The organism is Novosphingobium sp. TH158, assembly GCF_002855555.1.
Taxonomy (GTDB): domain Bacteria; phylum Pseudomonadota; class Alphaproteobacteria; order Sphingomonadales; family Sphingomonadaceae; genus Novosphingobium.
The window spans coordinates 1-57671 of sequence record NZ_PKRT01000002.1 but is presented as its reverse complement, the minus strand read 5'-3'; the positions used below and the strand labels follow the sequence as shown (position 1 = coordinate 57671).

The window sequence follows — 57671 nt, the reverse complement described above, 5'->3', positions numbered from 1 at the left end:
TCCGGGACAGGGCAGCCAGAAGGTCGGCATGGGTGTCGAACTTGCCGAAGCCAGCGCCGCTGCGCGCGAAGTGTTCGAGGAAGTGGACGACGCGCTCGGCCAGAAGCTTTCGACGATCATGCGCGAAGGTCCGGAAGACCAGCTGACGCTTACCGAGAATGCCCAGCCGGCAATCATGGCCAATGCCATCGCCGTGCTGCGCGTGCTGGAAAAGGAAGGCGGCATCAGCCTGGCCGACAAGGCGGACTTCGTTGCCGGGCACAGCCTGGGCGAATATACCGCGCTTTGCGCCGCCGGGGCGTTCAGCCTGGCCGATACGGCGCGCTTGCTGAAGCTGCGCGGTCAGGCGATGCAGGCCGCGGTTCCGGTCGGCGTCGGCGCCATGGCGGCACTTCTCGGCGCGGACATGGACAAGGCCTCGCGCCTTGCCGAAGCCGCGGCCGAGGGGCAGGTCTGCACTGTCGCCAACGACAATGACCCGACGCAGGTCGTGATCTCGGGCCATCGCGAGGCGATCGAGCGCGCGGTTGCCATGGTCAAGGATTTCGAGATCAAGCGCGGCATGCTGCTGCCGGTCTCCGCTCCGTTCCACTGCCCGCTGATGCAGCCTGCGGCCGATGCCATGGCCGAGGCGCTCGGCAAGACGCCGCCGGGTGCGCTCAGCGTTGCGCTTTTTGCCAATGTCACTGCATCGGTGGTGACCGACCCGGCAGAGGTCCAGCGCCTGCTGGTCGAACAGGTAACCGGCCGGGTGCGCTGGCGCGAAAGCGCAATTGCGATGAAGGACGCCGGGGTGGGCCAGTTCGTCGAACTGGGCGGCAAGGTGCTCGGCCCGATGATCGGCCGTTCGGTCGCCGATGTCTCGATCACCAGCGTGGTCGGAATGGCCGATATCGAGGCGCTCGCGAAGGATCTCTGATCCCTTCCGGGGTCGGCCGCTTTCGGCTTTGCATGAGGCGGATGCTTCGTTCATCCTCGGCTCATCCTGTGCGGCGTTTCCTGTCGCATGGAGAGGCAGTCGTAAGGGGGAACGTGCGATGGTGATCGGGCACAGGCAGGGCAGGCGGACGCTGGCAGGCGTGACCTTGGCGGCATGGCTGCTGGCGGGCACGGCTCCGGCCTTCGGTGCAGAAGGCATGCGGACCCTGCGCGGAGAGGCCGAGCTGAAAGCGCTGCTCAAGCGGGCCGATGCTTACCAGACCACGATCAACCAGGGCGTTCCGCCCCAGCCGCCGGTTCCACCGCCAGCGCCGCCGCCGCCGGTCGCGGTTTCCGCGGATGCCGCTGCACCAGCGCCAGCCGCTGCGGAATCGATCACCAATGTCCAGACGGCCGGCGTCGACGAGGGCGGCATCGTCAAGGTCCATGGCAAGCACCTGGTCGTGCTGCGGCGCGGCCGGCTTTTCACCGTGGCGGTCGGCGATGAGAGCCTGACCCCGATCGACATGATCAACGCCTTTCCGCCCGAGCATGACGGTGGCAGGGCCTGGTATGACGAAATGCTGATTACCGGCGATACCGTGCTGGTGATGGGCTACACCTATGCCCGCCAGGGGACCGAGCTTAACCGCTTCCGCATCGACGCCGCCGGCAAGCTCACCTATGTCGATACGCATTACCTGCGCTCGGGCGACTATTACTCGTCGGACAACTATGCCTCGCGGCTGATCGGCAGCAAGCTGGTGTTCTACGCGCCCAACTACATCAACCGCGACAAGCCGCTGCAGAACCTGCCGGCCCTGCGCCGATGGAGCGAGGGTCGCGAGAAATCGAGGTTCGAGCCTGCCGCCTCGGTCAACCGGATCTACCTGCCGGACCTGCTGGTAAACAACCCTGCGTTCAACGTCAGCGCCTTCCATTCGGTGACGATGTGCGATCTCGCGGCCGTGCGGCTGAGCTGCGATTCGACCGTGGTCATGGGGTCTTATGGTCGCACCTTCTATGTCGGGCAGGACGGCGTTTACGTCTGGACCGGCAACCTGTTCCAGCGCCCATGGAACGATCGCAGAAAGCCTGACCAGCGCGGCATCGTCTATCGCATCCCCTTCGATGGCAAACGCCCCTCCGCCGCGGTTGTCTGGGGCGGGCCGAGCGACCAGTTCGGCCTGCGCTCGGAACCTGACGGCACACTGCACGCGCTTGTGCGCCCGGAATACGGCGGCGATGCCATGTGGCTCAACAAGATCGTGGGCGGTGGGCAGTTGGCCCTGCTCAAGCTGCCCTCCAGCCGCTTCGGCTCGGGAGGAGGCGCGCCGCGCAAGGCCGATTACCGCCCGCTTCCCGGCGGGGACATGTCCGGCATAAAGAACCGCTACGTCGGCAATCACCTGCTTTATGGCGCAACCTATTACAGCGGCAGCTATGCCAATGGGCGCTACACCCCCTACACGGGGCCGCGCCCGGTCTATGCCGTGCCGCTTGATGGCGGGATGATCGCCCGGCTCGATACGGACATGAGCCTTTCGCGCATTGACCAGATGGGCAAGGACGCCATCCTTGTCGGCAACCCGGTCAGCGCCGATGGCAATGGCGGCAGCCTGCGCTTCCAGGCAGTCGCGCTCGACGGGCGCGGGTCTGCCGTGGTCGACAGCTATGACCTGCCCGGTGCGCGCGAGGGTGAATCGCGCAGCCAGGCCTATTTCTTCCGCGCGGATAACACTGATGGAACCGACGGAACGCTGGGCCTGCCGGTCGGCCTGCCGATGCGGCCCGGATCCTACGGCTATGGTTCCGGCATCTTCTTCATGGCCCGCAAGGACCGCAAGTTTGCGCCGCTCGGCACGCTAGATTCCGGCCTTCTCAAGTCCATTGACGATGGCTGCGTTGCCTCCTGCGTCGACTGGTACGGGAATGCCCGGCCGATCTTCCTGCGCGGCCGGATATTTGCGCTGCTTGGCTACGAACTGGTGGAAGGCCGGATCAGCGAGGGGCGCATTGCCGAAGTGCGCCGGACCAGCTTCATGCCGGATAAGGCTGCGCCGGGGCGTTGACGCGGGCGCGCCGAGGCGCAAGGAGCGGGATCAAACGCAGAGGAGTTGTTGCGCCATGGACCACCGCCTTTTCGACCTTACCGGCATGACCGCGCTTGTCACCGGCGCTGCGGGCGGCATCGGCTCGGCCATCAGCCACGCTCTCGCCCGCCAGGGCGCCCGGCTGGCGCTTTCGGGCACCAACCCGGGCAAGCTGCGCGCCTTCCGCGAAGAGCTGAACGATACCTACGGCCACGACCACGTGGAAATCACCTGCGACCTTTCGAACACCGAACAGGTCGAACACCTTGTTCCCGCCACGGTCGATACGCTGGGCAAGATCGACATCCTGGTGAACAACGCCGGCATCACGCGCGACAACCTTGCCATGCGGATGAAGGACGAGGAGTGGGAGCAGGTGATCAAGATCAACCTTGAAGCCGCCTTCCGCCTGATGCGCGCCGCCACCAAGCCGATGATGAAGGCGCGCTTCGGCCGCATCATCACGATCACCAGCGTCGTCGGGGCCACCGGCAATCCGGGGCAGGTGAACTATGCCGCGGCCAAGGCCGGACTTGTCGGCATGTCGAAGAGCCTTGGGCAGGAACTCGCCAGCCGCGGCGTGACCGTGAACTGCGTTGCCCCCGGCTTCATCCGCACCGCGATGACCGACGGCCTGCCCGATGGCCAGAAGGAAGCGCTGAACAGCCGCATCCCGATGGGCCGCATGGGCGAGGGCGAGGATATCGGCGCCGCTGTCGCCTATCTCGCCAGCAAGGAAGCGGGCTATGTTACCGGGCAGACGCTGCACGTGAACGGCGGCATGGCGATGCTCTGATCGCATGGGATGCGGCGGGGGCGCAAATCCCCCGCTTTATCCCCAGCTTCGCCGTGCATCCGGCAGGTTGTGCTTGCCGCGCGCCGCCCCCGCGTTAAGGAAGAAAGTCCGAAAAATTTCCGGCGCGCAGCCGATTCTTGCGTGCCCGAGGGGGAAGCGGACGAGATGAAAGCCACAATCGAACGCGCGACGCTGCTGAAGTGCCTGTCGCACGTCCAGTCGGTCGTCGAACGACGCAATACCATTCCGATCCTGTCGAACGTGCTGATCGAGGCATCGGGCGCCGGTGCCGTCAAGGTGATGGCGACGGACCTCGACATCCAGGTCGTCGAGACGATGGGCGCCGTTTCCGTCGACGTGCCGGGTGCGATCACCGTTTCCGCCCACCTGCTGTTCGACATTGCCCGCAAGCTGCCCGACGGTTCGCAGGTCAGCCTCGAAGTCTCGGACAACCGCATGACGGTGAAGGCCGGGCGCAGCCGCTTCAGCCTGCCGACCCTGCCGCGCGACGATTTTCCCGTTATCGTTGAAGGCGACCTGCCGACCAGCTTCGAACTGCCCGCCGCTACGCTGGCCGAACTGATCGACCGCACCCGCTTTGCCATCAGCACGGAGGAAACGCGCTATTACCTGAACGGCATTTTCCTGCACGTCACCGATGACGAGCTGAAGGCTGCCGCCACCGATGGCCACCGCCTTGCCCGCTATACGCTGAAGCGGCCCGACGGTGCAGAGGGCATGCCGGACGTGATCGTGCCGCGCAAATGCGTTGCCGAACTGCGCAAGCTGCTGGAAGAATCGCTCGATACAAATGTGTTGATCGATCTTTCCGCGTCCAAGGTGCGCTTCACCCTGGGCGGTGAGAACGGCGTCGTGCTGACCTCCAAGCTGATCGACGGAACCTTCCCCGATTACAGCCGCGTTATTCCCACCGGGAATGACAAACTGCTGCGGCTCGATCCGCGCAGCTTCTATGAAGGCGTCGATCGCGTGGCGACCATCGCCACCGAGAAGACCCGCGCCGTCAAGATCGCGCTGGACAACGATCGCGTCACGCTTTCGGTTACCTCGCCGGACAACGGCACGGCGGCGGAAGAGCTGCCGGCGGACTACAAGGCCGAAGGCATCGAGATCGGCTTCAACGCCAACTACCTCAAGGACATCCTTGCCCAGATCGATGGCGATACGGTGGAACTTCACCTGGCCGATGCCGGTGCACCGACGCTGATCCGCAAGGATGAAAAGGCGCCTTCGCTCTACGTCCTCATGCCGATGCGGGTCTGATCCTTGCAGGCCGGCTGATCCAGCCGGTCAGCAGGGCCCGCAAGGGCCTGTCGAACCAGCGGTCCAGCGCCCAGGCAAGGGCGATCAGGCCCAGCGTTCCCGCCGCAATCGCGCCGCTGTTCTCGGGCAGCAGCACCAGCAGCGGAACATGGATGCAATAGAGCGGATAGGATAGGTCGCCCAGGGCGCTTGCGGTGCGTCGCTGCGGCATCTCGTGGCAGGCCCCCAGCCAGACCAGCGCGGGCAGTATCACAAAGACGCACAGGGCGTCCCACAGTCCGCGCCTTGCCGGATCGAAAGCGAGCGCCGCGACAAGCGCAGCCGCCGCCAGCCACGCAATCCAAGGTGAAACCCGCACCGTGCCGTGCCGCGCGTGGAGGCGGTACAGGGCGATCCCCAGGCTGAACGAGAACAGCGTACGGACCAGTCCCGCCCCGGCAGTCGACCAGAAAGCGCCGATTTCGGACAGGCCGGTGCTTGGAATTAGGGACCAAAGGGCAAGGCCGCTGGCAGCAACCAGCGCGCCGAGCGCCCGGTTTGACAGGTGGAGGGCGATTGCCCCCCATGCCACGTTGACCAGCAGTTCGAAGAGCAGCGACCACATCGGCGGGTTGGCCGGGAAGAGACCCTCGGCCGAACGGAAATCGGGCACCAGCAGTGCCATGGCCGGATGGGCGCCGTGAACCAGCACGGCGAACAGGGCTGCAAGCCCCGCCATCGGCCAGACACGGGCAAGGCGCAGGCGGACAAAGCGATCCAGTTGCAGTCCGGCGGCAAAGCGGGGTTCATAGGCACGCGCCAGGACGAAGCCAGACAGGACGAAGAACAGGTCCACGGCCAGGTAGCCGCCCGGCATGGGCAGCAAGGCCAGTCCGGGGAACCAGTTGTCCATGTGATCCAGCATGACGAGGATCGCCGCAGTCCCGCGCAATGCATCGAGCGTTGCCATCCGCGCCGGAAAGGGGGCGGACGGGCGTGGGGCAGGCGTCGTGGCGGCACTCATCCGGCGGCTCCTTCGGCCGCCCGATCTAGGCCATCATGGTAAACGGCAGGTTATGCCGGTTCAGTGCTTGCCGGCCGCCTCGATCATGTGATCGACGTGCACGAACTTTTCGCGGGGGGCATCCTCGCGCGCGCGGGCCACTTCGGCCTCGTCGATCTTTTGCCAGTCGCGATAGCGAACAATCTTGAGCTGCCGCTGCTCGGCCAGCGCATCGAAAGCGCTGCGCCCGGGCTTTCCGCCCTGCCCCGCGCCCGATTCAAAATCCTCGACGATCCGCTCGACAACCGAAAAGCCGTCCGGACGGTTGGTGCCGATCGTGCCGGAAGGGCCGCGACGCGCCCAGCCGACGCAGTACAGCCCCGGCAGGATGCGGCCATCGACATTGGCAAAGCGGCCTGCTCCCTCCTCGAAGGGAACGCCAGGAATTGGCGAGGTCTGGTAACCGATGCAGGCAATGACAAGGCTGGCGGGAATGACATAGGTTTCCCCCGTGCCGACGGCGCGGCCGCCATCAAGCCGCGTACGCTCAACCTCCACCCCGGTAACTTTGCTGCCATCCCCGATGATGCGTTTGGGCGCAGCGAAGAAATCGAATTCGATCTCGATCGGCTTGTCGGCGCGGTGGCTTTCGGGAATTGCGGCGAAACTGCGCAGGTGCGTCACCGCCTTGCGCTGGCCGGGTTCGAGAAGGGCATCCTCGCCTTCATCGGGCAGGTCTGCCGGATCGACGCGCGGGCAGGCGCGGGAAAGGTGGGCCAGTTCGCCCAGTTCCTTGGTGGTCATGGCAATCTGGTGCGGTCCGCGCCGGCCAAGGATCGTGATCTGTTCGATCCGTGACCCCTCCAGCACGTCAAGCGCATGGGCCACAATGTCGCTCCCGGCAAATTCGGCACGGGTCTTGGCAAGGATGCGGGCTACGTCGAGCGCGACGTTGCCATTGCCGATAACCACGGCCTGCGTGCCGGTGACGTCGGGATCGAGCGTGGCGAACTGCGGGTGGCCGTTGTACCAGCCGACAAATGCCGCGCTGCCATGCACGCCGGCCAGGTCTTCGCCTTCCAGTCCCAGCTTCTTGTCATGCGGTGCGCCTGTGGCGAGGACAACGGCGTCGTACATGGCCTCAAGCTCGGCGATCGACACGTCCTGGCCGACGGTGACATTGCCCAGGAAGCGGACGTTTTCCGAAAGCGCAACGGCTTCATATCGCTTGGAAACGCCCTTGATCGACTGGTGATCGGGGGCAACGCCCGTGCGGATCAGCCCGAAGGGCACGGGGAGGCGGTCGAAGATGTCGACGAGGACATCGTCCCCCCACTGCTTCTGCGCCGCTTCTGCTGTGTAATAACCGGCCGGGCCCGAACCGATGATCGCAATATGCCGCATGCCTCACCCCAGTCATTCGTATCTTTGCTCCTTTGCAATCCGAATCGGGCCGATGCGCAAGCCAAATCTGCGATTTTTTCGCACGCGCCCGCGATCCATCCGTAACGGTGCGCCGAGCAGGCGAGAAACCGGGCGCAATTAACCGTTTTTCAAATGCAATTTGGCAACTGGGAAGGATGAGTAACGAAACGGGTCTGCGGCAAGAGCATCCGCGCGGTGACGCGCGTGCACAACCGCCTGCGCCAGCCGCTGCTCAGAAGCCGATTGCGGTGGGCTCCTCGCGCAAGTCTGGAAGCACCGTCGCGGCGCGCTCCCAACGGATCGTTGCTCAGCACCAGCTCGCTCGCGACTGGTGGATCATGGGGCCGCTGCTGCTCTCGGCAATGGTTGCCAACAGCCTGTTTTCCTTCTCCTTTCCCCCGCAGGCAACGCTAACCTGCGTGATCATGGCAGCCTTGCTCGCTTCGGCCGGCAAGTGGCTCGCCCGCTTCGAGCGCAACAAGCCGCTCGAGCCGCGAACCAAGGCCGCAGCGCTTACCATTGCGGTGGGCCTGCCGATGCTGCTGTTCGGCGTCGCCATGGCCGTATGGAACGCCGACGTGCAGGGAGAGGGCGGCGCTACCAGCCTTGCGACCATGGCCGTGGTCGGCATGATGGCGGCGATTTTCTGCGCCAATCGCCTTCCCGCGCTGGTCACCGCGCAGCTTTCGCTCTGGGTCGGGCTGGTGCTGGTGACGCGCGATCCCGTGGTGATTCTCGTGCTCGCCGCGGGCGCGGTGATCGGTTCCTATGCATCGATCCGTCAGGCGCGGGAAAACCGTGCGATGCAGGAACGCCAGATCGCCGTGGAACGCGCGCAGCACCGCGCAGAACTGATTCTCAACGACTTCGAGCAGACGCGCCAGGGCTGGTTCTGGGAAACCGACCGGCGCGGTTCGATCACCTATGTCTCGCCCACCATCGGCGAGGTGATCGGCCGCGATGCCGCGCGGCTTGTCGGGCGGCCGTTTACCGAACTGTTTATCCTTGATGACCACTCGCGTGAGGGTGAGCGCACGCTCGCCTTCCACCTTTCGACCCGTTCCTCGTTCCAGGAACTTGCGGTCCGCGCTGCCACCAAGAACTTCGAGGAGCGCTGGTGGTCCATCAACGGCCTGCCGGTCTATGACGAGTTCAACAACTTCCAGGGTTTTCGCGGTTCGGGCAGCGACCTGACCGAGCGCCGCCGCTCGGAGGAGAAGGTCACCCGGCTGGCGCATTACGATTCGCTGACCGGCCTCGCCAATCGCCTCCAGATGTCGCAGATGCTGGAAAAGATCCTGACCGCGCGGCAGGAAGAGCAGCGCGCCTGTGCGGTATTCCTGATCGACCTAGACCGGTTCAAGCAGGTCAACGATACGCTGGGCCACCCGGCGGGCGATGCCTTGCTTACGCAGGTATCGCAGCGGCTTGAGCGCGTTGTCGATCGCGCCGGGCGCGTTGGGCGTCTGGGTGGCGACGAGTTCCAGGTCATCATCCCGGGCCGCGTGCAGAACGCCGTGCTGGCGCAACTTGCCGAGCGCGCGATCGAGGCGCTTTCGCAGCCCTATTCGATCGAGGGCCATCGTGTGGTCATCGGCGCATCGGTCGGCATCGCCATGTCGCCCGAGAACGGAGTGACCTCCGAAGCGCTGATCCGCAATGCCGACCTTGCGCTCTATGCCGCCAAGGATGGCGGGCGCGGACGCCACCACTTCTATGCCCAGGACCTGCATTCCGACGCCGAGGAGCGCCGCCAGCTGGAGCAGGACCTGCGCGACGCCCTGACCAATGGCGGTCTGGAATTGTATTACCAGCCGGTTGTTTCGACCACGACCGAGAAGGTGACCGGTTTCGAGGCATTGCTCCGCTGGAACCACCCGGTCCGTGGCCAGCTGAGCCCGGCGAAGTTCATCCCGATTGCCGAGGACGCCGGCCTGATCGTCCAGATCGGCGAATGGGCCCTGCGCACTGCCTGCCGCGATGTCGCCCGCTGGCCCGAGGGCGTTCGCGTGGCGGTGAACGTATCGCCGCTGCAGTTCGCCAGCCCGACGCTGCCTTCGGTGGTAACCAACGCCATTGCCGCCGCGCAGATCAACCCGAACCGTCTTGAGCTGGAGATTACCGAAAGCGTATTCCTCAACGACAGCGAAGGCACCGATGCGATGTTTGCGGCGCTGAAGCGCATCGGCGTGCGCCTGGCGCTCGACGATTTCGGCACCGGCTATTCCTCGCTGGGCTATCTGAAGAAGGCGCCGTTCGACAAGATCAAGATCGACCAGTCCTTCGTGCGCGGCGCGACCATCCAGGGCAGCCGGAATGGCGCTATCATCTCGTCGATCGTCAGCCTGGCCGAAGCGCTCGACATGGAAACGACAGCGGAGGGCGTGGAAACGCTGGATGAGCTGGATCTCGTGCGCATGCTCGGCTGCAGCCATGTCCAGGGCTATATCTATGCCAAGCCGCTGACGCCCGAGGATGCCAGCCAGCTCATGGCCCGTGGCCTCGGCGTGGTCGCCAACGGACCGCGCTCTGCCCGTCCGCCCCGCCAGACCATGCTGCGCAAGGTCAGCCTGGAATACGGCACCGAGCGCTACGAAGCGACGATCCGCAATATCTCGACGACGGGTGCGCTGGTTTCCGGCCTGTGGAACGTGCCGCCGGGCACTGTCTTCTCGCTGGAACTGGGCGAGGGGCAGGTGCTCACCGTGACGGCCCGGTGGAGCAAGGACGATCGCATGGGCATCGAATTCAGCCAGCCTCTCGATGTCGACGAGGCGGGCCGCATCGTCCTGATGCCCGAAAAGCGCCGTCCTGTCGGACCCGATGGAATCAGGCTGCGCAAGGCTGGCTGATCCTGTTCCGGATTAGGGGCAAGTCCTGCGCGTTTGCCCGTATTTCTTAAATCTTGGTTTACCAGTTTCCCCTAGGAATACCCGCAGGGCCGCGCCGTTGACGTTCTGGTTCTGAGCCTGGGGATACAATGATCAAGCGGTTTGGCGCATTCCGGCGAAACGCATCGGCGAACGAGGCACAGCACGTGCTTTCGGTCGACGAGGAGCGTGAGGCGCTGGCGGCGCTGCGGGATTACGAGGAATCGGGGCTGGGCTGGTTCTGGACGACCGATGCCCAGGGCACCCTGCGCTATATCTCTGCCAGTGCGGCTCGCGTCCTCGGCGCGGAACCGCGCGATCTTGTCGGCAAGCCAATCAGCTCGCTGTTCCATGCCGAACAGGAATCGGCAGGCCAGAGCGGACGGACCCTGCCGCTAGCGCTCGCCTCGCACAAAAGCTTTTCCGATCTTTCACTGCGTGCCCGTATCGATGATCAGGAAGTCTGGTGGTCGATCTCCGGCCGTCCCCAGACGGATCCCGATGGCGCCTTCCTCGGTTTTCGCGGCAACGGCATCGACGTGACCGCGCAGCTGCGCGAACAGCGCGACACCTCGCGTCTGGCCCGCTTCGATTCGCTTACCGGCCTGTGCAACCGCTTCACCATGACGCAGCGGCTGGAGACCACGCTCAACGCCTTCAAGAGCAGCCAGCGCCCCTGTGCCCTGCTGATGATCGACCTTGACCGGTTCAAGCAGGTCAACGACACGCTGGGCCACCCGGTGGGCGATGCCCTGCTCAAGCAGGTGGCGGAGCGCCTGCGCGGCGTGATCGGCAAGGACGGCGAGATCGGACGCCTGGGCGGCGACGAGTTCGAGATCATCATTCCCGATTGCGACGATCGCGGCAAGCTGGGCGATATCGCGAAGAAAGTGATCGCGCTGGTTTCCCAGCCCTATTCGATCGACCGCTCGCGCTGCGTGATCGGGGCTTCGATTGGCATCGCCATCGCGCCGTTCGATGGCTCTACCGCCGAAGAACTAGTGAGCAATGCCGACCTTGCGCTTTATGCCGCCAAGGGCGGCGGGCGCGGACAGTTCCGCTTCTTCTCGATCGAGCTGCAGAACAATGCCGAAAAGCGCAAGGTGCTGAAGGAAGACCTGCGCGAAGCCCTTAGCCAGGGTCAGATCCGGCTGGCGTTCCAGCCCGTCGTCTCGGCAAAGTCGAACACGGTTACAGGATTCGAGGCGCTGATGCGCTGGGAACATCCGGAATTCGGCGAACTGCCGCCCTCGGTGCTGGTCCCCATCGCCGAGGAATCGGACCTGATCGTCTCGCTGGGCGAATGGGCCATCCGCGAAAGCTGCATGGCAGCGGCGCACTGGCCGGGCAGCCTGCCGGTTGCCGTCAACATCGCGCCAGCCCATTTCGCGCATCGCGGGTTCATTGCCGGCCTGACCCAGGCTCTGGCAGAAAGCGAGCTTTCCCCCGAGCGGCTTGAACTTGAATTTGGCGAAGCGATCTTCGGCCTTGGTGACGAACTGATCCAGGAAGGCTTCTCGGAACTGCGCCACCTTGGCGTGAAGGTGACGCTCGACAATTTCGGCGCGGGGGCATCGCCGCTCGGGCACTTGCGCAACCACCGGTTCGACAAGGTCAAGATCGATCCGAACGTCGTCCAAGAAATGACCGAGCCGAGAAGCCGCAGCGCCGCAATCGCGGCTGCCATTGCAACGCTAACCGACAAGCTCGGCATGGCAGCGGTGGCCGTGGGCATCGAAACGCGCGGCGAACTGAAGACGATCCAGGATCTCGGCATCGACCTGATCCAGGGCTACATCTACTCGCCGCCCTGTTCGGATGAGGAAGTGGGCGAGGCGCTGACCACCGGGCAATGGGTGATCAAGCCCGACGATCCCAACCGCCAGCAGGGCGATCGCCGCTCTGTCTATCGCCGCGTCGGCGTGATCCATGAGGATTTCCGCTACGACGTCATCATGCGCAACCTCAGCCGCAGCGGTGCCTCGATCGAAGGCCTCGCGGATGTGCCCGTGGGGACCCAGTTCGTCGTTGACCTGGGCGAGGGGCAACTGATCGTTGCCACGGTGCGGCGTTCGGAAGGCTCACTTCAGGGTCTCGAGTTCGAAACCTCGCTGGTTGACGATGGCGCGGGTGGGCTGTGCACCCGCCACCGTGTGCCGCGCCACCTGCTTGAAGCCATGGGCATGCCGACCAACGGCAATTCCGGCGGCGGCGTAATCGCGCTGAATACCACAGGCGGCATCAACCTGCCCAGATTCGCCAGCGCCGACCTGTCGCGGCAGCACGGGAAGGCTGCCTGACATGAAACTCGACTCTCCGCGCGATTTCCTCAACGCGGCGGGACGCGAAAATGCATGTGTCGATGCGGATCAGCTTGCGCTGGTCAACCAAGCCTATCGCAAGGCGGTGAGCGACTTTTCGCACAACCTGGCCGGAAATCCGCTGTTCACGCTAGATGCGCTGGCCGAAGTCGCCACCATTCTTGACACGGGCAATCCGAAAGATGCCGAAGTGCGCATGGGCGGGGATGGCATTGGCGACGAGTTCGATTTCGCCGACCCGGCCGAAGGCAGCGTCGCCGATGCAATCCGCAACCTCGGCAAGTCGAACCGTTGGGCAATGTTCGGCGACCTGACGCGGGTGCCCGGTTATGCCGAGATCATTGCGGACCTGACCGCCTCGCTCCAGCCGATCATCGCGGCTCATGGCGATGAAGTGATTTCCACGAATTCCTTCATCTTCATGTCGTCGCCCGGTGCCTTCACGCCCTATCACTTTGATGCCGAGCACAACATCCTGTTCCACATCGCCGGAAACAAGAAGTTCGCCACTTGCCCGCTCGGGTCGCCATGGCTGAGCCCGGAAGTGCAGGAGCAATTCTTCGCGACCAGCAACAACATGCTGGAATGGAACCCGAACTGGCTGACCGATGCCCGCGTCAAGGCCATGGAGCCGGGCGATGCGATCTATGTGCCCTACAAGGTGCCGCATTGGGTGGAGAACGGCGATCAGGTCTCCGTTTCGCTCTCTATCGTCTGGCGAACGCGTGAATGCCTCGATCTGGACTATGCCACCCGCTTCAGCGCCGCCATGCGCCGGTTTGGCATCACGCCCTCCTATCGCGGTTCCTTCCCGACGGGCGTTGCGGCCAAATCGCTGGCCTGGCGGGCGATGCAACGCCTTGGCCTGAAATAACAGCGCCATGATCAACGAGCTTTACCCGCCCCCGCCAATCGCGGCGGAAAAGCTCGCTCCGCCGGTCAGGACAGGCGCAGGCAATTCGATCGGAGGTGCCATGCATTTGCGGCTGGTCGATCCGCACCGTATCGATCCGGCCGACGAAGCCCAATGGGATGACCTTGGCCATAACCGGTCGGGCGACAGTGTGTTCGCAGAGCCTTGGTTGATGCGCATTTCGCTGGCCCATTGCGACCGCGATAAGCGAGCGGTTCTGGCGGTAGTAGTGGATATTGCGGGCAAGTGGCTTGGTGTGCTGCCCGTCCATCGCTCCTGGCGCCATGGTCGGGCCATCTGGCCTAACCTGTCCAGCTGGCAGCACGCCAACCAGTTCAACGGTACGCCCTTGGTTCGCGCCGGCTATGAAGTGCAGTTCTGGCGTGGGCTCCTTGCCGGGGTCGATCGCACAGACGGTCCGGCCGTATCCTTGTGCATGCAAGGCCTGCCGGCAGATGATCCCGCCAATGAAGCGCTCGTAAGGGTGCTAGCCGAAGAGGGGCGCTCCTGGCGTATAAGCCGCCGCTATTCCCGCGCCTGCATCCACGCGGATCGCAATGCATCGGCCCGTGCCGAGGCTGCATTCAAACCGAAGCTGCGCCGGCGCCTGGAAAGTCTTGAGCGCCAGCTGGGCGAAGAGGTGGGCGATCCCGTGCATCTGCACTCGTCGCGGGATCCTGAGGTCATTTTGCAGCTGATTGGCCGTTTCCTCGCCATCGAGGCTGCGGGGTGGAAAGGTTCGGCCGGGTCGGCGCTTGATCGGGACGTTGCGACCCGTGCCTTCTTTACGCAGGCGGCACATGCCGCTGCGGTGCGGGGTCGCTTCGAAGTGTCGTGGCTGGAGGCGGCTGGGCAATGCATTGCCATGACCACCCAATTCATCGGGTCCGAATGGTCATGCGGTTTCAAGCGTGCGCATGATGAAAAGTTTGCGCGTTTTGCGCCGGGCCAGTTGCTCCTGAAAAATCTGACCCGCCTGATATGCGAACGGGGGGAGGGGCATTTCGACAGCAGTGCTTCACCGGATCAGGAGTCGATCAACCGCATGTGGCCGGATCGGCGCGAGTTGTTCGATTGCCATATCGCGATTGGCGGCAGGGGGCGCAGGCTGGTGCATGGGGGGCTGTCGGGGTTGCAGTCGCTGTGGCATGCGGTGAAGCCGGTGCGGTGAATGCGGGGTGCGTGGTGACAGCGTTCGTGAGCGCTGCTAACGGGCCGGGATGACTGACCTCGCCAAGATCCGCAACTTCAGCATCATCGCTCACATCGACCATGGCAAGTCGACGCTTGCCGACCGGCTGATCCAGCACACCGGCGGCCTCTCCGAGCGCGAGATGAGCGCGCAAGTCCTTGATAACATGGACATCGAGAAGGAGCGCGGCATCACCATCAAGGCGCAGACCGTGCGCCTCAAATACACCGCCAAAGACGGCGTGACCTATGAGCTCAACCTCATGGACACCCCCGGCCACGTCGACTTCGCCTACGAGGTCAGCCGCAGCCTCGCCGCCTGCGAGGGCGCGCTGCTGGTGGTCGACGCCGCGCAGGGGGTAGAGGCGCAGACCCTCGCCAACGTCTACCAGTCGATCGAGCACGATCACGAGATTGTCCCCGTCATCAACAAGATCGACCTGCCCGCCGCCGAACCCGAAAAGGTCAAGGCCGAGATCGAGGAGGTCATCGGCCTCGATGCAAGCGAAGCCGTCCTCACCTCGGCCAAAAGCGGCATCGGCATCGCCGACGTGCTCGAAGCCGTCGTCACGAAAATCCCCCCGCCCAAGGGCGACCGCAACGCGCCGCTGAAGGCCATGCTGGTCGATTCCTGGTACGATCCCTACCTCGGCGTCGTCATCCTCGTGCGCGTGATCGACGGCGTGATCAGGAAGGGCCTGAACGTGAAGTTCATGGCCGGCGGCACCGAACACCTGATCGACCGCGTCGGCTGCATGACCCCCAAGCTGGAAGTGCTCGAGGAACTCGGCCCCGGCGAAATCGGCATCATCACCGCGCAGATCAAGGAAGTGGCGCAGGCCCGCGTGGGTGACACGATCACCCTGGCCAAGGGCGGGGCGGCCGAACCGCTCCCCGGCTTCAAGGAAGTGCAGCCCGTGGTGTTCTGCGGCCTCTTCCCGGTCGACGCGGCAGACTTCGAAAAGCTGCGCGAGAGCATCGCCAAGCTGCGGCTCAACGACGCCTCGTTCAGCTTCGAAATGGAAAGCTCCGCCGCATTGGGCTTCGGCTTCCGCTGCGGCTTCCTTGGCCTGCTGCACCTGGAAATCATCCAGGAACGCCTGACGCGCGAATACGACCTCGACCTGATCACCACCGCGCCCAGCGTCGTCTACCGCATCCAGCTGCGCAAATCGAAGACCGACGACGCGCGCGAGATCCTGCTGCACAACCCGGCAGACTATCCCGATCCCAGCCGCATCGAAACGATCGAGGAACCGTGGATCAAGGCGGTGATCTACACGCCCGACGAATACCTCGGCTCGATCCTCAAGCTCTGCCAGGACCGGCGCGGCATCCAGACCGGCCTGACTTACGTGGGCGGCCGCGCCCAGGTGAGCTACGAACTGCCGCTCAACGAAGTCGTCTTCGATTTCTATGACCGCCTGAAAAGCATCAGCCGCGGCTATGCCAGCTTCGACTATGAACAGATCGGCCTGCGCGAAGGCGACCTCGTCAAGATGGGCATCCTCGTCAACAACGAGCCGGTCGACGCGTTGAGCATGATCGTCCACCGCTCCGCCGCAGAGGCCCGCGGCCGCCACATGTGCGAACGCCTGAAAGACCTCATCCCCCGCCACCTGTTCAAGATTCCCATCCAGGCGGCCATCGGCGGAAAGGTCGTCGCCCGCGAAACCATCAGCGCCATGCGCAAGGACGTGACCGCCAAGTGCTACGGCGGCGACATCACGCGCAAGAAGAAGCTGCTGGAAAAACAGAAGAAGGGGAAAGCCCGGATGCGGGAATACGGCAACGTGTCGATCCCGCAGGAGGCGTTTATCGCGGCGCTTAGGATGGGGGAGGAGTGAAGGCGCCTTAGCGACGTTGCGCAGCAACGGTAGCTAAGAAGCCGGTGCGCGTCAGCGCATCACCCGACCCGGCCGGCCTCGGTGCATAGCGCCGAGGTTCGGAAGCGAAGCTGGCCGAAGGCCACCGCACGTGGCGAATGGAGCGATTGCCCCGCAATCGCGGAACGGCGCGTGGCGGAGAAAGGCTGCGCGCCGCCTCAAACCCCCGTCAGCAGAAAATCCAGCGCGTTCACAATCTCGCGCTCATGCTCCGCCAGCGAACCCACCCGCGCGCCCAGTTCCCGGCGCTCGACGGCGGAAAGCTGCTGCGTCATCATCACATGCCGCTCGCCCTCGACCTCCAGAACCGGATTGAGGTTCCGTGCTGGCTTGGGGGCGGAGTGCACTGGCAACAATGGCGCAACCACCCGCGTATTGAGATCAGCCAGAAGGTCAGCCTGACAATCGACAACCAGCAGGCCCGAACCGGCCATGCGGCACACATCAAAGCGCGCCATCAGAACAGCCGCTTACCCGCCAGCGGAAGGCCATGCTCTTCAACCCAGGCATTGCTGCTGCGGATTGCCTCGCCATTCTCCGCCAGCCAAAGCGCCGACTCCGCCTCGCGGATCGCCACTTCAAGGCCGCGCTCAGCAGCTTCGGAGAGGTTGATGCCGAGGCGGCGCGCGGCTTCTAGCTTGACTGGATCAAGCGTCAGATTGGTGCGCTGGCGCGGAAGCCTAGAAGAGTGGTTCATGCGTGTGTTTTATGCGCATATGGTGTGCGGGTCAATTTTAGTTCCGACCTGGGGCAAGGCTCACGCATCATGCGGAATGGGAATTATTCCGCCGCGAGACGGTCCTGCATTTCCGAAATAAGCCTTGAGGTCCGCCTCAAGCCTGCTGCATTCAGTGTGCTTTGATTACGCATCCATGCATCGTTGATAAGATCTTTCCATTGGATCACGGTGATTGAGCCGCGATGGTCACCTTGGAGTGGACGGTATCTACCTTCGCCATCTGGCGTTTTCGCCCACCCACCGAGCTGCACCTTTAAATCACCAACAAGGTCGGCAACCACAAAGCAGTGGAAAATACAGTCTTCCTTAATGCGAACGCGGTCCCTGGCAAAACCTTCGATGGCGCCGCCCTTTAGTTCATTAATGTACTTTATTATCTGTTGTTCTATGTTATCTTCGTATTTCTTATAGTTCGACCGCATAGGCTTCTTGAGTTCAATGATCATCATTTCATTCACGGGCTTTGATACATCGACCTCACCTTCCTCGTCGTCATAGTACGCGAGCCCGTATGCGATATCCCAAACAATAATATCGGGTCGCAATTGCGAGTCGTTATCCGACAGGATGCCGTCTATCCGCTTGTCCGATGCGAACGCTCTGCTGAATGCAAGTCGTTCGTCCACGACCCACAAGTCATGCGATCTTGCGACAAGTTTGCTTGAGTCCTTTGAGTTTACGCCGGTAGGGCAGAGGACGGAATGAACCGTCTTTTCGAGATAATGATCTTCGCGGTCCCCAACCTTTCGGTACCTCTTGAGTAGAACTTCCATAAGGTCAATTATCATTTTACGTCTAACTACGTGCTGAGCAAGAGAAAGCTTTTCTGACTTTTGCAACTCGTCAGCGACTTTAATGATAGTTTTTGAAAAATCAGCAGAATCAAGTTCGCCCTCTGAGATCTCACAAATGATCGATTGAAGATTTTTCTTTCTCTCTTCTTCTTGTCGAATTTGATCTTTCACCAATCCCGCCGCAAATTCTTCCGGAGAATTCGCCCCAAATGAAACCTTTTCCAATTGAGTTTCAGGGTCATCGTAGTCATAAATTGGATAACTCTGTATAAATTCTCTGTAATTCTCTGCCCGTACTATTTTGTATTTCGCTATCTGTTCCTTGATGAACTCAGACTTCACCTTGTCGACAATTTCTCTAGTTATCTTTTTAAGCTCAGATTCCGGAATATTGAATGCAGTTCTGCCTTCATTTACACGGGCATCTAGGTATGGGGAGTCAACGCAGACATGTAAGCAAAGGTCATCTGACGCTTCAGTCGATATAGGGCCCAGACCAATCAAGCCATCCACTTTGCGGCTCTCAACGGTTCTATGATCAGCAAGCAAATGCACTTGGTGTCGACCGTCGAGGCCCGCACTTGCGGTTACATCGCAAAGAAAACCGGTCGCCGAGATCACGCCATAGCGCTCCGATTCCCAGGAAATCGATTCAAAGTCCTGAGCGACGAGATCTCGAACTGCTGCCGGAAACTTCGTCGATTTGCCATCGATGACGACGTTGATAGTAGGGCTTACACCCATCAAAAAATCGGAAATGAAGTGAGAGGAAAAATATCTCAAAAAGACATCTTCTCTCTTTGGGAAATTTCGAATGTACTCGTTGTCTCTCAGGCCTGAAAAAATGACCGAAGTTCCAACTGTGTCTCGCTTCATATCCGTTGGATTATTTTCAATTTGGTTTGCGTCACGGAGGATGAATTTGAATGATCGCCGGTCGCCATCTGCGTCACCGAATTTGCTTGAAACATCTATAATTTTGAAAGCATCCAACCAGAATAGTCTACCTACCCCTTTGCCGCCTTTAGATTTCTTGTAATCAGTATCGACAACGCAAAACGCTTTGAAGCGGGTCTCGTCTAGCCCAACTCCATTGTCCTGAACGATAATTTCAACATCGGCAGGCGATGCAAGTTTGCTAACCAAAACAGATATTTGACCTTTTGTGACCGCTTCGTCTTCAAAACGATCGAAAATTGCGTATCTCGAATTACTAATTGCTTCAAAGACGGGCTGGAGAGCTTGCGCGTAATTCCCCGGCTTCGGCAGTTTATCGACGCGATTGACGATATTTTCCGTTAGGCTCGTCACGATTGGCTTCCTCCCGATTACGATGCTCAGTATCGGCAGATGATTCAGATTACACGAGATTTTTGGTGAATTGGTGAGCTTCAATGCGTCGTCCGGTTACTTTGGTAGTCGGACAGTGACTTGCGCATTCAAGAATGCCCATCCACCCTCTCCATCCATTCCCGCCACGCCCGCGCTTCCACTCCATCTGGGTTGTCGATGGCGGGCATGGGGACGATCACTTTCTCGCGGCGGCGCTGGCCGAGGCCGAGTTCGCGGTCGCCTTGTTTGAGGAGGTCGGGGATCAGGCGGATGGTCATGGGGGCGGTCTTTCCGGTTGGGTGTTCGCAGGGGTGACGGGGCAGGGGTGACAGGGGCAGGGGCGGTCAGTCGCTCTCCACCCCCTGCTCCTCCTCGTCCTCGGCCCAGCGGAGTTGCGGCAGTTCGGGTTCGTGGAACACCTCGCCGTTTTCCTCGGCCTCGATGCGCTTGTAGGCGAGCCAGGCTTCGCGGGTGCGCTCGCTCATGCCGGCCAGCCAGTGCTGGTGCATGCGGCCGAGCTTGGCGTTCATGCGCCGGGCGGCCTCTTCGCCCTCACGCGCGGCGCGTTCGGCCTGTTCGGCCTCCCATTCCTTGCGCCACTTGCGCTTGTGGCGGGAAAGCTCGGTGGCGATCGGGCTGCCGATGCCGCTGCGCCGCGCGGTCACCCGACCATCGGCGGCGAAGCGGGTGGGGGCGCGGTTGCGCAGCAGGAACATCAGCAGCCGGTCATTATAGACCGTGCGGCTGCCGATCAGCTTGCCATAGGAATAGACGGGCACCTGGTGGCCGTGGATGGCGCGTTCCATGGCGAGGTCTTCCAGCTGCTCGACGCCGAGCGCGAGGGCGGCCTCCCAGGCCTTGCGGAAGCTGGCGGCATCGGGGTGGCGGCGCAGGTGATAGGCGCTTTCGGCCGACATGTTGACGCGGGCGGCGGCGGACTTGACGCTGCCGGTATCGGCCAGGGCAGCGATGAAGCCGCGCTGGCGTTCCGGCGTCCAGCCATCGTGGCGGTTGTAATGGCGGGGCACGGGGGCGAAGTCCGGCAGCTGGCCGGGGCGGGCGCGGGGGCGGCGCTTGTCGACGGTCATGGAACGGGGCATGTCCTTGGCAGGGGCGGGAAATCGCCGATATTGCCTCATCCCCGGGTGTGTAGGACAGCGCGAATCTGCCGTGGCGCGCTTGCGCCGCCCGGTGCATTGGCCTAACCGATCCGGCGGATAGGGGATCAAGGCTGAGATGGCGGAACCAAGGCGCCGCGTTGGCGCGGAAACTTCAGCAACGCGGACGGCAATACTCGAGGCGACCGAGCAGGTGCTGGTGGAAGAGGGCTATGCCGCCGCCTCCACCCGGCGCGTGGCAGCGCGCGCGGGGCTGAAGCCCAGCCTCGTCCACTACTATTTCCCGACGACCGACGACCTGATGCTGGCCGTCTATCGCCGCTGTGCCGAATGGGCCAATGCCGAGCTGGAAAAGGCGCTGGCCGATCCCGAGCCGCTGCTGGCGCTGTGGCGCTATACCATCGACACCACCCGCACCGCGCTGATGATCGAGTTCATCGCCATGGCCACGCACCGCAAGTCCTTGCAGGCGGCCATGGCCGAACACGCCGGGCAGACCCATGCGCTGCAGCTGCAGGTGGTGGAACGCGCGCTGGGCGACCGGGCGAGCGAGGTGCCGCCGGTGGTGCTCGTCGCGCTGATCGCCGCGCTGGGCCGCAGCCTGGTGATGGAGGCCGGCATGGGCACCGGCATCGGCCATGCCGAGGCGACCGCGTGGTTCGAGAACTGGCTGGCGCGGCTGCGCTCCGACACGCCCTGACCCTTCGCTCCCGCGCCGGCGCAGGGGCTTGATCCAGATCAAGGCGGGGCAGGCGGCCTCGCCATATCCCGTTGCTGAACAAGTGTTCAACAATGCCGGTCGATTCGGCCGGGCAGGCAATGGGAGCCGATGTCATGAACGTGATGACCACCGCCAAGCTGCGCTACGAGGAAATCAAGCCGAAGATCGGCGCGCGCGTGCTCAATACCAAGGAAGAGCTGCTTTCCGGCGCGCTTTCCCCGGCAATCAACGAACTGCTCGAGGCGCGCGGCGTGCTCGTGTTCAAGCAGCTGCACTTCTCCGAGCAGGAGCAGATCCAGTTCACCAACTCGCTGGGCGGCAATGCCACCGAGATCGGCGTCGATGGCGGGGCGATCTTCTCGATCTCGCTCGATGCCAAGGAACACCACAAGTCGGTGATCGAATACCTCAAGGGTTCGCTCTACTGGCACATCGACGGAACGATGAACCCGGTGCCGGTGCGCGGCTCGATCCTGACGAGCAAGGTCCTGCCCACCTGGGGCGGCAATACCGAGTTCTCGAACTGCTACGCCGCCTACGAGGACCTGCCGCAGGAAACCAAGGACAAGATCGATCCGCTGCGCGTGGTCCACGCCATGTGGGTCTCGCAGCTGTACCATACGCCCGAACCGTCGATCGAGCAGCTTGAGGACTGGATGTCGAAGGGCACCCAGGAACTGCCGCTGGTGTGGGAGCACAAGTCCGGCCGCAAGAGCCTGGTCCTGGGCAACACGGCGCGCAATGTCGTCGGCAAGGATTTCGAGGAAAGCGCCCGCATCCTCCACGGCCTGCGCGACCATGCCACCAGCGAGCCCTATCACTATGCCCACGAGTGGGAAGTGGGCGACAGCGTGATGTGGGACAACACCGGCACGCTGCACCGCGCCATGCCCTATGATCCGGACTGCGGCCGCCTGCTCAAGCGCACGATCCTGCTGGGCGACGAAGCCTTCAGCTAAGCGGCCAAACCGATCCCCGGGACCAGTCCCCCGGGATCCATGCAAGGGGCGCGTCCGAGTGGAGGGCGCGCCCCTTGTCGCATCTGGCGCCGGCCTGGCAGACCCGGTCACAGGGTGCCGCCACAGGCGATCTCATCCATTATGGTTAGGGGATTGCCCCGCATTCAATGGCCTGCGGGCCGAATTGTCGCAGGATTAACCGCGATTCTTGGTTAAGGGACTTTTACTCCTGCCTAGGTGTCGGCATATGTATGCCAATGCATCCGCGCATGGGGCGTGGAGGGACGGTAACCGAGGAGCTTGAAGTCGCGTGACGGCACCTGTTCGCTTCCCCCGTTTCTTCGTCACCAGCCCCAGCCCGTGCCCCTACCTGCCCGGCAAGAGCGAGCGGAAGGTGTTCACCGAACTGCGCGGGCCGCACGCCGATTCGCTTAACGATGCGCTCAGCCGCATCGGCTTCCGCCGCAGCCAGACGGTGGCCTATCGCCCCTCGTGCCTCGATTGCAGCGCCTGCGTTTCGGTGCGCGTGGTGGCGGACGAGTTCCGCCCGTCCTCCACCCAGCGCCGCAATTTCAAGCGCAATTCGGACCTTGTGGTTACTGAGTGCCGCCCCTGGTCGACCGAGGAGCAGTACGAACTGCTGCGCAGCTACCTTGCCGCGCGGCACCCCGGCGGCGGCATGGCGGCGATGGACGAGGTCGATTTCGCCGACATGGTCGAACACACCCCGGTCACCAGCCATGTCATCGAATACCGCGAACCTTCGCCCGATGGCGTCACTCCGGGGCGGCTGGTGGGTGCCTGCCTGACTGACCGGCAGGGCGATGGCCTGTCGATGATCTATTCGTTCTACGATCCCGCCCATCCGACGCGCGCGGGGCTCGGCAACTTCATCATCCTCGATCATATCCACCGCGCGGCTGCGGCCCGGCTGCCCTATGTCTACCTGGGCTACTGGGTGGAGGGATCCTCGCGCATGGCCTACAAGGTGCGCTACCGCCCGATGGAACAGCTGACCCGCGATGGCTGGCACCGCCTGTCGGACGAGGATCAGGACCGGCTGATCGCCGCCGCCGCCGGTCTGGCGCGCGAAGAGGCGCGGGGGCTGGGCAGCAAGGATGCGGTCAACACCGCGACAGACCTGTGTTCCGCCTCTCGCTGAAGCCGTCCGGCGCGGGCAACATTGGTTAATTCCGCGTTTCCTGCGGCCGGATTTCGCAGGAAATTCCGTGTAAAATCAAGTTAACGGGTTTTTCGTCACTTTGGTGGCAATTTGCCGCGGTGAAAAGCCTGTCCAAGCTTCTGCTGCCCTTGCGCAGCCTGCCCGGCGTGCATCCCGTGATGCGCGGGCTGCTGCTGACGGTGCTGGTGGTCCTCGTGATCTTTTCCGCGGCGGTCTATGGCGGGTTCATCCGCGCGACGCGGGTGGCGGACAGCGAAGTGCGCGGCAAGGAACGCGTCATGCTGGGCAACCAGATCGAGCGGCTGATCCGCAGTTCGGCCGATGCCATGCGGGTGCAGGTTACCTGGGACGAGGCCTTCGCGCGCGTCGGCCGGGCAGACCGGCCGATCGACGACAAGTGGGCCGATACCAACCTTGGCGGATTCCTGTGGAGCAGTTTCGAGGCGGACGATGTCTATGTCGTCTCGCCCGGGGGCGGCATGCTGGCGGCCTGGACGCGCGGCGTGCGTACCGGCAGCCAGGAATATGACCTGCTGGCGCCCGTGGTGTCCGCTCGTCTGAAGGCCATGGCGGATAACCGCTCGGTCCTTGGCACGATTGCCGGGCATCGCCACCTGGTCGACACCAACTGGCCGGTGGGCGCCGATGGCCGCCCGCTGACCCGCTGGTCGGGCATGCTGGCGCGCGACGATGGCGGGCTGGCAATCGTCACCATCGCCTCGATCCTGCCCGATACGCAGTTCGCGGCGCTGCGCGGCACGCCCAACCACCTTGTCGCTGTTCGCCACCTCGATGCTATGGCGCTGGCGACGCTGGGCAAGTCGCTGCTGCTTGATGATCTGGACTGGTCGGCCAGCGAGCCGGCCAGCGGCAATTCGCTGGAATTGCGCTCGCCCGATGGCGAAGCGCTCGGCTGGCTGGGCTGGCAATCGGACGATGTCGGCGCCACCATTTCGGCGCAGACCATGCCGCTGCTGGGCACCTACCTGGTCTTTTTCCTGCTGACGCTGGGCATCGGCGGCGTGGTGATCCGCCAGGCCCTGCAACTCGCCCGCCAATCGGCCCGGCGCGAGGCGCAGGCGCAGCGCGATGCCCTGCACGATCCCATGCTGGGCCTGCCCAATCGCAAGCTGATGATGCGCCGGGTGAACGAGGCGCTCGGCAGGCTCGATGCGGGCGAGGCGGTCTTTCTTGCCTATATCGACCTCGATCATTTCAAGGCGATCAACGATACCATCGGCCACCCGCTGGGGGACGAGGTGCTGGCCATGGCCGTGGCGCGGCTGAAAGCCGTGCTGGAACCGGAAGACGTGCTGGCGCGGCTGGCGAGCGATGAATTTGCCATCGTTCACCGCAACGTGCCGGGAACCGAACAGGCAAGCCTGCTGGGCGAGCGGATCATGGCGGCCTTTGCCGAACCCTTCCTGATCGAGGGAACCTCGCTGCCGGTCACCGCCAGCTGCGGCATCGCCTGGGCACCCGATCTGGCGCAGGAGCCGGACGAGCTGTTGCGGCTGGCGGACATTGCCCTGTTCCGCGCCAAGCAGCGCGGGCGCGGAAGGTTCCGCTATTTCACCGAGGACATGAACGCTTCGATCCGCTGGCGGCAGGACATGGAAGTGGAACTGCGCCGCGCCATCGCCGGGGAAGGGCTGGAAATGCATTACCAGCCGATCGTCCACGTTGCCGATCGCCGGGTGGTGAGCTTCGAGGCGCTGGTCCGCTGGCATCACCCCGACCGGGGGGATATTTCGCCGGGAACCTTCGTGCCGCTGGCCGAACATTGCGGGCTGATGCCGCAACTGGGCGACTGGGTGATCCGCCGCGTCTTTGCCGACAGCGCCGCCTTTGGCGATGCCGAGATTTCGATCAACCTTTCCCCGCTGCACCTTGCCGCGCGCGATTTCCTGCCGCAGCTTCGCGCCAGCATCGACGAAGCCGGGATCGATCCGGCCCGCTTCGTGTTCGAGATTACCGAAGGCGTGCTGCTCGACAATTCCGACCGCACGCTGACCCTGCTGGGCGATCTGCGCGACATGGGTTTCCGCATCGCGCTCGACGATTTTGGCACCGGGTTTTCCTCGCTCTCCTACCTGCGTTCGTTCCAGTTCGACCGCATCAAGATCGACCGGTCGTTCGTGCAGGGGATCGAGAACGACCTTGATGGCCAGGCGATCCTCAAGACCATCGTCAACCTTGGCCGCACGCTGCGGATGAAGGTGGTGGCCGAAGGCGTGGAAACGCTGCTCCAGCAGCAGCTGGTAGAGGCATCGGGCTGCGAACTGGTGCAGGGGCATCTCCACGCCCGCGCCATGCCGATGGACCGCGCCGCGGCGCTGGTCCGCCCTGCGGGTGTGCCGCGCCTGCGCCTGGCTGCGGGCTGAAGCCCATAAGGAAGCCCATAAGCAAAAAGGCGCCCGGGTTGCCCCGGACGCCCTTCCTCGGTGTTACCGAAAGCCGGAATTACCAGCTGTAGTACATGTCGAATTCGACCGGCGAGGGGGTGGTTTCCCAACGCATCACTTCGGGCCACTTCATTTCGATGTAGGAATCGATCTGGTCCTTGGTGAACACGCCGCCCTGCAGCAGGTAGTCGTGATCGGCTTCGAGGCTTTCCAGCGCTTCACGCAGCGAACCGCAGACGGTCGGAACCTGGGCGAGCTCTGCCGGCGGCAGGTCGTACAGGTTCTTGTCCATGGCTTCGCCCGGGTGGATCTTGTTCTTGATCCCGTCGAGGCCGGCCATGAGCAGCGCCGAATAGCACAGGTAGGGGTTGGCCATCGCGTCGGGGAAACGGAATTCCACGCGCTTTGCCTTGTCGCCGGTGCCATAGGGGATGCGGCACGAAGCCGAACGGTTGCGGGCCGAATAGGCCAGCAGCACGGGGGCTTCGTAACCCGGAACCAGGCGCTTGTAGCTGTTGGTGGTCGGGTTGGTGAAGGCGTTCAGCGACTTGGCGTGCTTGATGACGCCGCCGATGAAGTAGAGGCACATGTCCGACAGGCCGGCGTAACCGTTACCGGCGAACAGCGGCTTGCCTTCCTTCCAGATCGAGATGTGCGTGTGCATGCCCGATCCGTTGTCCTTCATGATCGGCTTGGGCATGAAGGTGGCCGTCTTGCCATAGGCCTGGGCGACCTGGTGGACGACGTACTTGTAGACCTGCATGCGGTCAGCCGTCTGGACGAGCGTGCCGAAGGTCAGGCCAAGCTCGTGCTGGGCCGAGGCCACTTCGTGGTGGTGCTTGTCGCAGGGCAGGCCCATTTCGATCATGGTCGAAACCATCTCGCCGCGGATGTCGACGCAGGAGTCGACCGGCGCGACGGGGAAGTAGCCGCCCTTGGCGCGCGGACGGTGAGCCAGGTTGCCGGCTTCGTATTCGCGGTTCGAGTTGGTCGGCAGTTCGATGTCGTCGATCTTGAAGCCGTTGCCGTCGTAGCCGTCGTAGAAGCGCACGTCGTCGAACAGGAAGAATTCGGCTTCCGGGCCGACGTAGACGGTGTCGCCCACGCCCGAGGAGATGACGAAGGCTTCGGCGCGCTTGGCGGTGGAGCGCGGGTCGCGGCCGTAGAGGTCACCGGTCGAAGGCTCGACGATGTCGCAGTTGACGATCAGCATCGGGGTGGCGCTGAACGGATCGACATAGACCGAATCCAGGTCCGGCTTCAGGATCATGTCGGATTCGTTGATCGCCTTCCAGCCTTCGATCGACGAACCGTCGAACATCAGGCCGTCTTCCAGTTCACCCTCGCCGAGCAGCGAAGCGACCATGGTGAGGTGCTGCCACTTGCCCTTGGGGTCGGTGAAGCGCAGATCGACCCACTCGATCTCTTCGTCCTTGATCCGCTTCAGGATGTCCTTTGCACTGGCCATTTTACGTCCTTCGAATTTCCCGGCCCGTCATCGGGTGGGGGTTTAGGTTGTTCAGGGGGTACTTGTTCAGATTGCGTCGTCGTCGCGCTCGCCGGTGCGGATGCGGATTGCCTTCTCCACCGGGATGACGAAGATCTTGCCGTCGCCGATGCGGCCGGTCTGGGCGGCATTGGCGATAGCTTCGACCGTGCGGTCGGCGAGATCGTCGGGAACGACGACTTCCAGCTTAACCTTGGGCAGGAAATCGACGACGTATTCGGCGCCGCGATAGAGCTCGGTGTGGCCCTTCTGGCGGCCAAAGCCCTTGGCTTCGGTCACCGTGATGCCGGAGACGCCCACTTCGTGCAGCGCTTCCTTCACCTCGTCGAGCTTGAACGGCTTGATGATGGCTTCGATCTTTTTCACGTTGCTCTTTCCCTGCGCGCATGGCCGGCACCGCCTGGGCGGGCCGGGCTTCCTACGCCACTGCGCAATCCTCTTAACAAGAATCGTGCCAGAGGCCCCGCTTAGGCCCTAGGCCATGCGCAAGCCACGCGAAAGAGGGGGAATCGCAAGATTCGTGTCGCACCGATGATTTCCTGCGAAACGGACTTGCGCCGCCCCCGGCCCTTGCGTTGCTCAAATTATGGGCAGGTGTGCCTAAAAAGTGGGCAGGCGCTGCTCAGGCCACCTGCGCGCCACCCTTGAACAGCGCCACGCAGCGCCCCTGGACCGGCTGGCGATCGAAGGGCGTGTTGCCCGCCGCGGCGGCCATCCGGTCGGAATCGACGATCCACGGCTTTTCGGCATCGATCACCGCGAGGTCGGCCTGCATTCCCGGCTCAAGCCGCCCGGCATCGACACCCAGCAGCATGGCCGGATTGGTGGCGAGCAGTTCGAAGGCGCGGGCGATCCCGATCACGCCGTCGCGCACCAGGGTGAGGGTCAGCGGCAGCAGCGTTTCTGCGCCCGCCATGCCCGGTTCGGCATCGGCAAAGGGCAGGCGCTTGTCTTCCGGCCCGCGTGGATCGTGGCCCGAGGAAATGACGTCGATCGTGCCATCACCGACCGCCTCGATCACCGCGCGGCGATCGTCCTCGCAGCGCAGCGGCGGAGAGAGGCGCGCGAAGGTGCGGAAATCGCTCATCGCATTGTCGCAAAGCATGAAATGCGCCGGGGTGACGCCTGCCGTCACCGCCAGGCCCCGCGCCTTGGCCGCGCGGACGAGCGCCAGCGCGGCGCGGGTGGTCACTTGCCGGAAATGCAGCCGTGCGCCCGATATTTCGGCCAGCGCGATGTCCCGCGCCACGGCGAGCGCCTCGGCCTCGGCAGGGGCGCTCGGCAAGCCGAGCCGGGTGGCCATTTCACCCGCCGTGGCCACGGCCGATCCGGCCAGCCCGCTGTCCTCGGCATGGCTGACGACGACCATGCCCAGCATCGCGCAATAGCGCAGCAGGCGCAGCATGGTGCCGCTGTCACCGATCCAGCGCCGCCCGGTGCTCACCGCCCGGGCACCGGCATCGCGCATCAGCGCCAGTTCGGCGAGGTCTTCGCCATCCAGCGCGCGCGTCGCGGCGGCGAGGGGGTGGACCCACAGGTCCGGCTTGCCCGAGCTGGCGGCAAACCGCACCCGCGCCGGATGGTCGAGTGGCGGGTTCTGGTCCGGCATCAGCGCGGCGCGGGTGATGCCGCCGAAGTGGAAGGCCGGCTTGTCGATGGCGAAGACGCCCAGGTCGACGAGGCCGGGGGCGAGCAGCAGGCCGCGCGCATCGTGCACGCGGTCGCCCGGTTGCGGGGCAAGGTCCGCGCCGATCGCGACGATCCGGTCGCCCTCGGTCCGCAGCGCGCCCGAAACCGGGCCTGCGGGCGTCAGCACCGTTGCATTGGTGATGGTCAGCGGCTGCGAAATCATGCCCAGCCCTCCATTCCGCGCGCGCTGCGGGTCAGCACGTCAAGACAGGCCATGCGCATGGCGACACCCATTTCGACCTGGGTGGTGATCAGCGAGCGCTCCGGCAGGTCGGCGACGATGCTGTCGATCTCCACGCCGCGGTTCATCGGGCCGGGGTGCATGATGAAGGCATCGGGCGCGGCCCGTTTCAGCCGCTCCGGCGTAAGCCCGTAGAGATGGCGGTATTCGCGAGGGGAGGGGATGAAGCTGCCCTGCATCCGCTCGTTCTGCAAGCGCAGCATCATGACCACTTCGGCCCCTTCGAGAGCGGCATCGAAATCGTGGAAGGCGGTAACCTTCAGCTGCTCGATCTCTGCCGGCATCAGCGCGGGCGGGGCGCAGACGCGCACATCGGCACCCAGGGTGGTGAGGCAGTGGATGTTGGAGCGGGCAACGCGGCTGTGCAGGATATCGCCGCAGATGGTCACCTTCAGGCCGTTGAACTCCTCGCGGCCGCGGGTGCGCAGCGCGCGGCGGATGGTCAGCGCGTCTAGCAGGCCCTGGGTGGGGTGCTCATGCTGGCCATCGCCGGCATTGAGCACCGGGCAATCGACCTTGTCGGCGATCAGCCGAACTGCGCCTGAGGAACCGTGGCGGATCACCATGGCATCGGCGCGCATGGCATTCAGCGTCAGCGCCGTATCGATCAGCGTTTCGCCCTTCTTCACGCTGGACGTGGCCACGGCCATGTTGACCACGTCCGCGCCCAGCCGCTTGCCGGCAATCTCGAACGATAGCAGGGTGCGGGTGGAATTTTCGAAGAAGGCGTTGATGATGGTCATGCCGCGCAGCCGGTTGTCGCGCTTTTCGGGCTGGCGGTTCAGCTCCACCCATTGCTCCGCCTCGTCGAGCAGGAACAGCAGCTCGTGCGGGGCAAGCCCGGCCGTGCCGAGCAGATGGCGGTGCGGAAAGGCGAGGCTGCCCGCCGGATAGCGCGAGGCGTGGGCGGCGGGATTGGTGCCATAGTCGCGCATGAATTGCCGCAGCTTTTCCGCCGTGCTGGCGCGCAGGTCACGCCCCTGGCGCAGTTGCGAAACGAAGGGCTTGTCGCGCAGGGCAAGCTCTCCGAATCGGGTTTCCGAAAGGCCGTGGAGGCGGCAGAAATCCTCGATTTCGTTCAGCAGTTCGTCCATGAGAGCGCGATCTAGGTTGGATTTGGCCAACCGTAAAGGTGGGAAATGCCCTTTTCCCCTGCCTGCCGTTCGCAGACTAGCGATTGCCAAAGGCCGTGCCCGCCCTATCTAGGCAGCGGTCGAAAACACGGGAAAGCACTGCATGGCCTTCGCATCCAATCTCTGGCGTGTCCTTGTGGCCATCAAGGACGGGCTGGCGCTGCTGTTCCTGCTGCTGTTCTTCATCGTGCTGTTCGGCGTGCTTTCATCGCGGCCGAACCCCGGATCGGTCCGCGAAGGCGCGCTGTTGCTGAAGCTCGATGGCTCGATCGTCGAGGAGCCGTCGGCCGTCGATCCTTTCGCCGCGCTGACTTCGGGCGGCCTGCCGGCCAAGGAATACCGGGCGCGCGACCTGGTCCGCGCGCTCGACGCCGCGGCGAAGGACGAAGACGTCAAGGCCGTGGTGCTCGACCTTTCGAGCTTCACCGGCGGCGGGCTGGTCAACGTGATGGAAGTGGCCGAGGCGCTGGATCGGGTGAAGGCGGCGAAGAAGCCGGTCCTTGCCCACGCCTTCGCCTATGCCGATGACAGCCTGATGCTTGCCGCCCATGCCAGCGAGGTCTGGGTCGATCCGCTGGGCGGGGCCTTCGTGCTGGGGCCGGGCGGGCACAACCTGTACTTCGGCAAGCTGCTGGAACGGTTCAAGGTAACGCCGCACGTCTATCGCGTCGGAACCTACAAGGATTTCGTCGAACCCTACCTGCGCAGCGACATGTCGCCCGAGGCGCGCGCCGCGCGCGAGGCGGTGATCGGCGCGGTGTTCGAACAATGGAAGGCCGATGTCGCCAAGGCGCGCCCGCAGGCAAAGCTGGACCTTGTCACGAAGGAGCCTGCCGCATGGTATCGGGCTTCGGGCGGCGACGGGGCGGAAGCTGCCAAGACGGCCGGTCTGGTTGACCGGATCGGCGATCGCGTGGCCTTCGGCAAGCGCGTGGCCGAAGTGTCCGGCAAGGATGTCTATGATGCGCGGCCCGGCTCTTTCGCCCACTCGACGCTGCGCGCCTATCTTGCCGCGAATCCCGAGGAGACGCCGGGCAAGAAGGTGGGCGTGATCACGATTGCCGGCAATATCGTCGATGGCAAGGCCGGCCCCGGCACCGCCGGCGGCGACCGCATTGCCGAGCTGCTCGATGGCAAGGAGGGCAAGGACCTGGCCGCGCTGGTCGTGCGGGTCGATTCGCCGGGGGGCTCGGTCACCGCTTCAGAACGGATCCGGCAAGCGATCGAGCGGCAGAAGGCCAAGGGCATCCCGGTCGTCGTCTCTATGGGCAATGTCGCGGCGAGCGGCGGCTATTGGGTTTCCACGCCCGCCAGCCGCATCTTTGCCGAACCCGGCACGATTACCGGATCGATCGGCATTTTCGCGGTGATCGCCAGCTTCGAAAAGGCGCTGGCAGAATATGGCGTGACCACCGATGGCGTGCGCTCCACCCCGCTTTCCGGCCAGCCGGACCTGCTGGGCGGCTTCACGCCGGAACTGGACGGCATGCTGCAATCGAACATCGAACGCGGCTACCAGCGCTTTACCGCGCTGGTCGGCCAGTCGCGCAAGCTGTCGCCCGAACAGGTCGATGCCGTGGCGCAGGGCCGCGTCTGGGATGGCGGCACGGCGCGGCAGAAGGGGCTGGTCGATGAATTCGGCGGGCTGGACGATGCGCTTGCCTATGCCGCGCGGCAGGCAAAGCTGGGCGATGGCGATTGGCACCCGGTATTCCTGGGCGCGAAGGACAAGCAGGCCAATTCGCTGCTCCTGGCCCTGCTGGCCGGCGGCGATGACGATGAAGACAGCGTCCCGCCAGAACAGGGTGACCTGTTCGCCATGGTGGCAGAGCGCCAGCAGGCCGTTCTCGCCCGCCTCGTCAGCGATGCGCAGCGATTGGTCGCCTCACGCGGGATGCAGGCCTACTGCCTCGATTGCCCGGCGCAGCCGCTTTCAAGACAGCAAAAGCAGGGGCTGATTTTCGAACTTCTCAGGGAATGGGGAAAGACGAGCTTTTTCTGATAATTATCTGCACTGTAAAGATTGTCGACACTGCTGCGACATGATAAGAATCTGACAATGGTCCCGTTTGTGAGGTTCTCAAATGTCGCAAACAAAGCCGAGCGATGACGAATTCTTCCATGCCTTGCAGAGGATGGTCGACGAAGCCGTCAAAAATGCCATGGGATCAAACACCTCTCCGGATGCGTTGCTGATCGAAGGCGCTCAGCAAGCTGGTCGTCCCGCCGTTCTCGGCTCATCCCGCTATCTTGATTGGGCTCAGAGGATTTACGCGGTCAGGCGGTCCCGGCGACAGCAATTGCCACCCGAACTGTTCGGAGAGCCGTCCTGGGACATCCTTCTGGACCTTTACATCGCCTTCTACGAATGCCGGAAGGTATCAATCAACGGCGCTTGCGTTGCCGCAGACGTGCCGCAGACGACGGCTTTGCGGCATTTGCAGCAGCTTGAAGCACAGGGATTGGTGCATCGGGTCGATGACCTCAGGGACAAGCGCATCAAGTGGGTCGGCCTAACGCAGAAGGCGATTTTGGCCATCGGGAAAATTTGCGATGCCGATTTCAACTCATCTGCGCGGCGGAGGCAGCGCCGGGAGCGGGAAGCGGGTCAAAAGGCCATGCAAAGCGTCTTCAATTGGGAATCGACCTGATCGCTCTGCCAGCCAGGGCAGCGCCCTTCCGATGGCCGCTTGCCCTTTGCCCCATGACTCTCTAAGGGCCAGCCCCTGATTTTCGGCTTCGTCTTTCCTACGCGGGCGTGGCGGAACTGGTAGACGCGCTGGTTTTAGGTACCAGTATCGCAAGATGTGGGGGTTCGAGTCCCTTCGCCCGCACCAGTTTCGCTTGTCCTTTGGAAGGCCGGGCAAGGCAGCAGATTTCGCGAGAAGGCTTGTACTGAAATGCAGATTGTCGAGACCACAAACGAAGGGCTGAAGCGGGCCTACACCATCACGATCACCGCCAGCTCGATTGCCCAGCGCGTCGAAGGCGAAGTGAAGAAGATCGCTCCGCAGGTGCGCATGCCCGGTTTCCGCCCCGGCAAGGTCCCGGCGAACCTGGTCAAGAAGATGCACGGCCCGGCGCTCCACCAGGAAGCGCTCAACACCTCGATTCGCGAGGCGATGGACAAGCTGGTGGCAGATCACAAGCTGCGCCCCGCGATGCAGCCGGCCGTCTCGCTCGGCGATGGCTATGAGGAAGGCAAGGACGCCGAACTCACCGTTTCGCTCGAAGTGCTGCCCACCATCGAGGCGCCGAGCCTTGACGGCCTGAAGCTCGAAAAGCTGGTTGTGCCCGTGGCCGATGAGGCCGTGGAAGAAGCGGTGAAGAACATCGCCGCTGGCGCCAAGACCTTCACCGATGCCAAGAAGGGCAAGAAGGCCGAGAACGGCGACCAGATCGTCGTCGATTTCGTCGGCAAGCTCGATGGCGTGGAATTCGAAGGCGGTGCCGCTCAGGATGCGGCCATCGAACTGGGCGCCGGCCGCTTCATCCCCGGCTTCGAGGAACAGCTCGTCGGCGTGAAGGAAGGCGAAGAGCGCACGATCACCGTGACCTTCCCGGAAGACTATCCGGCCGCCAACCTCAAGGGCAAGGAAACCACCTTCGACGTCACCGTGAAGGCGGTGAAGGTGCCGGGTGAAACCAAGATCGACGACGATTTCGCCAAGAGCCTGGGCCTGGAAAGCCTCGAACTGCTGCAGAACCTGCTGCGCGGACAGCTTGAGCAGGAAACTGCCGGCCTGACCCGCACCCAGATGAAGCGCCAGCTGCTCGACATCCTGGCCGCCGGCCACGATTTCGACGTGCCGCCCTCGATGGTCGAGGCCGAGTTCTCGCAGATCTGGGCCCAGCTGACCCAGGAAGCCCAGGGCGAGGAAGACCCCGAAGCCGCGCTGAAGGAAATCGAGGCCGAGAAGGAAGACTATCGCACCATCGCCGTGCGCCGCGTCCGCCTTGGCCTGCTGCTTTCGGAAATCGGCCAGGCGAACGGCGTGGAAGTCACCCAGCAGGAAATGAACATGCTGGTCCAGCAGGCTGCCCAGCAGTATCGCCCGGAAGACCGCCAGCGCTTCGTCGAATACATCCAGCAGGAACCGCTCGCCGCGGCCCAGCTGCGCGCGCCGCTTTATGAAGACAAGGTTGTCGACTTCCTGTTCGACAAGGCCGAAGTCACCGAGCGCACCGTGACCAAGGAAGAGCTGCAGGCCGCGATCGAGGCCGAGGAAGCTGCCCCGGCTCCGGCCAAGGGCGCCAAGAAGGCTCCGGCCAAGAAGGCCGCCAAGGCTGACGAAGCTGCTCCTGCTGCCGAGGAAAAGGCCGAGAAGCCCGCCAAGGCCAAGAAGGAAGCCGCTCCCAAGGCTGGAAAGCCCGCCAAGGAAGCCGCCGAGAAGAAGGCTCCGGCGAAGAAGGCTGCGGCCAAGAAGTAAGACGGCGGTCCTGCGGGACCGGCTAGAAACAAGTGGGGCGGCGCGGTTGCGTCGCCCCTTTTGTTTGGTCCGGCAGGATCAGCGGATGGTGAAGGCCCGGCGCACGCAGAGGGCGAGGTCGTCGGCAACCGAATCGAGTGTCGAACCGGCAAGGCCGATGCGGATCACGCGGCCAATCCACTGCGGCGCGCCGGCGACGAGGGCAATGAAGGCGTCGGGCGAGACTGCGGGGATACGGCCCGCCTGCACATGCGGCACGGCCCATGCGAGGCCGCGTTCGACACCGATATCGTAGAACGGCTTGGTGTCGTCGGCATATCTTGCGATCCACTCGGATGCGTTGACATCCGACATGAAAGCCGCCGCGCCGGGTTCTTCGCGCTGGAAGGCAAAGGAAGCGCGCACCGCCGCTTCAATCCCGTCATGCGGATCGTCATGTACAACCATGGCGCTGATGACCCGGTCCCAGAATTCGACCCGTACTTCGGAGAATACGGCGAAGGCGATATCTTCCTTCACCTTGAACTGGTGGAACAGGGCACCGTTGGATACGCCGGAGATGCGGCAGATTTCGGCTACCGATGTCTTGTCGATGCCCTTTTCAAGGAACAATGACCGCGCTGCGGAAACGATCTTCGCCCGTGTTACTTCGGACTTTTTGTGCTTCATGGACAGACGTTTAGCGCAAGATGTTGCGCCATGCAAAGCGCCAGCCGCCGATTTGCATCGTTTTAAGACACCGGTCCCACGATGATACACCGGCGCGGGGTTTCCTTACGCCCTTGGGGCGACGCGGCGGTAGCTCAGCGCTTCGGCCACGTGGATGCGGCTGACGGTTTCGGCACCGGCAAGGTCGGCGATGGTGCGGGCCACGCGCAGCATGCGGGTATAGCCGCGCGCGGAAAGCCGCATGGCTTCTGCCGCCTGCAGCAGCAGCTTGCGTCCCGGCTCGTCCGGGGTGGCGACCGCATCGAGGCCTTCGCCGTTCAGTTCGGCATTGGTCCGAGCACCGGTAGCATCGGCGCGCGCCGTCTGGATCGCGCGCGCGGCGGCCACCCGGGCGGCCACTTCGGCGCTGCCTTCGGCGGGCGGGGGCAGGGCAAGATCGGCGGCGGAGACGGGGTCGACCTCGACGTGAAGGTCGATCCGGTCAAGCATGGGGCCGGAAACCTTGCTCTGGTAATCGGCGGCGCATTTGGGTGCGCGGCTGCAGCCCAGCGCCGGATCGCCCAGGTGCCCGCAGCGGCACGGGTTCATCGCCGCGACCAGCTGGACGCGGGCAGGGAAGGTGACATGGGCATTGGCACGCGCCACCGTCACCTCTCCGGTTTCGAGCGGCTGGCGTAGCGAATCCAGCACCGCGCGCTGGAATTCGGGCAATTCATCAAGGAACAGCACGCCCAGGTGGGCAAGGCTGACCTCGCCCGGGCGGACCCGCAGGCCGCCGCCGGTAAGCGCGGCCATCGATGCCGAATGATGCGGCGCGCGGAACGGGCGGGCGCGGCTGATCCGCCCGTCTTCTAGCGTGCCGGCCACCGATGCCACCATCGAAACTTCCAGCGCCTCTGCCGGGGACAGTTCGGGCAGGATGCCCGGCAGGCACGATGCCATCAGCGACTTGCCGGCCCCCGGCGGGCCGATCATCAGCAGGTTGTGGCCGCCGGCCGCGGCGATTTCCAGCGCGCGCTTGGCGGTTTCCTGCCCCTTTACCTGCCGCAGGTCAGGCCCGCGCGCGGGCGGTTCGGCCTCTCCTGGCGGGGGCGGTGCGAGCACTTGCGTGCCTTTCAGGTGATTGAGCAGCGAGACCAGATCGGGCGCGGCGATGATCGGAACGCCGGCGGCCCAGCCGGCTTCTGCCCCTTGCGCGGCGGGGCAGATCAGGCCCTTGTCCTCACCCGATGCGTGCAATGCCGCCAGCAGCACGCCGGGGGAGGAGATGATCCGCCCATCGAGCGCCAGTTCCCCCACGGCGACATATTCGGCCAGTTGCTCGGCATCGGTCACGCCCATGGCGGCAAGCAGGGCGAGGGCGATCGGCAGGTCGTAATGCGATCCTTCCTTGGGCAGGTCTGCCGGGGAGAGGTTTACCGTGATGCGCTTGGGCGGCAGCGACAGGCCCATCGAGGAAAGCGCCGCGCTGACACGCTGGCGGCTTTCGCCCACGGCCTTGTCCGGCAGGCCGACGACATGGAAGCCGACCATGCCGGGGGCGACCTGGCACTGCACTTCGACCGGGCGCGCCTCAAGCCCCAGGTAAGCGACGGTGGATACCAGTGCGACCAATTGCCCCTCCGCAGGAATACGTAAGTGGTTGATGCAGCAGGGCGCGCGCGGTGTCGAGACTTTGCCGCCGGATTGGGGTCAGTTGTGCCGCAAGGCCCGGCGGCAACCGGAAGTTAACGATTTCCTTAAGCAATCCCGCAGGGCGCAGCCGGGCATGGTGATCGCACGATGCGCCGCCTTGCCTGCCTTTTCCTTGCCCTTGCCGCCACGCTTGTGAGCCCCGCCCATGCGCGTCCGTCCCCGCGCGCGGTGGTGGTCGAGGACGTGATCGTCGAGCAAGTGGTGGTCGAGGAGGTCGCCGGCGAGGGCGGCTCCAACCGCTTCGTTTCGGCAAGGCCGGCGGCGATCCCGCAGGGCATTGCCCGCTTCGGCCCGTTCCGCGTGATCGATGGCCGGCGCGCCGCGCTGGTCGATGTGACCGACGGACGCAGCCCCGCCGCCTTTGCCGCCATGTTGGCCGCCTATCCCTCGATTGCCGAGCTGCAACTGGTCGATTGCCCGGGCACGCTGGACGATACGGCCAACCTGCGCCTTGGTCGCATGATCCGCGCGCGGGGCGTGGCAACGCACGTTCCCTCGGGCGGCTCTGTCCGCTCGGGCGCGGTGGAACTGTTCCTTGCCGGCAAGCGCCGCAGCGCCGAGCCGGGGGCCGAGTTCGCCGTTCACGCCTGGGAAGACGAGGACGGCCGCCATCCCGGCGATTTCGCCAAGGATGCGCCGGTAAACCTCGCCTACCTTGCCTATTACCGCGAAATGGGCATGAGCCCCATCGAAGCGCGTGCCTTCTACGACATGACCAACGCCGTGCCGCACCACGATGCCCGCTGGCTGAACGCCGCTCAGATGGGGCAGTGGGTGAGGCTGGATTCGTGATGGGTGCGCCAATCGCCTCGGTGATGCCAGGAAAAGCCGGATGCCTTTTCCGCACTGCCGAAAGGCAGACAAGCAGTTGACTCGATCCGGGCGCTCCGTTAGGGGCGCGGCTCCGAATTCTGGGCCGATAGCGGTCCGAGCATGATTCCAGAGGTTTTGAAATGAAGCGCACGTTCCAGCCCAGCCGCCTTGTCCGCGCCCGCCGTCACGGCTTCCGCGCCCGCACCGCGACCGTTGGTGGCCGCAAGGTGCTTCGCGCCCGCCGCGCGCGTGGCCGCAAGAAGCTTTCTGCCTGAGCGAATCAGTGAAGCTGCCGGTTCTTTCCCGGCGCTCCGATTTCCTGGCTGCAAACCGGGGCTTGCGCGTAGCACGCCCCGGTTTTGTTTTGCTCGCGCGCCCCAATGACCTGGGCGAAATCCGCTTCGGCATCACCGTTACCAAGAAGATCGGCAACGCCGTTGTCCGCAACCGCATGAAGCGGCGGTTCCGCGAACTGCTGCGCGATGCGCTGCCCGCAGAAGGGCTGCCCGGGCACGATCACGTGCTGATCGGCCGCGAAGGCGGGGTGGAGCGGGACTTTGCCCTGCTGCGCAAGGAGCTTTCCGCCGCACTCTCGCGCGCGGCAGAGGGCAAGGGCGATCCGCCGCGCAGGCCCCGGCCGGCAAAGCGGTGAAGCGCCTGCTGATCCTGATTGCGCGGGGCTGGCAACTGGGGCCTTCGCGCGTGCTGCCGCCCACCTGCCGCTACAGCCCGTCATGCTCGCAATACGCCATCGAAGCGCTGGAAAAGCACGGCGCGATTCGTGGTGGATTGCTGGCGATCAAGCGTCTATTGCGCTGCCATCCCTGGGGGGGACATGGGCATGATCCGGTGCCTTGAAGGCCCGGGGGCAATGCCTATCTGAAGGCGCATAAAACAAGGTTCTAGGGACAGTCGTGGAAAACCAGCGCAATCTCATCATGGCAGTCGTGCTTTGCGCGCTGCTCCTGTTCGGCTGGGATGCGGCCGTTTCCTACTTCTATCCGCACGCCAACAAGCCGGTCGTGGCAGCCAGCCCGACGCCGGCAGCACAGTCGGGCGAAAAGCCGTCGCGCGATGGCGGCCTGCTTTCCGCTGCCGACCGCGCCGCCGAAGCGCGCGACCTGAAGACGGCGCTGGCCACGCCGGGGCGCATCGCCATCGCCGCGCCGGGCCTTTCGGGCTCGATCAATCCGGCCGGCGCGCTGCTTGATGACCTGGTCACCAACCGCCACCAGAACCAGGAACGCAACGGGGCAGAGCGGATCTTCTCGCCCGTCGGCACGCCTGCCGAACATTATGCCCAGATCGGCTGGGACGGCCAGAATGTCGAGCTTCCCGGGCCGAACACGGTATGGACTGCGCCCGCCGGTGCCAAGCTGACGCCGGAAACGCCCGTCACGCTGACCTGGACTAATGCCGCGGGCATGGCCTTTGCGATCACCTACAAGATCGACAAGGATTACATGATCAGCGCCGATGCCTCGGTCGCCAATCGCGGCGCGGCACCGGTCACGGTCACGCCGTTCGCCCGCCTGGGCCGCACCAGCAAGACCGCCAGCCTCGATACCTGGAACATCCATTCCGGCCCGTTCGGCGCCTTTGACGAGAAGGTCTCGTTCGACGCCGACTACGAAGACCTTGCCGAGCTGCCCGGCGGCCTGCAGGTGAACGAGGGTAAGGCCAACTGGATCGGCTTTACCGACATCTACTGGATGTCCGCCCTGATCCCCGGCAAGGAAACGGCTTCCACCAATTACCGTTCGCTGGGCGGCCAGCTGTTCCAGGCGAACATGTTCTACAAGCCGGTTGCTGTCGCGCCCGGACAGTCCGCGGGCGTTTCCACCCGCCTCTTCGCCGGTGCCAAGGAAGGCGACGTGCTCGCCGCCTACGAAAAGACCGGCATCGCCAAGTTCAGTCTGGCGATCGACTGGGGCTGGTTCCGCTGGTTCGAGGAGCCGATCTTCTGGCTGCTCAAGAAGCTGTTCAGCCTGGCCGGCAACTTCGGCGTGGCCATCATCCTGCTGACCCTGATCGTGCGCGGCATCATGTTCCCGATCGCCCAGCGCCAGTTCACCTCGATGGCGGCGATGAAGGCGATCCAGCCGAAGATGAAGGCGCTGCAGGAACGCTACAAGGACGACAAGCAGAAGCTGCAGGAAGAAACGCTCAAGCTCTACAAGAGCGAAGGCGTGAACCCGCTGGGCGGCTGCCTGCCGATCTTCCTGCAGATCCCGGTGTTCTTCGCGCTCTACAAGGTGCTGACGCTCGCCGTGGAAATGCGCCACCAGCCCTTCGCGCTGTGGATCAAGGACCTTTCCGCCCCCGATCCGCTGCACGTGCTCAACCTGTTCGGCCTGCTGCCGTTCGAGGTTCCGGGCTTCCTGGGCATCGGCGTGCTGGCGATCCTGCTGGGCGTGACGATGTGGGCGCAGTTCAAGCTGAACCCGGCATCGCCCGATCCGGTGCAGCAGCAGGTCTTCGCGATCATGCCGTGGATGATGATGTTCATCATGGCGCCGTTTGCCGCCGGCCTGCTGATCTACTGGATCACCTCGAACCTGCTTACCATCCTGCAGCAGTGGTACCTCTATTCGAAGCACCCGCAGATGAGGGCGATGGTCGAGAAGGAGCGGGCCGACGTGCTCGCCGCGAAGAAGAACAAGCAGTGAGCGAAGACGATAGCGGCGCGCTGGTCGAAGAGGCGCGCCGCCTCTTTTCCGGCCGCGTCGAATTCCTGCTGTCCGCCCCGGCGCTGAAGTTCCTGCCCGAGCCCACCGTGCCCGAGGTAGCCTTCTGCGGCCGCTCGAACGTGGGCAAGAGCTCGCTGCTCAACGCGCTTACGGGCCGGCGTTCGATCGCCCGCACCTCGGTCACCCCGGGGCGCACGCAGGAGCTCAACTTCTTCGAAGTCGGCAGTCCCACCCAGTTCCGGCTGGTCGACATGCCGGGCTATGGCTTTGCTAAGGCCCCGCCGTCCGTGGTGGAGAAGTGGCGGCGGCTGGTGCGCGATTTCCTGCGCGGCCGCGTGGTGCTGAAGCGCACGCTGTTGCTCGTCGATGCGCGGCACGGGGTGAAGCCGGTCGACCTCGAGATGATGAAGATGCTCGACGAGGCGGCAGTCGGCTATCGCGTGGTGCTGACCAAGGCGGACAAGATCAAGGCCAGCGAACTGGAAGCGGTGCTGGCTAGCACCCAGGCCGAAGCGCGCAAGCATCCCGCGGCCTTTCCGGTGGTCCACGTCACGTCGTCCGAAAAGGGCATGGGGATCGAGGAACTGCGTGGGGCGCTGCTGGCCGACGCCCGCACTTAGGGCCTATTTCGCGAACAGCTGGCCGATATCGGCAAAGGCCTTGATCTCGATGGCATTGCCCGAGGGATCGCGGAAGAACATCGTCGCCTGCTCGCCCACTTCGCCCTTGAAGCGGACATAGGGCTCGATCTCGAACCGCACGCCCGCCTGCCGCAGGCGTTCTGCCAGCGCGTGCCATTCGTCCATCGCCAGCACCAGCCCGAAATGCGGCACCGGTACGCCGTGGCCGTCCACCGGGTTGGCCCCGGCATCGGCGGAGCTTTCCCCGACGCAATGGGCGACGATCTGGTGGCCGTGGAAATCGAAGTCGATCCACGCATCGCTGCTGCGCCCTTCCGCGCAGCCCATGACGCCGCCCCAGAAGGCGCGCGCCTCTGCCAGGTTGCGGACGGGAAAGGCGAGGTGGAACGGCGGCAGGCTCATGCCCCGCCTTGTGCCGCCCCCGCGCAGGGACTGCAAGCGGGCAGGGCGGCGCGGCCCCCTGTTCAGTCTCGACAGTGTCAAACTGAACGGTTACGCCTGACAGCATGAAGCTCATCATCGGCAACAAGAATTATTCCAGCTGGTCGCTGCGCGGCTGGCTGGCGGCCAAGCAGTCGGGTCTGGCGTTCGAGGAAATCCTCGTGCCGATCCACACCGATGACTGGCAGGAGCAGAAGAAGGCCATGGGCGAGGTTGCCCCCAGCCACGGCAAGGTGCCGGTGCTGTGGGATGGTGATGCCGTGGTCTGGGACAGCCTGGCGATCCTTGAATACCTGGCCGACAAGGTGGGCCGCGACCGGTTCTGGCCCAAGGCAGACGATGCCCGCGCCATGGCCCGTTCGATGGTCGCGGAAATGCATTCCAGCTTTTCCGCCCTGCGCGCCGAATGCACGATGAACATCCGCCGCCGCATCGAAGGCCACAAGATCAGCGACGATGCCCGCGCCGATATCGTCCGCATCCTCACCCTCTGGGCAGAGGCGCGGGCGCGTTTCGGCAAGGGCGGGCCGTTCCTGTTCGGCACATTCTGCGCGGCAGACATCTTCTTCGCCCCGGTGGTCAGCCGCTTCGTTACCTATGGCATCGGCGTGCCCGGCTTTGCCCAGGCCTATATGGAAGCCGTGTGGGAGCATGAATGGCTGCAGGCATGGGTTGCCGCTGCCGAGGCAGAGGACTGGGTGATCGAACAGTACGAGGTGCCCGCAAAGTGATCCGCGCAGTTTCCGTTGTCTTCGCCGCCGCCGCGCTGCTGTTCAGCCCCGTGGCCATGGCCTGGGGCGAATATGGCCACCACACGGTCGCCTCCGTGGCGTGGGAGAATGTCCGCCCGCAGACCCGCATTGCCGTGCGCCAGTTGCTGAAGGCGGAAAAGGGGCTGGCGACACCCGGCTGCCGGGTCCGCTCCATCGAGGAGGCGGGATACTGGCCCGACTGCATCCGGTCGCAGTCCTGGCGCTTTGCCTATACCTTCCCCTGGCATTACCAGACCGAACCGGTGTGCAAGGCCTATGACGTCAAGGCCAATTGCGCCAACGGCAACTGCGTGACCGGGCAGATCGAGCGCAGCCGCAAGGTGCTGGCCGACAAGAGCCTGCCCGCGGCCGAACGCTTGCAGGCGCTGGCCTTCCTTGTCCACTTCACCGGCGATCTGCACATGCCGCTCCATTCGGGCGACAATTACGACCTCGGCGGCAACCAGGTGAAGGCGACCTATGGCGAAGCGCCAGTGTGGAACCTGCACAGCCTGTGGGACGGGCAACAGGCGGAACGCTCCATCTCGTCCGCGCAGCCGCCGCTGGTGCGCCGCTATTCGGCGCAGGAGCGCGCCGCGCTGGCCGGGGGCACGCTGGCCGACTGGGGCCGCGAAAGCTGGGATCTGGCCCGGCGCGTCTATACCCGCGCCTTCGGTCGCAGCCCGTGCGACGGCAAGGCGCCCGAGAAGATCGTCTGGACCAACGAGATGATCGCCGAATTCGTCCCCGAAGGGCAGCGCCGCATCAGCCAGGCCGGGCTGCGGCTGGCCGACCTGCTGGACGAGGCGCTGGCCCCGCGCTGATCGTCAATAAGGCGTGCCGTCCTTGTGGCGGTACACCTGGTTTTCGTCCCACATCATGTCGATGTCGGGATAGGAACCATGGGTGCGCTTGCCGCCATCGACGCAGATGAACGAGCATTCCTGATCGCTTTCGTTGATCAGGTGGTGGCCGTTTTCCACCCCCGCAGGCCAAATGCAGATGTCGCCCGGGCGCAACAGGGTGCGGCCCTCGTCCTCTACCAGCACGGCTTCGCCCGTCAGCATCACCAGCAATTCATCCTCGCTGGCGTGCCAGTGCCGCTGCGATGACCAGGCGCCCGGCTTCAGCACGACATGGCTCGCCCCGATGGCGTTCAGCCCGGTTGCCGGGGCAAGGCGGCGATACCAGCGCCCGGCGACCGCGGCATCGAAGGGCGCGGGATAGCCGGTGCGGTTGGTCTGTTCGATCGATTCAAGGTCAATGCGGGGCATGGGCTCGCTCCTTGCTGCGCCTGCCCGGACTGTGACCCAGTCAGCCACCATTTCCAAGCGCCGCGAAACCCTCTAAGCGGCGGCGCATGATCGATGTCGTCGAGCTTACCGAAGCGCTGATTGCCTGTCCCAGCGTCACCCCCGCCACCGGCACGGTGTTCGATTGCCTTGAACAGCGGCTGCAACCGCTGGGCTTCGAGGTGCACCGCGCGCTGAGCGGGGAAGCGCCCGACGGCCCGGTGGAAAACCTTTTCGCGATCCGCCGCGGACCGGCGGGCAGCCGCCACTTCGCCTTTGCCGGTCACCTCGACGTGGTGCCGCCGGGCGAGGGGTGGACGAGCGGCCCCTTCCTGCCCGAACGGCGCGGCGATCTGCTGCACGGGCGCGGCGCGGTGGACATGAAGGGCGCGATTGCCGCGATGATTGCCGCGGTGGAGCAGGTGCCGGCAGAAGCGGGCACGATCAGCCTGATCTTTACCGGGGACGAGGAAGGCCCGGCAAAATACGGCACGCTGGCGCTGATCGACCATATGCGCGCCACCGGGCAGGTGCCGGACATGTGCCTGGTGGGCGAGCCGACATCGGCCCACCGGCTGGGCGATACGATGAAGATCGGCCGGCGCGGTTCGGTGAACATCTGGCTTGAGGTCGAAGGGCGCGAAGGGCACGTTGCCTATCCGCACCTGGCAGACAATCCCGCGCCGCGCATGGTCGCCATGCTGGCGGAACTGGATGCACTGGTGCTGGACGAGGGCACGGACTGGTTCCAGCCATCGAACCTGGAAATCACCGACATCGCCATCGGCAACCCGGCGACCAACGTCATCCCGCCCAAGGCCAGTGCGCGCATCTCGATCCGCTTCAACGACCTGCACACCGGCCAGTCGCTGGCAGACCGTGTCAGCGCCATTGCCGCGCGCCACGGCGGAACGGCGCGCCCGGTGATCTCGGGCGAGGCCTTCCTCACCCCGCCGGGCGAATTCTCGGCAATCATCGCCGCCGCCGTAGAGGCCGAAACCGGGCTGGTGCCGGAAGCCTCGACCACCGGCGGCACGTCCGATGCGCGTTTCCTCAAGGCGCTGTGCCCGGTGATCGAATTCGGCCTGTGCAACGCAACCATGCACAAGCGCGACGAGGCCGTGGCCATGGCCGACCTTGAAGCATTGGCGCGGATATATGCCCGCGTAGCGAAGGCGGCGCTGGCGGGCTGACCCCTGCCAAGTCCGCTGCAATCGCGCGGCGGAAAAACGCAAGTGACCGGGCCGCCCGGCCAAGGCGCATTGCCAGCTTGGCCGCGCCCCGTTAGTCTCACCCGCAACAATCTTTCACTCGGGGGAAATGGGCGCGATGGACCGGCGGCTGACACTCTATATCCTGATCGGCATGGTGCTGGGCGTGGTCGTCGGGCAGGCGCTGCACCTCATGGTTCCTGCCGCCATGATCAAGGCCGAGATCGCCCCCTGGCTCAAGCTGCTGTCCGACATCTTCCTCAACCTGATCAAGATGCTGGTCGCGCCGCTGGTGCTTTCCACCATCGTTGTCGGCATTGCCCATATGGGCGACAGTACGGCGCTGGGCCGCATCGGCTTTCGCGCGCTGGCCTGGTTCATCACGGCCAGCCTGATCTCGATCGGGCTGGGCCTCGTCATGGTCAACCTGCTGCAACCGGGTATCGGCGCGCCGATCCCCGATGCCGCCGCCGCCGCCAAGACCGTGGGCGAGGTGAAGGAGCTGAAGGCGACCGAGTTCATCCTGTCGATCTTCCCCAAGAACGCCTTCGATGCGATGGCGACCAACAACATCCTGCAGATCCTGGTCTTCTCGATCTTCGCCGGCGTTGCGCTTTCGGCCATCGGCGAAAAGGGCAAGCCGCTGGTGCGCGGCGCCGATGCGCTGGCGGAAATGATGCTGCAGATCACCGGCTACGTCATGCGCTATGCGCCCGTTGCGGTGTTTGGTGCGCTGGCCAATGTCGTCGCGGCATCGGGCCTCGAAATCCTCAAGACCTACCTTGAGCTGCTGCTGGAGTTCTATTTCAGCCTTGCCCTGCTCTGGGTGATCCTGCTGGGCATCGGGGCGGTGTTCCTTGGCCGCCGCATCATCACCCTGATCCGCTACATCCGCCAGCCGATGATGATCGCCTTCTCGACCGCGTCGAGCGAGGCGGCGCTGCCCAAGATGTTCGAACAGCTCGACCGCTTCGGCGTGCCGCGCCGCATTTCGGGCTTCATGCTGCCGCTGGGCTACAGCTTCAACCTCGATGGCTCGATGATGTACATGAGCTTCGCGACGATCTTCATCGCGCAGGCCTATGGCATCGACCTGTCGATCACCACGCAGATCATGATCCTGCTGACCCTGATGATCTCGTCCAAGGGCATTGCCGCGGTGCCGCGCGCCAGCCTGGTGGTCATCACCGGCACGCTGGCCATGTTCGGCCTGCCGGTAGAGGGCGTGGCGATCATCCTGGCCATCGACCAGTTCCTCGACATGGGCCGCACCGCCACCAATGTCGTCGGCAATGCGGTCGCCACTTCGGTCATCACCAAGTGGGAAGGCATGCTCGAGGTGGAGGAGCCGGAATTCGTCGAACACCCGCACGCCCCGGCGCATACCGTCGCATCGGGACGCGCCGGGCTGGAGCTCGACGAATCGAACTTCAAGAGCTGAGGGCTATTTCGCCAGTTCGATCGGCTGGAACTTGCCCAGCCCGCACGAGGCCCCGCGCTGGAAGCCGCTGCCGAACTGGTAGAGCACGTGGATCACGTCCACGCTGCACAGCTGGCTGAGCGAGGTCTGGTAGGAAAAGGCGTTCGCCGATTTCAGCCCCGGGCAATCCTGCGGCAGGGTCACGCGCCAGCCGCGGGTGCGGTCGCGCATGAAGTCGATCGTGCGATCATCGCGAATGTGGCTGTCGCGCAACTGGGTAAGGGGAACGCAGCTTTCCGCAGGGCCGGTTTCGCGCGCAGGCGGCACCGGGTTGCGGCCGGGCTTCGAGGCAAGCGGGCTGGTGGTAGCAAGCCCGGCGAAACCTGCGATCAGCGCTGCGGCGGCAAAGGGCATGGTCCGGCGTTTCATGGTTCGCTCCTTGAAAACGAGTCGCCCCCTGCGCGGTACTATGCCTTGGACTTGCCGGGTTTCTCAAGCACCTTGGGCTTGTAGGCGCACAGGTCCACCACCGGGCAGCGCCAGCATTCGGGCGTGCGCGCCTTGCAGATGTAGCGGCCGTGCAGGATCAGCCAGTGATGCGCGCCGACGCGGAAGGGCTGCGGCACCTTCCTGTCGAGCTGCTTTTCCACCGCCAGCGGGGTCTTGCCCTTCGCCAGCCCGGTGCGGTTGCCGACCCGGAAGATGTGGGTATCGACCGCAAAGGTTTCCGCCCCGAAGGCGCTGTTCATCACGACATTGGCGGTCTTGCGGCCAACGCCGGGCAGGGTGGTCAGCACGTCGCGGTCCGCCGGCACCTCGCCGCCGAAATCGCGCACGAGGATTTCGGACAGGGCAATGACGTTCCTGGCCTTTGAATTGAACAGGCCGATGGTCTTTATATGCTCCTTCAGCCCTTCCTCACCCAGCGCGACCATCTGTGCGGGCGTCTTCACCTCGCGAAACAGCGCGCGCGTTGCCTTGTTGACGCCAACGTCGGTCGACTGGGCCGAAAGCACGACCGCGACGAGCAGCTGATAGGTGTTGCCCGATTCCAGCTCGGTTTCGGGCGAGGGGTTCAGCTCGGCCAGCCGGCGGAAGAATTCGAAGACATCGTCCTTCTTCAAAGGACCGCTCCTTACAGGCCGAGCACTTCGGCCATGGTGTAGCGCGCGGCCGGCTTGCCCAGCAGCCACTGCGCCGCGCGGATCGCGCCCTTGGCGAAGATCATGCGGTCTTCGGCGAGGTGGGAGAGGGCAATGCGTTCGTGATCGCCGAACAGGTGGACGGTGTGATCGCCCGGAACCGTGCCGCCGCGCAGGCTGGCAAAGCCGATGGCGCCGCTCTGGCGTGCGCCGGTGATGCCGTCGCGCCCGCGCTCACTGCTGGCGGCAAGGTCAATTCCCCGGCCCCTGGCCGCAGCCTCGCCCAGCAGCAGCGCGGTGCCCGACGGCGCATCCACCTTCATGCGGTGATGCGTTTCGACGATTTCGATATCCCAGTCCTCGCCCAGCCGCGCCGCCGCTTCCTGCACAAGGTGGGCAAGCATGTTGACGCCAAGCGAGGTATTGCCGGTCTGCAGCACGGCCGTGCGTTCGGCGGCATGATCGCACAGGAAGTGGTGCCGCTCCTCAAGCCCGGTGGTACCGACGACGATGGGAATGCCCGCCGCCGCTGCCGCATCGAGGTTCGCCTCGAGCGCGTGGGGGCTGGAAAAGTCCACCAGCACGTCGCTCGTGCGGGCGAGGGCCAGCGGATCGCCGCCCTTGTCGATCCCGCCGGACAGGGTCTCGCCTGCCGCCGCGATGGCCCGGGCCAGCGCCTGCCCCATGCGTCCTTCGCTGCCGATAATGCCGATGCGTGCCATTGAAACTCCCCTGAAGGACGTGCTTCATGGGCGACATGACCCAATTCCGCAATATCGTGATCCTTACCGGCGCGGGAGTTTCCGCCGAAAGCGGCATCGATACCTTCCGGGACGGGGGCGGATTGTGGGAGCGGCACCGGGTGGACGACGTTGCCACGCCCGAGGCCTTTGCCCGCGACCCCGGCCTCGTCCAGCGGTTCTATGACATGCGCCGCGCCGCGATTCAGGAAAAGGTGCCGAACGCGGCGCACATGGCGCTGGCCCGCCTTGACCAGGCCTGGCCGAAGAAGGGCATGGGCCGCACGGTCACGCTGGTGACGCAGAACGTCGATGACCTGCACGAGCGGGCAGGCGCCAGCGTGATCCACATGCATGGCGAACACCTGAAGGCCTGGTGCACCCTGTGCGACACCCGGTCCCACTGGCGCGGCCCGCTGATCGATGGGCCGCCGTGCCCCGCCTGCGGCGCGCGGGCGTTGCGGCCCGATGTCGTCTGGTTTGGCGAGATGCCCTATCACATGGACCGCATCCACGCGGCCTTGCGGAGCGCGGACCTGTTCGTTTCGATCGGGACGTCCGGCGCGGTCTATCCGGCGGCGGGCTTCGTCCAGTCGGCCCGCGATCTGGGCGCGCGGACGCTGGAGCTCAATCTTGAACCCTCGCAGGGATCGCGCTGGTTCCACGAAACGCGGCTGGGGCCGGCGAGCGAGCTGGTGCCGGAGTGGGTCGAGGAAATGCTGGCGGGCTGAGGCCCGGCGACGCTGACGCCGCCGGGCCGCCGGATCACACCGCTTCGGCGTGCTTCTTGAACATGGCGTTGACATCGCCCGAGGTGATGGCGCGCTTCTTGTCGCCCTGGTTTTCGGGAGCCGCGCCGCCGGTGGACTTCACCGTGGTATCGACGCCCTTGGCCGCCGCCTTGGCGCGCAGGGCCTTCACCGTCAGCTCTTCCTTGGGGATCTGGCCGAACATGTCGAAGCGGTAGAGGCTCATCGCGTTCTTGTGGGTGATCTTGTCGATCACCTCGTCCGAAAGCTGGCTGACCGAGCGCCACAGCACTTCAGGAGCATTCGGCCAGGGCGCGTCGGAGTGCGGGTAATCGACTTCGTAGCAGACCTTGTCCTCGCCCAGCGCGTCGAGGTTGCGGCAGCCATAGGCATCGTCGATGAAGCACGAATAGAAGTGTTCGTGATAGACGTCCGAAGGCTTCTTGCCCTTGAGGTAGGTATCCGAATGGGTCCATGCCGAGTGCTGTTCGTGCGCATAGTCAGCGCGTTCGAGCAGGTAGGGGATCCAGCCGATGCCGCTTTCCGACATGGCGATCTTCAGCGGATAGCGGTGCAGCGCTTCAAGGTGCAGCCAGTCGGCAAGGCCGATCGAAACCGACATCGGCATGGTCGTGATCCACGCTTCGATCGGCGATTCATCGGTGGCGTGCGGGCTGGGGTTGCCCGCGCCGATGTGCAGGTTGATCGTCATGTCGGTATCGGCGCAGGCCTTCCACAGCGGTTCCCAGTGCGGGTTGTGGACCGAAGGCAGGCCGCGCTTGGTCGGGTTCTCGTTGAACGAGACCGAGGTGCAGCCGAGCTTGGCCAGGCGGTGGATTTCCGCCACCGTGGCGTCGATGTCCCATGCGGGCAGGATGCCGTTCATGATGAAGCGGCCGGGGTGGGCCTGGCACCACTGGTACCAGTGATAATCGTTGTAGGCCTGGACGTGGTTGACGGCATAGGTCTTGTCCGGCGCGTTGCAGAACATCAGCCCGTCGAGCCCGATCAGGGTGCCGAAGTTGAGGCTGGCGGCAATGCCGTTGACGTCCATGTCATCCACGCGCGCCGCCGGATCCCAGCAGCCGCGGCGCAGCTGGTCGAGGCTGGTCGGCTCCATGCCGTATTCTTCCTTGGGCCGCCCGACCACGCCGTTGAGCGCGACCGAGGCCATCTTGAGCCCCTGGTAATCCCAGTAGTTCGAACCGTTCGACTTCTGCTTCATCTGCGGCGCCGAGGCGAGCGCCGGGCCGGAAAGGTGGTGCGTGAACAGATCGCCGGGTTCGCTGATGTGATCGTCAACGCTGATGATCACCATGTCTTCCATTTGCATCGCAGGGACTCCCAATTGGCAGGACCGCGCGGGGCGCGGCTTTACCTTGCCACTGTTCCGGGAAGCGGCCGGGAAATCCTTGATGCGAATCAACTGCAACGGCGCGGCGGCATCGCAAAGGCGATGGCGGCGGGGTTCAGGCGGCTGAGCAGCCCCGGCATTCGGCGTCGCGCGGCACGCGGATCGTCCGCAGCGAAGGGGCAAGGCCATCGAACAGCTGGAGCTGGCCCCACTGCGGATCACCGAAGGCGGCGTGGCCGGCAAGGATCACGCGGATCGCGCTCATCGCGGCATAGGCGCCGATCATGCCGACCATGGCCCCCAGCACGCCATCGGCGGCGCAGGTATCGCAATCTTCGGCATCGAAGGCATCGCCCACCCAGCAGCGATAGCAGGGCTGGTCGGGCAGGTGGCCGGCAAAGTTCGCCACCTGGCCCTGGAAGCGGCCAAGCGCGGCGCTGGTCAGCGGCACGCCCAGCTTCACGCAGCTGTCCGAGACCGCGAGGCGGGTCGCGAAGTTGTCACACCCGTCGAGTACAAGGCTGGCACCCCCGCCGAGGACCCGCGCGGCGTTGTCCATCCCGACACGTTCCACGACCGCGCGGGCCTCAATCGCGGGATCGAAGCGGGCCACCCATTGCGCCGCGACCTCTGCCTTGGGGCGCCCGATATCGGCCGGGGTGAAGATCGTCTGGCGCTGGAGGTTGCTGGCATCGACCACGTCATCGTCGATCAGCGTCAGCCGGCCGACGCCGGCACCGGCAAGGTATTGCAGCGCGGGCGATCCGATGCCGCCGCAGCCGACCAGCACGACATGGGCCTGTGTCAGCGCAACCTGTCCGGCGCCGCCCACTTCGGGCAGGACGATATGGCGGGCGAAACGGTCGAGGCGGTCAGGGGCGAGGGTCATCGCCTGCCGCCTAGCACTAGCCCTCCATCTGCTCCAGCGTCTTGCCCTTGGTTTCCTTCACCATGCGCTGCACGAAGAAGAACGAGATCAGCGCGCAGGTGGCGTAGAAGCCATAGGCGGTGGACAGGCCCAGGTTCTTGAGCGCCCAGGGGAAGCTCGACGAGATCGCGAAGTTGGCGGTCCACTGCGCGAAACCGGCGACGGCGAGGGCGCTGCCGCGCATCTGGTTGGGGAACATCTCGCCCAGCAGCACCCACATCACCGGGCCCCACGAAAGGTTGAACAGCGCGGCGTAGGAAATGGCGGCGATGAAGGCCAGCGTGCCCATTTCCGGAGGCAGGACGAGCCTTCCGTCGATGATCGTCCCTTGCGTGAAGGCAAAGGTCATCAGCCCCAGCGTTATCGCCATGCCCAGCGAGCCGATCAGCAGCAGCGGCCGGCGCCCCACCTTGTCGATCAGCAGCAGCGCGACGATGCAGGCGCCCACCGAAACGGCATCGTTGATGACCTGGGTGGTGAAGGCCTGCTGCTCCGTAAAGCCCACCGCCTCCCACAGCATGATGCCGTAATAGAACACCACGTTGATGCCGACGAACTGCTGGAACACGGCAAGGCCGATGCCCACCCACACGATGGTGCGCCACTTGCCGGTGGCCGGATCTTTCAGGTCGGCCATGCTGGGCTGATGATCGGTGGCGAGCGAATCCCTGATCTCCTGCGCCACGCGATCGGCCTCGTCCGGGCCGAACAGGCGGGCGAGCACGGCGCGTGCTTCGTCCATGCGGCCCTTGGCGACAAGGTAGCGCGGGCTTTCCGGCACGAAGAGCAGCGAGACGAGGAACAGCAGGGCCGGCACGGCCTGCACCCAGAACATCCAGCGCCAGGCGGGGAAGCCCCAGATCTCGTTGAGCGAGGAGCCGGCGAAGCGTTGCAGCATCATGTTCGATGTCGCCGCGCCCAGCAGGCCGGTGATGATCATGATCTGCTGGATCGACGACAGCCGCCCGCGCAGGTGCGCCGGGGTGACTTCCGAGATATAGGCGGGCGACAGCACCGATGCCGCGCCCACCGCCGCACCGGCGAGGAAGCGCGCCGTGGCAAACGAGATCGCGCTGCTCGCCGCCCCGGCCCACAGCGCGCTGAGGATGAACAGCACGGCGGCCGAAAGCATGACCCAGCGGCGGCCCTTGAGGTCGGCCAGCCGCCCGGCAAGGAAAGCGCCGAGCGCGCAGCCCGGCAGCAGCGAGCTGGCCGTAAGGCCAAGGTTCGCCTCGTCGAGCCCGAAGGTGGTCGCAAGCCCGCGCGTGGTGCCGTTGATCGCGCCGGAATCGTATCCGAACATGAACCCGCCCAGCGTCGCCACCGCGACGATCAGGCCGATGAAGCCCAGATTTGCCTGCTTTTGTGCCGAAGTCATCCCCGCCCCCGATATTGGTCTTGCCAGTTGACTAGCAAATGGCGTGCGGGCGGCAACTGTTATGTTTGCGCGAACATTGCCGGGGCCGAAAAAGCAACACGCCCGAACCGCGAAGGGATCGGGCGTGCTGCGTTCGGTTCGGCTTGCCGGCGGCGCACCGCCGGCAGGCGCGGCTCACTTCGGGGTGAAGCGGATGCCGCCGTCGAGGCGGAAGAGCTGCGCGTTGATGTAGGAATTGCGCGCGATTTCCATCGCCAGGCTGCCGAATTCGGCGGGCTCGCCCAGGCGCTTGGGGAAGGGCACGGCCTTTTCCAGGTTTTCGTAGATCGCCGGGGCCTTGGCCTTGACACCGAGCATCGGCGGCGTGGCGAAGGTGCCGGGCAGGATGGCGTTGACGCGCACGCCCACGTCCATCAGGTCGCGCGCCATCGGCAGGACCATGGCGTTGACCGCGCCCTTGCCGCCGCCATAGGCGACCTGGCCGATCTGGCCATCCTGCGAGGCGACCGACGAGGTCAGGATGATGCAGCCGCGCTCACCATCTTCGTTGAGCGGTTCGGAATTGGCCATGCCCAGCGCGGCGATCGAGGCGACGCGGTAGGTGGCGGTGGCGATGCCTTCCATCGAGCGGGCGAAGCCTTCGGTGGCGGCGCGCTTGTAGCAGTTGTTTTCCTTGTCCCAGCCCACGGTCTTGCCGCCGCCGGCAACCATGGCGCAGTGGATCACGATGCGTTCCTGGCCATTGGCGGCACGGGCCTTTTCGAAACCGTCGAGCACGGACTGTTCGTCCATGATGTTGACGTTGCAGAACACGCCGCCGACTTCCTTGGCGATCGCTTCGCCGGCTTCCTCGTTGATGTCGAAAATGGCGACCTTCACGCCTGCTTCGGCAAGGGCGAGGACGCTGGCGCGGCCAAGGCCGGAAGAACCGCCGGTAACGACGGCAGCGATGGAATTGTCGATCTTCATGGCGTGTTTCCCTCGAAATCGGTTGATCGGCAAATGCCATTAGGCCGTGACACGGGGCTGGCAATGGTCTGGCCAGTGCCCGCGCGCAGTTATCGTCGGCGCGGTGCATTGCGACAATTCGCGACTTGCCCCGCAGGGCTCATCCGTGTTCAGCCAAGTGACAGTCGCGGCCGGATAAACGGCGCGGACAGACGCTAACAAGAACAAGGCGGGGATTGATGAATCGCAAGGGTTTTTTCCGGGGCCGTGTGCTGGGCACTTCGCTGGCGGTGCTGGTAGCCTCGATGGCATGGCAGCAGGCCGGGCAGGCCGCATCGGACACTTCGGCGGCCGCACCGGCAGCCAGCACGGCACCGGCGGACATCTCCAAGATGTCGAAGGAAGAGATCGACACGCTGATCTATGAACGCCAGCAGGCGATGATCCAGCTGGAAAAGGATGCCGACCTGCTGGGCGATATCGTCGCCGGCCTCGCGCCTGCCAGCAAGCTGGCGGAAACCACCCGTTCCATCGCCGACAGCGCGAAGGAATCGCACACCCTGTTCCAGATGAAGATCCCCGGCGGGCGCACCAAGGCAGAGGCCTGGTCGAACTGGGCCGACTATTCTAAGCGCATGGACCACTTCGTCACCTCGACCGAGGCGATGGCCAAGGTGGGCGCAACCGGCAATGTCCAGGGCGTGCTCGGCATGCTGGGCGATGCCCTGCAGTGCAAGCAGTGCCACGAAGTCTATCGCGAGCCGAAGAAGACCACCTGATCCGGCTTCCCCCTTCCGGACGGGAAGGGGGATCGCCTCAGGCCGCGATCACCACAGGCGCGCGCGCTTTTCCGCCGGGATGTACATCTTGTCGCCCGGCTTGACGCCGAAGGCCTTGTACCAGTCGTCGATGTTGGCCAGCGGGCCGAGTACGCGGAAGCGGCCGGGGCTGTGCGGATCGGCCGTTACCTGGCTGCGCAGCGCATCCTCGCGGCTCTTTTCGCGCCAGACCTGCGCCCAGGCGAGGAAGAAGCGCTGTTCGCCGGTCAGCCCGTCGATCACCGGGGCTTCCTTGCCGCCCAGCGACTTGCGATAGGCATCGAGCGCCACGGTCAGTCCGCCCAGGTCGGCGATGTTCTCGCCCATGGTCAGGTCGGGATTGACGAACAGGCCGGGTGCCGCCTCGAACTTGGCGTACTGGTCGCCGAAGACCTTGGCTTCCTTCACGAACTTGTCGTTGTCTTCCTTCGTCCACCAGTCGCGCACCGCGCCGGTGGCGTCGATCTTGCGGCCCTGGTCGTCGAAGCCGTGGACGATCTCGTGGCCGATGACGCCGCCGATGGCGCCATAGTTCACCGCATCGTCAACGCCCATGTCGAAGAAGGGTGCCTGCAGGATCGCCGCGGGGAACACGATCTTGTTCTCCAGCCCGCCGTTATAGGCGTTGATCGTCTGCGGGTTCATTGCCCACTTCTTGCGATCGACCGGCTTGCCCAGGTCCGCCAGCGTATAGGCGGCATCGAACAGCCCCGCGCGCTTGACGTTGCCGTAGAGGTCGCCGGCATCGATCGTCAGGCCGGAATAGTCCCGGAACTTATCGGGATAGCCGACCATCACGTCCATCCGCGCCAGCTTTTCCAGCGCCGCCGCCTTGGTCGGCGCGCCCATCCAGGCGTTGGCCTTGATGCGGTCGGCCATGGCCAGCTTCAGGTTGGCGACCAGCGTTTCCATCTCCGCCTTGGCGGCGGGCGGGAAGTGCGCCTTGACATAGTCCTGCCCGAGCAGTTCGCCCATCGAGCCATCGACCTGCGCCACGGCCCGCTTCCAGCGCGGCAGGATCGATTTCACGCCGGAAATCGTCTTGCGGTACTGGAACCGGCTTTCGACCATGCGGCGGCCAAGATAGGGCGATGCGCCATCGGCGATGTGGAACATCTGCCAGGCCTTCAGCACGTCGAGCGGGGTCTTGTCATAGATCCCGGCGATGTCGCGGATCGCGGTCTTTTCGGAAACGATCATGCGCTTCTGGGCGGGCACGCCCGCGCCTTCCCACAGGGCGGTCCATTCGATGCCGGGCGCCCATGCCGTCAGTTCCACGCTCGACATCGGGTTGTTGACCTTGTCGACATCGCGGCGGTCCGCAGCCGGCCACGACTTTTCGGCGATCGCGGTTTCAAAGGCCATGACCTTGCCCGCCATGGCCGCGGCATTGGGCTCGCCCAGGGTGGCAAGGGTGCGCGCGATATAGGCGCGATAGGCGGCGCGCTGCGGCGCGAAATCCTTCTTCAGGTAATAGTCGCGCTCGGGCATGCCGATGCCGCCCTGGTAGATCCACAGCACGTTCATGCCCGGATCGGCGGTGTCCGCCTCTACCGACCAGTCGAACGGAGCCATGCCGAAATCGCCGCGCGTGGTGCCCATGAAGCGGGCAAAGTCGCGCTTGGTGGCAATCGCGCGGACCCGTGCCACATCCTCGAGCAGCGGCTTGTTACCGCGCGCCTCGATGGTCTTTTCGTCCATGAAACTGGCGTAGAAGGCGCCGTACTTGGTGTCGGCGCCCTTCGTGATCAGGTCGCGCAGGTGGGCCTGGGTGCGGTCGAACAGTTCAAGGAACGATCCGATGCTCGCCCGGTCCGCCGGGATCGGCGTGTTCGCCAGCCACTTGCCCGAGGCGTGGCGCTCAAAGTCGTCGCCCGGCTTCACCGCCGTATCGCGATAATCGAGCGCGAAGCCCCATTCGCCGTACTTGCCGGTCTTGGCCGGATCGCTGGCTGCGGTGGCAGCAGGCGCGGCAGCGGCAGCGGGAGAGGAGGTCTGCGCCGAAACGGCAGCAGGAAAGGCAAGGGCCAGCGCGGCAGCGCTGGCAAGCAGGATGGCAGGCTTCATCTGGTTCCCCATGAAACGATCCGGCCCTGCCTCGCGCGCAGGCGATAACGAGTCAATGCCGTTGGTGGAGGGGTGAGGGCGGTTGGTGGAATGGGGTGAGTACTACTCAGGCAAGAACCCTAGTGCATATACCTGCGGGCGCAGCTTGTCCCCCAGCGCGGCATAGGCGGCCTTGAACCGGGTGAAATCGGTGACCTCGTTTTCCTGATTGGCTTCGAGCGCCTTGCGGACCTGATACCAGCCGGCATCGGCGCGATTGAGTTTCAGTTCGTCGCGGATCTTGCGGGCAAATTGAGTGGCATGGAAGCGGGACCATAGCTTGCGCCCTTCATCAAGCACGGCCTGCGCCTCGGGTGAGAAGGCCATGCCCGCCATGTGGCGCACCATAAAGTCGCTTTCGAAACGGTCTTTCGCGCCAACCTCTGCCTCAGTGAAGGGGATGAAGTGATTGACCAGCGACCATGTCCGGTCGTTCCATTCGAGGCCATCGGCCCCGGCGGAGAGGTTGCTGCCGTTGAACAGCATCCAGATCAGGCAATCGGATTTGAACTCTTCGGTGAGCGGCTGGCTGGGTTGGAGGAACTGGTCACGGTCGTTGAGCCATGTTGGTTTGATAAGGCGGCGGACGGAAAAGACGATCGCGGCTTGCCAGAGGTTCTTAGTCGTAACGAAGAAGGCGCCAGCGTTTCCATATCCCGACGAGAGCAATGCCGTTCCCGAAGAAGCGTGTTGGAGGTCGTTACCAAATACAATCATGCTCCCGATTGCATCGTCAGCCCATTTGTCGCCGCGAACATCTTTCGTGCTGCTCGTAGGAGTGAAGACGTTCTTGAGAGGCAATGCATCTTGACGGTTGGAGCGAGGTCTAATGATCCACTCAGAAAGCGGAAGCCCCGGTGACGTGACCCCCTGATTTTCCTCCACGAGCGATTAGAGTCTGGCCTGAAGGAAGGACAGACGATGAAGCGTGCAAGGTTTTCAGAAGAGCAGATT

52 protein-coding genes and 1 tRNA gene (1 of these 53 running past the window's edge) are annotated in these 57671 nt (G+C 64.4%); 29 read left to right on the top strand and 24 right to left on the bottom strand.

The genetic code is table 11. From position 1 onward, the window contains the following. The 4 genes from fabD to dnaN all read left to right on the top strand — a co-directional run. A protein-coding gene (fabD, locus tag C0V78_RS13295) for an ACP S-malonyltransferase (RefSeq protein ID WP_101798413.1) crosses the window boundary here: on the top strand, positions 1-919 show its 3' portion. The gene continues 17 nt to the left of window position 1, outside the view; the window shows 919 of its 936 coding nt (coding positions 18-936); its start codon lies off the left edge, out of view; the stop codon is at positions 917-919. A gap of 118 nt (positions 920-1037) precedes the next feature. Further along, positions 1038-2990: a beta-propeller domain-containing protein gene (locus C0V78_RS13290; RefSeq protein WP_158241562.1), complete on the top strand. Its 1953-nt coding sequence runs from the start codon at positions 1038-1040 to the stop codon at positions 2988-2990. 55 nt (positions 2991-3045) lie between these two features. Beyond that, positions 3046-3807, top strand: a complete 762-nt coding sequence (gene fabG, locus C0V78_RS13285; RefSeq protein WP_101798411.1) for a 3-oxoacyl-[acyl-carrier-protein] reductase — start codon at positions 3046-3048, stop codon at positions 3805-3807. Between the two features lie 165 nt (positions 3808-3972). Continuing rightward, on the top strand, positions 3973-5091 hold the full coding sequence (gene dnaN, locus C0V78_RS13280; protein WP_101798645.1) for a DNA polymerase III subunit beta: 1119 nt from the start codon (positions 3973-3975) through the stop codon (positions 5089-5091). On the opposite strand, the gene C0V78_RS13275 is transcribed toward dnaN, so the two are convergent. Together C0V78_RS13275 and C0V78_RS13270 are read right to left on the bottom strand one after the other, a co-directional pair. After that, positions 5072-6094 (bottom strand): acyltransferase, encoded by a 1023-nt coding sequence (locus C0V78_RS13275; RefSeq protein ID WP_101798410.1) that lies wholly within the window; start codon positions 6092-6094, stop codon positions 5072-5074. The two genes, dnaN and C0V78_RS13275, sit on opposite strands and share 20 nt — an antisense overlap. 60 nt (positions 6095-6154) lie before the next feature. Next, positions 6155-7477, bottom strand: a complete 1323-nt coding sequence (locus C0V78_RS13270) for an FAD-dependent oxidoreductase (protein WP_101798409.1) — start codon at positions 7475-7477, stop codon at positions 6155-6157. Between the two features lie 359 nt (positions 7478-7836). Between C0V78_RS13270 and C0V78_RS13265 the strand changes: the two genes are divergently transcribed. From C0V78_RS13265 to lepA, 5 genes are all read left to right on the top strand, one after another. Then, positions 7837-10350 (top strand): EAL domain-containing protein, encoded by a 2514-nt coding sequence (locus C0V78_RS13265; protein WP_371514446.1) that lies wholly within the window; start codon positions 7837-7839, stop codon positions 10348-10350. A 128-nt stretch (positions 10351-10478) separates the two neighbouring features. Continuing rightward, a complete protein-coding gene (locus C0V78_RS13260) occupies positions 10479-12668 on the top strand; it encodes a bifunctional diguanylate cyclase/phosphodiesterase (RefSeq protein WP_101798407.1) in 2190 nt (729 codons plus the stop codon). Between the two features lies 1 nt (position 12669). After that, positions 12670-13563, top strand: coding sequence for a hypothetical protein (locus C0V78_RS13255; protein ID WP_101798406.1), 894 nt, complete (start codon positions 12670-12672; stop codon positions 13561-13563). A gap of 7 nt (positions 13564-13570) precedes the next feature. Next, positions 13571-14773, top strand: coding sequence for a GNAT family N-acetyltransferase (locus C0V78_RS13250; protein ID WP_101798405.1), 1203 nt, complete (start codon positions 13571-13573; stop codon positions 14771-14773). A 49-nt stretch (positions 14774-14822) separates the two neighbouring features. Continuing rightward, positions 14823-16640, top strand: a complete 1818-nt coding sequence (lepA, locus tag C0V78_RS13245; protein ID WP_101798404.1) for a translation elongation factor 4 — start codon at positions 14823-14825, stop codon at positions 16638-16640. Between the two features lie 197 nt (positions 16641-16837). Here the strand turns inward: lepA and C0V78_RS13240 are convergent, their stop codons facing one another. From C0V78_RS13240 to C0V78_RS13220, 5 genes are all read right to left on the bottom strand, one after another. After that, the gene (locus C0V78_RS13240) at positions 16838-17137 is read right to left on the bottom strand and encodes a CcdB family protein (protein WP_101798403.1); all 300 of its coding nucleotides are present in this window, start codon (positions 17135-17137) and stop codon (positions 16838-16840) included. Further along, positions 17137-17376 (bottom strand): type II toxin-antitoxin system CcdA family antitoxin, encoded by a 240-nt coding sequence (locus C0V78_RS13235; RefSeq protein WP_101798402.1) that lies wholly within the window; start codon positions 17374-17376, stop codon positions 17137-17139. Before C0V78_RS13235 ends, C0V78_RS13240 begins: the two co-directional genes overlap by 1 nt. 83 nt (positions 17377-17459) lie before the next feature. Continuing rightward, complete coding sequence (locus C0V78_RS14815; protein ID WP_144039918.1) at positions 17460-19523, bottom strand: hypothetical protein; 2064 nt, start codon at positions 19521-19523, stop codon at positions 17460-17462. Positions 19524-19651: 128 nt separating this feature from the next. Continuing rightward, positions 19652-19822 (bottom strand): hypothetical protein, encoded by a 171-nt coding sequence (locus C0V78_RS14975; protein WP_158241561.1) that lies wholly within the window; start codon positions 19820-19822, stop codon positions 19652-19654. Between the two features lie 66 nt (positions 19823-19888). Then, the gene (locus C0V78_RS13220) at positions 19889-20632 is read right to left on the bottom strand and encodes a hypothetical protein (RefSeq protein WP_101798399.1); all 744 of its coding nucleotides are present in this window, start codon (positions 20630-20632) and stop codon (positions 19889-19891) included. 148 nt (positions 20633-20780) lie between these two features. On the opposite strand from C0V78_RS13220, the gene C0V78_RS13215 reads away from it, so the two are divergent. The 4 genes from C0V78_RS13215 to C0V78_RS13200 all read left to right on the top strand — a co-directional run bounded on the left by C0V78_RS13215 (position 20781) and on the right by C0V78_RS13200 (position 25909). Further along, positions 20781-21362: a TetR/AcrR family transcriptional regulator gene (locus C0V78_RS13215; RefSeq protein WP_101798398.1), complete on the top strand. Its 582-nt coding sequence runs from the start codon at positions 20781-20783 to the stop codon at positions 21360-21362. Positions 21363-21454: 92 nt separating this feature from the next. Continuing rightward, on the top strand, positions 21455-22342 hold the full coding sequence (locus tag C0V78_RS13210; protein ID WP_254049946.1) for a TauD/TfdA family dioxygenase: 888 nt from the start codon (positions 21455-21457) through the stop codon (positions 22340-22342). Between the two features lie 310 nt (positions 22343-22652). Beyond that, on the top strand, positions 22653-23504 hold the full coding sequence (locus C0V78_RS13205; protein ID WP_101798397.1) for an arginyltransferase: 852 nt from the start codon (positions 22653-22655) through the stop codon (positions 23502-23504). A 119-nt stretch (positions 23505-23623) separates the two neighbouring features. Beyond that, positions 23624-25909 (top strand): bifunctional diguanylate cyclase/phosphodiesterase, encoded by a 2286-nt coding sequence (locus C0V78_RS13200; RefSeq protein ID WP_101798396.1) that lies wholly within the window; start codon positions 23624-23626, stop codon positions 25907-25909. 79 nt (positions 25910-25988) lie between these two features. Here C0V78_RS13200 and glnA read toward each other — a convergent pair whose 3' ends face one another. The 4 genes from glnA to C0V78_RS13180 form a co-directional block, all read right to left on the bottom strand. Further along, on the bottom strand, positions 25989-27398 hold the full coding sequence (gene glnA / locus C0V78_RS13195) for a type I glutamate--ammonia ligase (RefSeq protein WP_101798395.1): 1410 nt from the start codon (positions 27396-27398) through the stop codon (positions 25989-25991). Positions 27399-27464: 66 nt separating this feature from the next. Continuing rightward, entirely contained in the window at positions 27465-27803 is a 339-nt protein-coding gene (locus tag C0V78_RS13190) for a P-II family nitrogen regulator (RefSeq protein ID WP_101798394.1), read from the bottom strand. A 256-nt stretch (positions 27804-28059) separates the two neighbouring features. Further along, positions 28060-29289: a dihydroorotase family protein gene (locus tag C0V78_RS13185; protein ID WP_101798393.1), complete on the bottom strand. Its 1230-nt coding sequence runs from the start codon at positions 29287-29289 to the stop codon at positions 28060-28062. Next, on the bottom strand, positions 29286-30302 hold the full coding sequence (locus tag C0V78_RS13180; RefSeq protein WP_101798643.1) for an aspartate carbamoyltransferase catalytic subunit: 1017 nt from the start codon (positions 30300-30302) through the stop codon (positions 29286-29288). The genes C0V78_RS13185 and C0V78_RS13180 overlap by 4 nt, the downstream gene beginning before the upstream one ends. 301 nt (positions 30303-30603) lie before the next feature. Here C0V78_RS13180 and sppA point away from each other — a divergent pair, with 301 nt between their 5' ends. From sppA to tig, 4 genes are all read left to right on the top strand, one after another. Then, positions 30604-32502, top strand: a complete 1899-nt coding sequence (sppA, locus tag C0V78_RS13175; protein WP_101798392.1) for a signal peptide peptidase SppA — start codon at positions 30604-30606, stop codon at positions 32500-32502. Positions 32503-32584: 82 nt separating this feature from the next. Continuing rightward, on the top strand, positions 32585-33151 hold the full coding sequence (locus tag C0V78_RS13170) for a MarR family winged helix-turn-helix transcriptional regulator (protein ID WP_101798391.1): 567 nt from the start codon (positions 32585-32587) through the stop codon (positions 33149-33151). Between the two features lie 101 nt (positions 33152-33252). Further along, positions 33253-33337, top strand: a tRNA-Leu gene (locus tag C0V78_RS13165). Between the two features lie 63 nt (positions 33338-33400). Then, a complete protein-coding gene (gene tig, locus C0V78_RS13160; protein ID WP_101798390.1) occupies positions 33401-34930 on the top strand; it encodes a trigger factor in 1530 nt (509 codons plus the stop codon). 78 nt (positions 34931-35008) lie between these two features. Here the strand turns inward: tig and C0V78_RS13155 are convergent, their stop codons facing one another. Both C0V78_RS13155 and C0V78_RS13150 read right to left on the bottom strand, forming a co-directional pair. Continuing rightward, complete coding sequence (locus C0V78_RS13155) at positions 35009-35599, bottom strand: TetR/AcrR family transcriptional regulator (RefSeq protein ID WP_101798389.1); 591 nt, start codon at positions 35597-35599, stop codon at positions 35009-35011. 105 nt (positions 35600-35704) lie between these two features. Beyond that, positions 35705-37213: a YifB family Mg chelatase-like AAA ATPase gene (locus C0V78_RS13150; RefSeq protein WP_101798388.1), complete on the bottom strand. Its 1509-nt coding sequence runs from the start codon at positions 37211-37213 to the stop codon at positions 35705-35707. A 168-nt stretch (positions 37214-37381) separates the two neighbouring features. On the opposite strand from C0V78_RS13150, the gene C0V78_RS13145 reads away from it, so the two are divergent. The 6 genes from C0V78_RS13145 (at position 37382) to yihA (ending at position 41417) form a co-directional block, all read left to right on the top strand. Next, positions 37382-38086, top strand: coding sequence for an alpha/beta hydrolase (locus C0V78_RS13145; protein WP_101798387.1), 705 nt, complete (start codon positions 37382-37384; stop codon positions 38084-38086). Between the two features lie 161 nt (positions 38087-38247). Beyond that, positions 38248-38382, top strand: a complete 135-nt coding sequence (rpmH, locus tag C0V78_RS13140) for a 50S ribosomal protein L34 (RefSeq protein ID WP_039388288.1) — start codon at positions 38248-38250, stop codon at positions 38380-38382. Positions 38383-38390: 8 nt separating this feature from the next. Further along, positions 38391-38759 (top strand): ribonuclease P protein component, encoded by a 369-nt coding sequence (gene rnpA, locus C0V78_RS13135; RefSeq protein WP_371514445.1) that lies wholly within the window; start codon positions 38391-38393, stop codon positions 38757-38759. Next, complete coding sequence (gene yidD / locus C0V78_RS13130) at positions 38756-38965, top strand: membrane protein insertion efficiency factor YidD (protein ID WP_101798386.1); 210 nt, start codon at positions 38756-38758, stop codon at positions 38963-38965. The genes rnpA and yidD overlap by 4 nt, the downstream gene beginning before the upstream one ends. A gap of 56 nt (positions 38966-39021) precedes the next feature. Further along, positions 39022-40776, top strand: coding sequence for a membrane protein insertase YidC (yidC, locus tag C0V78_RS13125; RefSeq protein ID WP_101798385.1), 1755 nt, complete (start codon positions 39022-39024; stop codon positions 40774-40776). Then, positions 40773-41417 carry a ribosome biogenesis GTP-binding protein YihA/YsxC gene (gene yihA, locus C0V78_RS13120; protein WP_101798384.1) on the top strand — a complete coding sequence of 215 codons (645 nt, stop codon included), beginning with the start codon at positions 40773-40775 and terminating at the stop codon, positions 41415-41417. The genes yidC and yihA overlap by 4 nt, the downstream gene beginning before the upstream one ends. A gap of 3 nt (positions 41418-41420) precedes the next feature. Here yihA and C0V78_RS13115 read toward each other — a convergent pair whose 3' ends face one another. Further along, positions 41421-41840 carry a VOC family protein gene (locus C0V78_RS13115; protein WP_101798383.1) on the bottom strand — a complete coding sequence of 140 codons (420 nt, stop codon included), beginning with the start codon at positions 41838-41840 and terminating at the stop codon, positions 41421-41423. Between the two features lie 104 nt (positions 41841-41944). On the opposite strand from C0V78_RS13115, the gene C0V78_RS13110 reads away from it, so the two are divergent. Further along, a complete protein-coding gene (locus tag C0V78_RS13110) occupies positions 41945-42610 on the top strand; it encodes a glutathione S-transferase family protein (protein WP_101798382.1) in 666 nt (221 codons plus the stop codon). Further along, positions 42607-43455, top strand: a complete 849-nt coding sequence (locus C0V78_RS13105; RefSeq protein WP_254049945.1) for a S1/P1 nuclease — start codon at positions 42607-42609, stop codon at positions 43453-43455. Before C0V78_RS13110 ends, C0V78_RS13105 begins: the two co-directional genes overlap by 4 nt. Positions 43456-43458: 3 nt before the next feature. Here C0V78_RS13105 and C0V78_RS13100 read toward each other — a convergent pair whose 3' ends face one another. After that, positions 43459-43905: a cupin domain-containing protein gene (locus C0V78_RS13100; protein ID WP_101798381.1), complete on the bottom strand. Its 447-nt coding sequence runs from the start codon at positions 43903-43905 to the stop codon at positions 43459-43461. A gap of 86 nt (positions 43906-43991) precedes the next feature. Between C0V78_RS13100 and dapE the strand changes: the two genes are divergently transcribed. Continuing rightward, positions 43992-45116: a succinyl-diaminopimelate desuccinylase gene (dapE, locus tag C0V78_RS13095; RefSeq protein ID WP_101798380.1), complete on the top strand. Its 1125-nt coding sequence runs from the start codon at positions 43992-43994 to the stop codon at positions 45114-45116. Between the two features lie 136 nt (positions 45117-45252). Next, entirely contained in the window at positions 45253-46575 is a 1323-nt protein-coding gene (locus C0V78_RS13090) for a dicarboxylate/amino acid:cation symporter (RefSeq protein WP_101798640.1), read from the top strand. A 3-nt stretch (positions 46576-46578) separates the two neighbouring features. On the opposite strand, the gene C0V78_RS13085 is transcribed toward C0V78_RS13090, so the two are convergent. From C0V78_RS13085 to dapB, 3 genes are read right to left on the bottom strand one after another with little or no spacing between them, the layout of a single operon-like run. Next, positions 46579-46983 carry a hypothetical protein gene (locus tag C0V78_RS13085; protein WP_173843450.1) on the bottom strand — a complete coding sequence of 135 codons (405 nt, stop codon included), beginning with the start codon at positions 46981-46983 and terminating at the stop codon, positions 46579-46581. Between the two features lie 38 nt (positions 46984-47021). Then, positions 47022-47678, bottom strand: coding sequence for an endonuclease III (nth, locus tag C0V78_RS13080; protein WP_101798378.1), 657 nt, complete (start codon positions 47676-47678; stop codon positions 47022-47024). Positions 47679-47689: 11 nt separating this feature from the next. After that, positions 47690-48418 (bottom strand): 4-hydroxy-tetrahydrodipicolinate reductase, encoded by a 729-nt coding sequence (gene dapB, locus C0V78_RS13075; RefSeq protein ID WP_101798377.1) that lies wholly within the window; start codon positions 48416-48418, stop codon positions 47690-47692. Between the two features lie 35 nt (positions 48419-48453). Here dapB and C0V78_RS13070 point away from each other — a divergent pair, with 35 nt between their 5' ends. Next, positions 48454-49167 carry an NAD-dependent deacylase gene (locus tag C0V78_RS13070; protein ID WP_101798639.1) on the top strand — a complete coding sequence of 238 codons (714 nt, stop codon included), beginning with the start codon at positions 48454-48456 and terminating at the stop codon, positions 49165-49167. A gap of 34 nt (positions 49168-49201) precedes the next feature. On the opposite strand, the gene C0V78_RS13065 is transcribed toward C0V78_RS13070, so the two are convergent. From C0V78_RS13065 to C0V78_RS13050, 4 genes are all read right to left on the bottom strand, one after another. Then, entirely contained in the window at positions 49202-50518 is a 1317-nt protein-coding gene (locus tag C0V78_RS13065; protein WP_101798376.1) for an amidohydrolase family protein, read from the bottom strand. A gap of 136 nt (positions 50519-50654) precedes the next feature. Then, positions 50655-51428 (bottom strand): HesA/MoeB/ThiF family protein, encoded by a 774-nt coding sequence (locus C0V78_RS13060; protein ID WP_101798375.1) that lies wholly within the window; start codon positions 51426-51428, stop codon positions 50655-50657. A 16-nt stretch (positions 51429-51444) separates the two neighbouring features. Beyond that, a complete protein-coding gene (locus tag C0V78_RS13055) occupies positions 51445-52860 on the bottom strand; it encodes a sugar porter family MFS transporter (protein WP_256385689.1) in 1416 nt (471 codons plus the stop codon). Between the two features lie 159 nt (positions 52861-53019). Then, positions 53020-53814 (bottom strand): SDR family oxidoreductase, encoded by a 795-nt coding sequence (locus tag C0V78_RS13050; protein ID WP_101798373.1) that lies wholly within the window; start codon positions 53812-53814, stop codon positions 53020-53022. Between the two features lie 218 nt (positions 53815-54032). Between C0V78_RS13050 and C0V78_RS13045 the strand changes: the two genes are divergently transcribed. Then, positions 54033-54572 (top strand): cytochrome c, encoded by a 540-nt coding sequence (locus C0V78_RS13045; protein WP_101798372.1) that lies wholly within the window; start codon positions 54033-54035, stop codon positions 54570-54572. A gap of 48 nt (positions 54573-54620) precedes the next feature. On the opposite strand, the gene C0V78_RS13040 is transcribed toward C0V78_RS13045, so the two are convergent. Continuing rightward, positions 54621-56678 (bottom strand): M13 family metallopeptidase, encoded by a 2058-nt coding sequence (locus tag C0V78_RS13040; RefSeq protein ID WP_173843448.1) that lies wholly within the window; start codon positions 56676-56678, stop codon positions 54621-54623. A 102-nt stretch (positions 56679-56780) separates the two neighbouring features. After that, the gene (locus C0V78_RS13035) at positions 56781-57518 is read right to left on the bottom strand and encodes a hypothetical protein (RefSeq protein ID WP_216822197.1); all 738 of its coding nucleotides are present in this window, start codon (positions 57516-57518) and stop codon (positions 56781-56783) included. Positions 57519-57671: the final 153 nt, after the last annotated feature.

Excerpts from the sequence above, each read along its gene's own strand:
- C0V78_RS13290 (WP_158241562.1), top strand. The coding sequence starts at position 1,038 with ATGGTGATCGGGCACAGGCAGGGCAGGCGGACGCTGGCAGGCGTGACC.
- fabG (WP_101798411.1), top strand. The coding sequence starts at position 3,046 with ATGGACCACCGCCTTTTCGACCTTACCGGCATGACCGCGCTTGTCACC.
- dnaN (WP_101798645.1), top strand. The coding sequence starts at position 3,973 with ATGAAAGCCACAATCGAACGCGCGACGCTGCTGAAGTGCCTGTCGCAC.
- C0V78_RS13275 (WP_101798410.1), bottom strand. The coding sequence starts at position 6,094 with ATGAGTGCCGCCACGACGCCTGCCCCACGCCCGTCCGCCCCCTTTCCG.
- C0V78_RS13270 (WP_101798409.1), bottom strand. The coding sequence starts at position 7,477 with ATGCGGCATATTGCGATCATCGGTTCGGGCCCGGCCGGTTATTACACA.
- C0V78_RS13265 (WP_371514446.1), top strand. The coding sequence starts at position 7,837 with ATGGGGCCGCTGCTGCTCTCGGCAATGGTTGCCAACAGCCTGTTTTCC.
- C0V78_RS13260 (WP_101798407.1), top strand. The coding sequence starts at position 10,479 with ATGATCAAGCGGTTTGGCGCATTCCGGCGAAACGCATCGGCGAACGAG.
- C0V78_RS13255 (WP_101798406.1), top strand. The coding sequence starts at position 12,670 with ATGAAACTCGACTCTCCGCGCGATTTCCTCAACGCGGCGGGACGCGAA.
- C0V78_RS13250 (WP_101798405.1), top strand. The coding sequence starts at position 13,571 with ATGATCAACGAGCTTTACCCGCCCCCGCCAATCGCGGCGGAAAAGCTC.
- lepA (WP_101798404.1), top strand. The coding sequence starts at position 14,823 with ATGACTGACCTCGCCAAGATCCGCAACTTCAGCATCATCGCTCACATC.
- C0V78_RS13240 (WP_101798403.1), bottom strand. The coding sequence starts at position 17,137 with ATGGCGCGCTTTGATGTGTGCCGCATGGCCGGTTCGGGCCTGCTGGTT.
- C0V78_RS13235 (WP_101798402.1), bottom strand. The coding sequence starts at position 17,376 with ATGAACCACTCTTCTAGGCTTCCGCGCCAGCGCACCAATCTGACGCTT.
- C0V78_RS14975 (WP_158241561.1), bottom strand. The coding sequence starts at position 19,822 with ATGACCATCCGCCTGATCCCCGACCTCCTCAAACAAGGCGACCGCGAA.
- C0V78_RS13220 (WP_101798399.1), bottom strand. The coding sequence starts at position 20,632 with ATGACCGTCGACAAGCGCCGCCCCCGCGCCCGCCCCGGCCAGCTGCCG.
- C0V78_RS13215 (WP_101798398.1), top strand. The coding sequence starts at position 20,781 with ATGGCGGAACCAAGGCGCCGCGTTGGCGCGGAAACTTCAGCAACGCGG.
- C0V78_RS13210 (WP_254049946.1), top strand. The coding sequence starts at position 21,455 with ATGCCGGTCGATTCGGCCGGGCAGGCAATGGGAGCCGATGTCATGAAC.
- glnA (WP_101798395.1), bottom strand. The coding sequence starts at position 27,398 with ATGGCCAGTGCAAAGGACATCCTGAAGCGGATCAAGGACGAAGAGATC.
- C0V78_RS13185 (WP_101798393.1), bottom strand. The coding sequence starts at position 29,289 with ATGATTTCGCAGCCGCTGACCATCACCAATGCAACGGTGCTGACGCCC.
- C0V78_RS13180 (WP_101798643.1), bottom strand. The coding sequence starts at position 30,302 with ATGCGCGACTATGGCACCAATCCCGCCGCCCACGCCTCGCGCTATCCG.
- sppA (WP_101798392.1), top strand. The coding sequence starts at position 30,604 with ATGGCCTTCGCATCCAATCTCTGGCGTGTCCTTGTGGCCATCAAGGAC.
- C0V78_RS13170 (WP_101798391.1), top strand. The coding sequence starts at position 32,585 with ATGTCGCAAACAAAGCCGAGCGATGACGAATTCTTCCATGCCTTGCAG.
- tig (WP_101798390.1), top strand. The coding sequence starts at position 33,401 with ATGCAGATTGTCGAGACCACAAACGAAGGGCTGAAGCGGGCCTACACC.
- C0V78_RS13155 (WP_101798389.1), bottom strand. The coding sequence starts at position 35,599 with ATGAAGCACAAAAAGTCCGAAGTAACACGGGCGAAGATCGTTTCCGCA.
- C0V78_RS13145 (WP_101798387.1), top strand. The coding sequence starts at position 37,382 with ATGCGCCGCCTTGCCTGCCTTTTCCTTGCCCTTGCCGCCACGCTTGTG.
- rpmH (WP_039388288.1), top strand. The coding sequence starts at position 38,248 with ATGAAGCGCACGTTCCAGCCCAGCCGCCTTGTCCGCGCCCGCCGTCAC.
- C0V78_RS13115 (WP_101798383.1), bottom strand. The coding sequence starts at position 41,840 with ATGAGCCTGCCGCCGTTCCACCTCGCCTTTCCCGTCCGCAACCTGGCA.
- C0V78_RS13110 (WP_101798382.1), top strand. The coding sequence starts at position 41,945 with ATGAAGCTCATCATCGGCAACAAGAATTATTCCAGCTGGTCGCTGCGC.
- C0V78_RS13100 (WP_101798381.1), bottom strand. The coding sequence starts at position 43,905 with ATGCCCCGCATTGACCTTGAATCGATCGAACAGACCAACCGCACCGGC.
- dapE (WP_101798380.1), top strand. The coding sequence starts at position 43,992 with ATGATCGATGTCGTCGAGCTTACCGAAGCGCTGATTGCCTGTCCCAGC.
- C0V78_RS13090 (WP_101798640.1), top strand. The coding sequence starts at position 45,253 with ATGGACCGGCGGCTGACACTCTATATCCTGATCGGCATGGTGCTGGGC.
- C0V78_RS13085 (WP_173843450.1), bottom strand. The coding sequence starts at position 46,983 with ATGAAACGCCGGACCATGCCCTTTGCCGCCGCAGCGCTGATCGCAGGT.
- dapB (WP_101798377.1), bottom strand. The coding sequence starts at position 48,418 with ATGGCACGCATCGGCATTATCGGCAGCGAAGGACGCATGGGGCAGGCG.
- C0V78_RS13070 (WP_101798639.1), top strand. The coding sequence starts at position 48,454 with ATGACCCAATTCCGCAATATCGTGATCCTTACCGGCGCGGGAGTTTCC.
- C0V78_RS13065 (WP_101798376.1), bottom strand. The coding sequence starts at position 50,518 with ATGCAAATGGAAGACATGGTGATCATCAGCGTTGACGATCACATCAGC.
- C0V78_RS13060 (WP_101798375.1), bottom strand. The coding sequence starts at position 51,428 with ATGACCCTCGCCCCTGACCGCCTCGACCGTTTCGCCCGCCATATCGTC.
- C0V78_RS13050 (WP_101798373.1), bottom strand. The coding sequence starts at position 53,814 with ATGAAGATCGACAATTCCATCGCTGCCGTCGTTACCGGCGGTTCTTCC.
- C0V78_RS13045 (WP_101798372.1), top strand. The coding sequence starts at position 54,033 with ATGAATCGCAAGGGTTTTTTCCGGGGCCGTGTGCTGGGCACTTCGCTG.
- C0V78_RS13040 (WP_173843448.1), bottom strand. The coding sequence starts at position 56,678 with ATGAAGCCTGCCATCCTGCTTGCCAGCGCTGCCGCGCTGGCCCTTGCC.